The 54818-nt window shown below is 42.4% G+C and carries 65 protein-coding genes (1 of these 65 only partly in view); 37 read left to right on the forward strand and 28 right to left on the reverse strand.

Features of this window, described 5'->3' with window-relative positions; all coding sequences use genetic code 11:
• Positions 1–76 precede the first annotated feature (76 nt).
• From V7P40_RS02570 to sreC, 4 genes are read left to right on the forward strand one after another with little or no spacing between them, the layout of a single operon-like run.
• On the forward strand, positions 77–616 hold the full coding sequence (locus tag V7P40_RS02570) for a Uma2 family endonuclease (RefSeq protein ID WP_333784410.1): 540 nt from the start codon (positions 77–79) through the stop codon (positions 614–616).
• Between the two features lie 3 nt (positions 617–619).
• Entirely contained in the window at positions 620–994 is a 375-nt protein-coding gene (locus tag V7P40_RS02575; RefSeq protein WP_333784411.1) for a CZB domain-containing protein, read from the forward strand.
• A 2-nt stretch (positions 995–996) separates the two neighbouring features.
• Positions 997–1695 (forward strand): sulfur reductase subunit SreB, encoded by a 699-nt coding sequence (gene sreB, locus V7P40_RS02580; protein WP_333784412.1) that lies wholly within the window; start codon positions 997–999, stop codon positions 1693–1695.
• Positions 1696–1698: 3 nt separating this feature from the next.
• A complete protein-coding gene (sreC, locus tag V7P40_RS02585) occupies positions 1699–2712 on the forward strand; it encodes a sulfur reductase subunit SreC (RefSeq protein WP_333784413.1) in 1014 nt (337 codons plus the stop codon).
• A gap of 22 nt (positions 2713–2734) precedes the next feature.
• Here sreC and V7P40_RS02590 read toward each other — a convergent pair whose 3' ends face one another.
• From V7P40_RS02590 to V7P40_RS02600, 3 genes are read right to left on the reverse strand one after another with little or no spacing between them, the layout of a single operon-like run.
• Positions 2735–3763: a CoA-binding protein gene (locus V7P40_RS02590; protein WP_333784414.1), complete on the reverse strand. Its 1029-nt coding sequence runs from the start codon at positions 3761–3763 to the stop codon at positions 2735–2737.
• A gap of 11 nt (positions 3764–3774) precedes the next feature.
• On the reverse strand, positions 3775–5064 hold the full coding sequence (locus V7P40_RS02595; RefSeq protein WP_333784415.1) for a succinate--CoA ligase subunit beta: 1290 nt from the start codon (positions 5062–5064) through the stop codon (positions 3775–3777).
• A 40-nt stretch (positions 5065–5104) separates the two neighbouring features.
• Positions 5105–5311 (reverse strand): hypothetical protein, encoded by a 207-nt coding sequence (locus V7P40_RS02600; RefSeq protein WP_333784416.1) that lies wholly within the window; start codon positions 5309–5311, stop codon positions 5105–5107.
• A 44-nt stretch (positions 5312–5355) separates the two neighbouring features.
• Here V7P40_RS02600 and V7P40_RS02605 point away from each other — a divergent pair, with 44 nt between their 5' ends.
• From V7P40_RS02605 to V7P40_RS02635, 7 genes are read left to right on the forward strand one after another with little or no spacing between them, the layout of a single operon-like run.
• Positions 5356–5883 carry an HAD-IIIA family hydrolase gene (locus tag V7P40_RS02605; RefSeq protein ID WP_333784417.1) on the forward strand — a complete coding sequence of 176 codons (528 nt, stop codon included), beginning with the start codon at positions 5356–5358 and terminating at the stop codon, positions 5881–5883.
• Positions 5880–6371, forward strand: coding sequence for a hypothetical protein (locus V7P40_RS02610; protein WP_333784418.1), 492 nt, complete (start codon positions 5880–5882; stop codon positions 6369–6371). The genes V7P40_RS02605 and V7P40_RS02610 overlap by 4 nt, the downstream gene beginning before the upstream one ends.
• Before the next feature lie 17 nt (positions 6372–6388).
• Positions 6389–6796 carry a lipopolysaccharide transport periplasmic protein LptA gene (gene lptA, locus V7P40_RS02615; RefSeq protein ID WP_333784419.1) on the forward strand — a complete coding sequence of 136 codons (408 nt, stop codon included), beginning with the start codon at positions 6389–6391 and terminating at the stop codon, positions 6794–6796.
• A complete protein-coding gene (locus V7P40_RS02620) occupies positions 6793–7080 on the forward strand; it encodes an HU family DNA-binding protein (protein ID WP_333784420.1) in 288 nt (95 codons plus the stop codon). Before lptA ends, V7P40_RS02620 begins: the two co-directional genes overlap by 4 nt.
• Positions 7061–8104, forward strand: coding sequence for an NAD(P)/FAD-dependent oxidoreductase (locus tag V7P40_RS02625; RefSeq protein WP_333784421.1), 1044 nt, complete (start codon positions 7061–7063; stop codon positions 8102–8104). Before V7P40_RS02620 ends, V7P40_RS02625 begins: the two co-directional genes overlap by 20 nt.
• 40 nt (positions 8105–8144) lie before the next feature.
• Entirely contained in the window at positions 8145–8612 is a 468-nt protein-coding gene (locus V7P40_RS02630; protein ID WP_333784523.1) for a Fur family transcriptional regulator, read from the forward strand.
• Complete coding sequence (locus tag V7P40_RS02635; protein ID WP_333784422.1) at positions 8593–9111, forward strand: lytic transglycosylase domain-containing protein; 519 nt, start codon at positions 8593–8595, stop codon at positions 9109–9111. The genes V7P40_RS02630 and V7P40_RS02635 overlap by 20 nt, the downstream gene beginning before the upstream one ends.
• 358 nt (positions 9112–9469) lie before the next feature.
• Here V7P40_RS02635 and V7P40_RS02640 read toward each other — a convergent pair whose 3' ends face one another.
• Complete coding sequence (locus V7P40_RS02640; protein ID WP_333784423.1) at positions 9470–9904, reverse strand: hypothetical protein; 435 nt, start codon at positions 9902–9904, stop codon at positions 9470–9472.
• A gap of 370 nt (positions 9905–10274) precedes the next feature.
• Here V7P40_RS02640 and moaA point away from each other — a divergent pair, with 370 nt between their 5' ends.
• Genes moaA through V7P40_RS02705 form a run of 13 tightly spaced genes read left to right on the forward strand, consistent with a single transcriptional unit; the run spans position 10275 to position 22836 of the window.
• On the forward strand, positions 10275–11270 hold the full coding sequence (gene moaA, locus V7P40_RS02645; RefSeq protein WP_333784424.1) for a GTP 3',8-cyclase MoaA: 996 nt from the start codon (positions 10275–10277) through the stop codon (positions 11268–11270).
• Between the two features lies 1 nt (position 11271).
• Positions 11272–12603 (forward strand): DNA repair protein RadA, encoded by a 1332-nt coding sequence (radA, locus tag V7P40_RS02650; protein WP_333784425.1) that lies wholly within the window; start codon positions 11272–11274, stop codon positions 12601–12603.
• The gene (locus tag V7P40_RS02655; protein WP_333784426.1) at positions 12600–13244 is read left to right on the forward strand and encodes a response regulator transcription factor; all 645 of its coding nucleotides are present in this window, start codon (positions 12600–12602) and stop codon (positions 13242–13244) included. Before radA ends, V7P40_RS02655 begins: the two co-directional genes overlap by 4 nt.
• Complete coding sequence (locus V7P40_RS02660; RefSeq protein WP_333784427.1) at positions 13237–14217, forward strand: HAMP domain-containing sensor histidine kinase; 981 nt, start codon at positions 13237–13239, stop codon at positions 14215–14217. The genes V7P40_RS02655 and V7P40_RS02660 overlap by 8 nt, the downstream gene beginning before the upstream one ends.
• A 7-nt stretch (positions 14218–14224) precedes the next feature.
• The gene (locus V7P40_RS02665) at positions 14225–14467 is read left to right on the forward strand and encodes an NIL domain-containing protein (protein WP_333784428.1); all 243 of its coding nucleotides are present in this window, start codon (positions 14225–14227) and stop codon (positions 14465–14467) included.
• Positions 14464–15387 carry a thiamine-phosphate kinase gene (gene thiL, locus V7P40_RS02670; protein WP_333784429.1) on the forward strand — a complete coding sequence of 308 codons (924 nt, stop codon included), beginning with the start codon at positions 14464–14466 and terminating at the stop codon, positions 15385–15387. The genes V7P40_RS02665 and thiL overlap by 4 nt, the downstream gene beginning before the upstream one ends.
• Positions 15362–16684 (forward strand): sigma-54 dependent transcriptional regulator, encoded by a 1323-nt coding sequence (locus V7P40_RS02675; RefSeq protein ID WP_333784430.1) that lies wholly within the window; start codon positions 15362–15364, stop codon positions 16682–16684. The genes thiL and V7P40_RS02675 overlap by 26 nt, the downstream gene beginning before the upstream one ends.
• A gap of 10 nt (positions 16685–16694) precedes the next feature.
• Positions 16695–18038, forward strand: coding sequence for an adenosylmethionine--8-amino-7-oxononanoate transaminase (bioA, locus tag V7P40_RS02680; protein ID WP_333784431.1), 1344 nt, complete (start codon positions 16695–16697; stop codon positions 18036–18038).
• Entirely contained in the window at positions 18035–19312 is a 1278-nt protein-coding gene (locus tag V7P40_RS02685; RefSeq protein WP_333784432.1) for a dihydroorotase, read from the forward strand. Before bioA ends, V7P40_RS02685 begins: the two co-directional genes overlap by 4 nt.
• On the forward strand, positions 19305–21509 hold the full coding sequence (locus V7P40_RS02690) for a PBP1A family penicillin-binding protein (RefSeq protein ID WP_333784433.1): 2205 nt from the start codon (positions 19305–19307) through the stop codon (positions 21507–21509). The genes V7P40_RS02685 and V7P40_RS02690 overlap by 8 nt, the downstream gene beginning before the upstream one ends.
• Positions 21509–22042 carry a gamma carbonic anhydrase family protein gene (locus V7P40_RS02695; RefSeq protein WP_333784434.1) on the forward strand — a complete coding sequence of 178 codons (534 nt, stop codon included), beginning with the start codon at positions 21509–21511 and terminating at the stop codon, positions 22040–22042. The genes V7P40_RS02690 and V7P40_RS02695 overlap by 1 nt, the downstream gene beginning before the upstream one ends.
• A complete protein-coding gene (locus tag V7P40_RS02700; protein ID WP_333784435.1) occupies positions 22017–22379 on the forward strand; it encodes a toprim domain-containing protein in 363 nt (120 codons plus the stop codon). Before V7P40_RS02695 ends, V7P40_RS02700 begins: the two co-directional genes overlap by 26 nt.
• On the forward strand, positions 22336–22836 hold the full coding sequence (locus tag V7P40_RS02705; protein WP_333784436.1) for a hypothetical protein: 501 nt from the start codon (positions 22336–22338) through the stop codon (positions 22834–22836). Before V7P40_RS02700 ends, V7P40_RS02705 begins: the two co-directional genes overlap by 44 nt.
• Here the strand turns inward: V7P40_RS02705 and rnc are convergent.
• From rnc to V7P40_RS02735, 6 genes are read right to left on the reverse strand one after another with little or no spacing between them, the layout of a single operon-like run.
• A complete protein-coding gene (gene rnc, locus V7P40_RS02710) occupies positions 22824–23510 on the reverse strand; it encodes a ribonuclease III (RefSeq protein WP_333784437.1) in 687 nt (228 codons plus the stop codon). The two genes, V7P40_RS02705 and rnc, sit on opposite strands and share 13 nt — an antisense overlap.
• Positions 23482–24723 carry a beta-ketoacyl-ACP synthase II gene (gene fabF / locus V7P40_RS02715; RefSeq protein ID WP_333784438.1) on the reverse strand — a complete coding sequence of 414 codons (1242 nt, stop codon included), beginning with the start codon at positions 24721–24723 and terminating at the stop codon, positions 23482–23484. The genes rnc and fabF overlap by 29 nt, the downstream gene beginning before the upstream one ends.
• Positions 24720–24956, reverse strand: coding sequence for an acyl carrier protein (acpP, locus tag V7P40_RS02720; RefSeq protein ID WP_333784439.1), 237 nt, complete (start codon positions 24954–24956; stop codon positions 24720–24722). Before acpP ends, fabF begins: the two co-directional genes overlap by 4 nt.
• Positions 24957–24987: 31 nt before the next feature.
• A complete protein-coding gene (gene trpC / locus V7P40_RS02725) occupies positions 24988–25773 on the reverse strand; it encodes an indole-3-glycerol phosphate synthase TrpC (protein ID WP_333784524.1) in 786 nt (261 codons plus the stop codon).
• Positions 25764–26351 carry a sulfurtransferase TusA family protein gene (locus tag V7P40_RS02730; protein WP_333784440.1) on the reverse strand — a complete coding sequence of 196 codons (588 nt, stop codon included), beginning with the start codon at positions 26349–26351 and terminating at the stop codon, positions 25764–25766. Before V7P40_RS02730 ends, trpC begins: the two co-directional genes overlap by 10 nt.
• A gap of 9 nt (positions 26352–26360) precedes the next feature.
• Positions 26361–27221: a hypothetical protein gene (locus V7P40_RS02735; RefSeq protein WP_333784441.1), complete on the reverse strand. Its 861-nt coding sequence runs from the start codon at positions 27219–27221 to the stop codon at positions 26361–26363.
• Positions 27222–27241: 20 nt separating this feature from the next.
• Here V7P40_RS02735 and V7P40_RS02740 point away from each other — a divergent pair, with 20 nt between their 5' ends.
• A complete protein-coding gene (locus V7P40_RS02740) occupies positions 27242–28159 on the forward strand; it encodes a DUF86 domain-containing protein (RefSeq protein WP_333784442.1) in 918 nt (305 codons plus the stop codon).
• Here the strand turns inward: V7P40_RS02740 and V7P40_RS02745 are convergent.
• Positions 28074–28823 carry a prepilin peptidase gene (locus V7P40_RS02745; protein ID WP_333784443.1) on the reverse strand — a complete coding sequence of 250 codons (750 nt, stop codon included), beginning with the start codon at positions 28821–28823 and terminating at the stop codon, positions 28074–28076. The genes V7P40_RS02740 and V7P40_RS02745 overlap by 86 nt on opposite strands.
• 31 nt (positions 28824–28854) lie before the next feature.
• On the opposite strand from V7P40_RS02745, the gene V7P40_RS02750 reads away from it, so the two are divergent.
• The 3 genes from V7P40_RS02750 to pyrH are packed head-to-tail and all read left to right on the forward strand — an operon-like array spanning position 28855 to position 32748.
• The gene (locus tag V7P40_RS02750; protein ID WP_333784444.1) at positions 28855–31149 is read left to right on the forward strand and encodes a DNA topoisomerase (ATP-hydrolyzing); all 2295 of its coding nucleotides are present in this window, start codon (positions 28855–28857) and stop codon (positions 31147–31149) included.
• Between the two features lie 22 nt (positions 31150–31171).
• Entirely contained in the window at positions 31172–32035 is an 864-nt protein-coding gene (tsf, locus tag V7P40_RS02755) for a translation elongation factor Ts (RefSeq protein WP_333784445.1), read from the forward strand.
• Positions 32035–32748: a UMP kinase gene (gene pyrH, locus V7P40_RS02760; RefSeq protein WP_333784446.1), complete on the forward strand. Its 714-nt coding sequence runs from the start codon at positions 32035–32037 to the stop codon at positions 32746–32748. The genes tsf and pyrH overlap by 1 nt, the downstream gene beginning before the upstream one ends.
• On the opposite strand, the gene V7P40_RS02765 is transcribed toward pyrH, so the two are convergent.
• From V7P40_RS02765 to V7P40_RS02775, 3 genes are read right to left on the reverse strand one after another with little or no spacing between them, the layout of a single operon-like run.
• Complete coding sequence (locus tag V7P40_RS02765; RefSeq protein WP_333784447.1) at positions 32704–35220, reverse strand: AMP-binding protein; 2517 nt, start codon at positions 35218–35220, stop codon at positions 32704–32706. The two genes, pyrH and V7P40_RS02765, sit on opposite strands and share 45 nt — an antisense overlap.
• Positions 35220–35552: a preprotein translocase subunit YajC gene (yajC, locus tag V7P40_RS02770; protein WP_333784448.1), complete on the reverse strand. Its 333-nt coding sequence runs from the start codon at positions 35550–35552 to the stop codon at positions 35220–35222. The genes V7P40_RS02765 and yajC overlap by 1 nt, the downstream gene beginning before the upstream one ends.
• A 1-nt stretch (position 35553) precedes the next feature.
• Positions 35554–35979: a hypothetical protein gene (locus tag V7P40_RS02775; protein ID WP_333784449.1), complete on the reverse strand. Its 426-nt coding sequence runs from the start codon at positions 35977–35979 to the stop codon at positions 35554–35556.
• 290 nt (positions 35980–36269) lie between these two features.
• Here V7P40_RS02775 and V7P40_RS02780 point away from each other — a divergent pair, with 290 nt between their 5' ends.
• Positions 36270–36401 carry a hypothetical protein gene (locus V7P40_RS02780; RefSeq protein WP_333784450.1) on the forward strand — a complete coding sequence of 44 codons (132 nt, stop codon included), beginning with the start codon at positions 36270–36272 and terminating at the stop codon, positions 36399–36401.
• A 3-nt stretch (positions 36402–36404) separates the two neighbouring features.
• Positions 36405–36617, forward strand: a complete 213-nt coding sequence (locus V7P40_RS02785; protein WP_333784451.1) for a hypothetical protein — start codon at positions 36405–36407, stop codon at positions 36615–36617.
• Between the two features lie 169 nt (positions 36618–36786).
• On the opposite strand, the gene glgB is transcribed toward V7P40_RS02785, so the two are convergent.
• From glgB to V7P40_RS02805, 4 genes are all read right to left on the reverse strand, one after another.
• Positions 36787–38673: a 1,4-alpha-glucan branching protein GlgB gene (glgB, locus tag V7P40_RS02790; protein WP_333784452.1), complete on the reverse strand. Its 1887-nt coding sequence runs from the start codon at positions 38671–38673 to the stop codon at positions 36787–36789.
• Complete coding sequence (ilvD, locus tag V7P40_RS02795; RefSeq protein WP_333784453.1) at positions 38673–40340, reverse strand: dihydroxy-acid dehydratase; 1668 nt, start codon at positions 40338–40340, stop codon at positions 38673–38675. Before ilvD ends, glgB begins: the two co-directional genes overlap by 1 nt.
• Positions 40341–40421: 81 nt before the next feature.
• Positions 40422–40958, reverse strand: a complete 537-nt coding sequence (locus V7P40_RS02800) for a nucleotide exchange factor GrpE (protein ID WP_333784454.1) — start codon at positions 40956–40958, stop codon at positions 40422–40424.
• A 43-nt stretch (positions 40959–41001) separates the two neighbouring features.
• Entirely contained in the window at positions 41002–41904 is a 903-nt protein-coding gene (locus tag V7P40_RS02805; protein ID WP_333784455.1) for a polyprenyl synthetase family protein, read from the reverse strand.
• 51 nt (positions 41905–41955) lie between these two features.
• Here V7P40_RS02805 and V7P40_RS02810 point away from each other — a divergent pair, with 51 nt between their 5' ends.
• Positions 41956–42201: a hypothetical protein gene (locus tag V7P40_RS02810; RefSeq protein WP_333784456.1), complete on the forward strand. Its 246-nt coding sequence runs from the start codon at positions 41956–41958 to the stop codon at positions 42199–42201.
• A gap of 26 nt (positions 42202–42227) precedes the next feature.
• Here the strand turns inward: V7P40_RS02810 and V7P40_RS02815 are convergent, their stop codons facing one another.
• Positions 42228–42512: a flagellar biosynthesis anti-sigma factor FlgM gene (locus V7P40_RS02815; protein WP_333784457.1), complete on the reverse strand. Its 285-nt coding sequence runs from the start codon at positions 42510–42512 to the stop codon at positions 42228–42230.
• Between the two features lie 49 nt (positions 42513–42561).
• Here V7P40_RS02815 and recG point away from each other — a divergent pair, with 49 nt between their 5' ends.
• Positions 42562–44916 carry an ATP-dependent DNA helicase RecG gene (recG, locus tag V7P40_RS02820; RefSeq protein ID WP_333784458.1) on the forward strand — a complete coding sequence of 785 codons (2355 nt, stop codon included), beginning with the start codon at positions 42562–42564 and terminating at the stop codon, positions 44914–44916.
• Here the strand turns inward: recG and V7P40_RS02825 are convergent.
• Positions 44904–45317, reverse strand: a complete 414-nt coding sequence (locus V7P40_RS02825) for a hypothetical protein (RefSeq protein WP_333784459.1) — start codon at positions 45315–45317, stop codon at positions 44904–44906. The two genes, recG and V7P40_RS02825, sit on opposite strands and share 13 nt — an antisense overlap.
• 197 nt (positions 45318–45514) lie before the next feature.
• On the opposite strand from V7P40_RS02825, the gene V7P40_RS02830 reads away from it, so the two are divergent.
• Positions 45515–45682 (forward strand): hypothetical protein, encoded by a 168-nt coding sequence (locus V7P40_RS02830; RefSeq protein WP_333784460.1) that lies wholly within the window; start codon positions 45515–45517, stop codon positions 45680–45682.
• A 50-nt stretch (positions 45683–45732) separates the two neighbouring features.
• On the opposite strand, the gene V7P40_RS02835 is transcribed toward V7P40_RS02830, so the two are convergent.
• Genes V7P40_RS02835 through V7P40_RS02850 form a run of 4 tightly spaced genes read right to left on the reverse strand, consistent with a single transcriptional unit; the run spans position 45733 to position 49946 of the window.
• Positions 45733–47169, reverse strand: coding sequence for a glycosyltransferase family 39 protein (locus V7P40_RS02835; RefSeq protein WP_333784461.1), 1437 nt, complete (start codon positions 47167–47169; stop codon positions 45733–45735).
• Positions 47166–47747, reverse strand: a complete 582-nt coding sequence (gene plsY, locus V7P40_RS02840; RefSeq protein ID WP_333784462.1) for a glycerol-3-phosphate 1-O-acyltransferase PlsY — start codon at positions 47745–47747, stop codon at positions 47166–47168. Before plsY ends, V7P40_RS02835 begins: the two co-directional genes overlap by 4 nt.
• Before the next feature lie 8 nt (positions 47748–47755).
• Positions 47756–48430 carry an N-glycosylase/DNA lyase gene (locus tag V7P40_RS02845; protein ID WP_333784463.1) on the reverse strand — a complete coding sequence of 225 codons (675 nt, stop codon included), beginning with the start codon at positions 48428–48430 and terminating at the stop codon, positions 47756–47758.
• Complete coding sequence (locus V7P40_RS02850; RefSeq protein ID WP_333784464.1) at positions 48423–49946, reverse strand: DNA recombination protein RecN; 1524 nt, start codon at positions 49944–49946, stop codon at positions 48423–48425. Before V7P40_RS02850 ends, V7P40_RS02845 begins: the two co-directional genes overlap by 8 nt.
• Positions 49947–49967: 21 nt before the next feature.
• On the opposite strand from V7P40_RS02850, the gene hpt reads away from it, so the two are divergent.
• From hpt to V7P40_RS02865, 3 genes are all read left to right on the forward strand, one after another.
• Positions 49968–50492, forward strand: coding sequence for a hypoxanthine phosphoribosyltransferase (hpt, locus tag V7P40_RS02855; protein WP_333784465.1), 525 nt, complete (start codon positions 49968–49970; stop codon positions 50490–50492).
• The gene (locus V7P40_RS02860) at positions 50479–50877 is read left to right on the forward strand and encodes a hypothetical protein (RefSeq protein ID WP_333784466.1); all 399 of its coding nucleotides are present in this window, start codon (positions 50479–50481) and stop codon (positions 50875–50877) included. Before hpt ends, V7P40_RS02860 begins: the two co-directional genes overlap by 14 nt.
• Before the next feature lie 80 nt (positions 50878–50957).
• Positions 50958–51296, forward strand: coding sequence for a hypothetical protein (locus V7P40_RS02865; RefSeq protein WP_333784467.1), 339 nt, complete (start codon positions 50958–50960; stop codon positions 51294–51296).
• 15 nt (positions 51297–51311) lie between these two features.
• Here the strand turns inward: V7P40_RS02865 and groL are convergent, their stop codons facing one another.
• Together groL and groES are read right to left on the reverse strand one after the other, a co-directional pair.
• Complete coding sequence (gene groL / locus V7P40_RS02870; RefSeq protein ID WP_333784468.1) at positions 51312–52952, reverse strand: chaperonin GroEL; 1641 nt, start codon at positions 52950–52952, stop codon at positions 51312–51314.
• Positions 52953–52975: 23 nt separating this feature from the next.
• The gene (groES, locus tag V7P40_RS02875; RefSeq protein ID WP_333784469.1) at positions 52976–53269 is read right to left on the reverse strand and encodes a co-chaperone GroES; all 294 of its coding nucleotides are present in this window, start codon (positions 53267–53269) and stop codon (positions 52976–52978) included.
• 155 nt (positions 53270–53424) lie between these two features.
• Between groES and V7P40_RS02880 the strand changes: the two genes are divergently transcribed.
• Complete coding sequence (locus V7P40_RS02880; protein WP_333784470.1) at positions 53425–53913, forward strand: CDP-alcohol phosphatidyltransferase family protein; 489 nt, start codon at positions 53425–53427, stop codon at positions 53911–53913.
• Here the strand turns inward: V7P40_RS02880 and V7P40_RS02885 are convergent.
• Together V7P40_RS02885 and V7P40_RS02890 are read right to left on the reverse strand one after the other, a co-directional pair.
• On the reverse strand, positions 53881–54060 hold the full coding sequence (locus tag V7P40_RS02885) for a hypothetical protein (protein WP_333784471.1): 180 nt from the start codon (positions 54058–54060) through the stop codon (positions 53881–53883). The two genes, V7P40_RS02880 and V7P40_RS02885, sit on opposite strands and share 33 nt — an antisense overlap.
• Positions 54061–54064: 4 nt before the next feature.
• Positions 54065–54818 carry the 3' portion of a glycosyltransferase gene (locus V7P40_RS02890; protein WP_333784472.1) on the reverse strand. It continues 368 nt past the right edge of the window, so the window shows 754 of its 1122 coding nt (coding positions 369–1122); its start codon lies off the right edge, out of view; its stop codon occupies positions 54065–54067.

Consider the following 54818-nt stretch of genomic DNA (forward strand, 5'->3'; position numbering starts at 1 on the left):
GCCACGCAAAGGCCAAGGGAAAAGTGCGCTCTGAACTTTTAGGCATTGAGATAGACCTTGAGGAGGTATTCTCCTGATGAGCCTTTTGACAAAAAAGACCATCAAAGACTACATGGAGCTTCCCGAGGGAGCACCTTACCAGCTCATCGAAGGAGAACTCATCATGAGCCCAGCGCCCGGATACAGTCATCAAAATACCTTAGGAAACCTTTTTGTCATCCTCAGGACAAGACTAAAAGATACCCAAGTTATTCTGTCCCCCATAGATGTATATCTTGACGAGGAGAATGCTTTTCAGCCAGATTTAGTGGTTGTTTTAAAAGACAGCAAAGCAAGGATAGAAGAAAGGGGCATATTTGGAGCACCCGATGTGGTGGTGGAGATCCTTTCTCCTTCCACTGCCTATTATGACCTTACAGAGAAAAAAGATGTTTATGAAAGGGTTGGTGTAAAGGAATATTGGATAGTGGATCCAAAGAGAAAAAGCTTTGAAATATACGCAAACTCAGAGGATGGCTTTAAGCTTATCTGCCACGCAAAGGCCAAGGGAAAAGTGCGCTCTGAACTTTTAGGCATTGAGATAGATCTGAAAGAAATATTTGGAGTGAAGGTTTAAAAAATGTCAAAGGAAGTGTTAAAGCAAATTCTTATAGATTTAGATACGTTTATTGCTCAGCATGCTATATATGTGTCCAAATTAGAAAGGGCTATTAAAAATAGGGACAATTTTACCCATAAAACCTGTCACGAGTGTGATTTTGGCGTAATATGGGATAGTAAAGTGGCTCCCATAAAAGATAGCTTTCCTGACAATATAAAGTCAATCGTAGATGAAATAGAAAGAATTCATTGCGAGTTTCACGAGATAAGCATGCAGATAGATCCAAAGAATTTTCAAACTTCAGATGAGGAAAAGATCAAAAAAATGAAAAAGTTAAGCAATTTACTATTTCAACAACTTTTAGCTTTAAAGAGGTTAACGAAGGAGGAGTAGCTATGCCACAGTATGCTTTGGTGATAGACCTAAACACCTGTGTAGGCTGTCATGCTTGTGCTACAAACTGCAAAGAGTGGAATACGCAGGCGTCTTTTGGACCCCTTTCGGACTTTGACCCATACGGCAAAAATCCCGAAGGGGTGTGGTATAACAGGATAATGAGCTATGAAGTGGGAGAGTTTCCAAACACTCAGGTTTTCCACCTTCCCAAGTCCTGTCTTCACTGTCAAAACGCTCCCTGTGTGCCCGTATGTCCCACCGGTGCAAGTTATAAGAGAGAACAGGATGGTATAGTGCTCGTTAATTACGATGATTGCATAGGTTGTAAGCTCTGCTCTTGGTCCTGTCCTTACGGCTGTAGAGAGTTTGACGAAGCAGATAAGGTAATGAAAAAATGCACCCTTTGTATAGACAGAATATACGATGAATCATTACCACCAGAGCACAGAAAACCCGCATGTGTTTTGACTTGTCCCGCAAAGGCAAGGTTCTTTGGAGATATAGAAGACCCCAACAGTGAAGCTTACAAAATGATCAAAGAACGCAACGGTTTTGTGCTATTCCCAGACATGGGAACCAATCCAGCTAATCATTATCTGCCAAGAACAGAGACTAAAATTCACGTAGATGAACACCTGTTAAAGCCCGAAAATCCTATGTTCCTTGAAGTGCTAAGAAGACACTACAAAGGAGGTTAAAAGATGCATCCAGCCCTATCTCTGATCTTTTTCTTCCTTACCGCAGGAACGTCCATAGGTCTTTTTACCTTTACCTACTTTATGGAGTTTCTCACGCTTTTTGGAAAGCAGACTGGCCTTCCAAAGCACATGGTCCTTATCTCAAACGTAATATCTCTGATCCTTATTGGACTTGGAGCCATAGGAGCAAGCTTTCACCTTGGACACAAACTAAGGGCATGGAAAGCAATAAAGAGGTTCAGAACCTCTTGGCTCTCCCGGGAAGCGGTCTTTAGTGGAACTTACGGATTTACACTCCTTATATTTGCTGTGCTTAGATTCTTTGATCAGACAGGTTTTTGGTATCACCTGTTTGGTGTGATAACCTTCATTCTTGGCTGGCTTAGTGCTTACTCTACCGCAATGATATACGCATCCAATAAGTTTGTTCCAGAGTGGAATACCTCCCTTTCCGTGCTCTACTATCTGAACATGTATTTAATGCTTGGCTCTTCTGCCTTTTTGTCTTTAACCTATTTCTACAGAAAAGAATTCGTTGGGACTTTCCTGTTTCTGACTGTGCTTTTCCTTGCCTTAGGTCTTGCCTTTAGATTGGCGTTCAACATAAGACAGTTTTACTTAGACAGACCTACCATAAACGAAGCACTGAACCTTCCCCACAACAGACCTATAAGAGTTTTGGACATAGGTACCACCACCGAAAACTACTGCACAAAGGAATTTTACTACAAAAAAGGAAAGGAACTTCTTCCCAGCGTCTTACCTGTAGCTTACATACTTACTTTCGTTGTCCCTCTGTTCCTTTTGCTTTACGCGTGGATATCCGGGAATCTAAACTATAACTTTATAAAATTTACTTTTCTATCCTTAATCGTGGGAAGTTTTCTGGAAAGATGGGCTTTCTTTGTAGAAGGAAACCACGTGCAAAACCTCTATTACGGTCTTTATCCTCAAGAAGGCTATTCCTTAAGAAAGGGCTTTATGGAAAGGAAGAGGACAAAAATCTCCTACAGATAAAACCGGGGGCAATGCCCCCTTCTTAGCCTATAAACTTACAGTTCTCTTCGTTTATGGTGGTATAGAGTGGTTTTACTCTGCCGCCTGGAGTGGTGTCCTCAAAGTCCCTTGGAACACCAAGCTCCTCTATGCAATGCACCAGATCGTGGTAAAACTCTGCCACCTTTACAAGTCCCGTTTCCTTTCCGACTTCGTTAAACATCCTTATTTTGTCAGTAGCTTTACCCTTCCCTCTTTCCACTATGGCACCCGCGTGTCCAAAGGACACACCTTCCAAACCTTCTTGAAATCTACCTGCTACAAAAGCTGCTACAGGTTTGTTCCATTTCCCCTCTTTGTATAGCCTTAGTATAGTTTCTGCGGCTTTTTCTTCGTAAGAGCCGCCCACTTCCCCTTGGATGATCACTCCTTTCACGTTTGGATCGTCCGCTATTTTTTCCAAAACGTCCGCAAAGGTGGTGCAGGAGATAACGTCCCCACCAAGAGCCAAAGCCATATAAACGCCCCAGCCTCTCCTCTTAAACATTTCTGCAGTTGTAGTGGTAAGACCGCCAGACTTTGACAGTATAACCAATCCACCAGGTGCGTAAGCTATGGATGGGTTCTTTCCACCTATGGCACCTATCCTTGCGGGAATACTTGGAACGATGCAACCCAAGGATGTGGGACCAACTATGATTACCCCTCTTTCTTTGGAGTAATGATAAAAATAAACTGTATCCCTTATGGGAACGTGTTCTGTGACTATGTATATAACCTTTATACCCGCATCTACGAGCTCTATTACCGCATCTTTAACGGAGGTAGGGGGGACATAAACAAGTCCAGTGTTTATTTCTGGGTGAGTTTTTAGAGCCTCGCTGACTGTGTTATAAACTGGCTTGCCTGCTACCTGAGAGCCTCCCTTTCCTGGAGTTACACCTGCAACAACAAAGCCCGGATAGAGAGCTTCCGATTCGCTAACTACCTGAGAGGCTTCCCTACCGGTTATGCCCATCACAAGTATTCTGCTTTTGTCGTTCAGATAAACTGTGCCTTTGGTCCAACTCATCTTTTACCTCCTTATATACCTAAGTCGCTTGCTTGTTCTTCTGTCAAAACTTCCCCTTCCTTTGATTGAGCTTGACACTTCTGCAAAAGCTCCTTTAGTCTTATGGGTGCCTCTGTTAAGGGTAAGGTGGAATCGTAGATCTCTCCTTTCACACCGCACTCTTTAAAAGCTTCGTATAACATTCTTAGTCCTTTCTCTGCCTCTGGACCATTCCTTCTGACAACCCAGATCCAGTTTGGATTGAGCTTTCCTTCTTTGTAAAGGTCCCTTATAGCATTTGCTACACCTTCACCCAAAGTAACGTCTATCCTCGTGTTGTTGGCCGTTCCACCGCATACCAGTACTCCCCTGATGCCAGGTTTGGAAAGGATTATCTTGGTGATTTTGTACATTTTTTCTGCGGGAGGGTTCCCTCCAATGTCTGTGAAGTTAGCGGGTCTTAGACCCACCGCATAGGTCGTTTCTATGGTAACGGTAGAACCTCCCCCGCCAAAGGTCATCATAGCAATATCTCCGTCCATCTCTACGTAGGAGCCTGCCTTTCCTCTGTGGTCATCCCTGTCTATGAGGGAAGCTTCTATTTCTCTTTGAGTGGGTGGTCTTTTCAGCGCAGTTCTCAAGCCGTATATTTTTGCAGGTGGCACAGAGGCATCGTCGTCTATTATAACCACCGCATCCAAAGCCAAAACTTTTTGCTTTCCTCCCACGTCGCATATGGCCAGTGGGTTTATTTCCAATAGCCTGGCTTCTACTTCCCAGAAAGCTTTCCACATGTTTGCTATTACTTCAGAAAGCTCCCTAAGGACACCCATAAACTCCTCTGGAAAGCCGAGCTCTAAAAGGTAGTTCCTTACCATGTGTGGATAGAGACCTTTTATAGGGTCTATAATCCAACTTTTAACCTTTTCCTGGGGAACTTCCTCTATGTCCATTCCCCCTTCCAAACTGAGCGTTAGAACAGGCGCCCTAACTTCAGTAGAGTAGGTTATTGATGCGTAAAGCTCTTTAAGTATGTTTGCCTTCTCGCTAACTATTACACCTACGGGCATTTCTCCATAGACAGGATACTTCAGAAGGGCTTCTACCGTCTCTATCCCATCCTGTGGTATTTTGCAAAGCTTTACCGCACCCGCTTTCCCCCTCTTCCCTACCAAAACTTGGGACTTTACCACACACTCCCCAAGTTGGTTTATGAACTCTACCACTTGGTCGTTTAGGTGGTCTGTGAATATGTAGCGGGGCGTGGGAATGCCATACTTTTTAAATATCTTTTCGTAAGCTTCATACTCGTAAAGGTTCATGCCTCACCTCCGAGAAAAAGGTATGATAAAAATTATACAGTTATTTGCTTGCTCTTTCTATGTTAGCTTTAATGAACTTTGCAGATTTTATAAGGGCATCCTTTGCAGCTAAATCGTCCGCAAATCTTCTTCTATCACTATCTCTGAAGTCAAACCCCCTGCCCACACCCGCAGCAACCTTATCTCTACTTAAAAGATAATCAAGAGCTTTTTTAGGCAAGTCTCTGTCCTTAGGATACTGTCTCATGGTTTGGTACGTTACCTCCATGTGAATTTAAAATATACCTCAGAATGAAAATTAAAAAACTTTCAGGTATTTTAGAAAGCTTAAAACTGCTACTTCTTGACGTGGACGGAGTGCTAACGGATGGAAAGCTTTATTACACAGAAAACGGAGAGGAAATCAAAGTGTTTGACGTGAGGGATGGACTTGGGATAAAGCTCCTTCAAAAGGCAGGTATTGAAGTGGGTGTTATATCCGGAAGGTCCTCAAAAGCTCTTATAAGGAGGTTAGAAGAATTGGATATAAGCGAGGTACATATCGGAAGAAACGATAAACTTAAAGTTTTGGAGCAAATATTGCAAAAAAAGGGTTTAGAGCCAAGAGAGATAGGATTTGTGGGTGACGATTATATGGACATTCCCGTTTTGAAGGTGGTTGGTTTTCCAGCTACTGTAAAAGACGCACCAAGGTTGGTAAAAAGGTATGCTATTTATGTATCAAAAAAGAGGGGTGGAGAGGGGGCAGTTAGAGAGATAGCGGAGCTAATTCTGAGGACAAAGGGAAAACTGAAAAAGGTACTGGAGGATTTCACTTGATAAAGATTATGCTACTGTCCCTTGCACTGATTTATGGATCGTATATGGCAAGTCTTTGGATAAAGAATCATCAGTTTATACCTTCCAAAAACGGAGAAGTAAGTATTTTGGAAGGGATAAACGTCAAGGTCTTTGGTAAAAATGGTGTGGAGTGGCATGTAGAAGGTAGCAGGGCAAAGATTGAAGACACCACACTACTCATAGAGCAAGTTAAATTCGAGTCTGATAAGGCCACGTTAACTGCGGACAAGGCGGTAATAGACAGACTCTCGGGTGAAGGACTTCTTGAAGGTAATATACTTCTGTATACAGAAGAAGGAACAATGAGCACCCAAAAGGCACAGGTAAAGCTAAGAGAAGGAATAGCATACGGAGACTCAGAGATTGTTTTAAAGGATAAAGCCCACACGATAAAAGGCAAGGGATGGCACCTTCAAGTTAAACCTTTAAAGGTTATAATTAAGAATGCTAAAGTAATAGTGCAATGAGGACCCTTATCATCTTAATGATAACATTTATTTTGGCTTACTCTCAACCCATCCTTGGCGAGGCAGACACTATAACCTACGAAAAAAACGTGATAATATACTCTGGCAACGTTAAGATAACCAAGGCTAACGAAATACTTACCGCAGATAAGGTAACCATACATCTGGATGAGAACAAAAAAGCCAGTTCGGCAGAAGCTGAGGGGAAAGTCTTTTATCAAGACGGTAAAAGAATAGCAAGGGCAGATAAGGCTTATTACGACTTTAAAAAAGAAATAATTAGGTTGGTGGGTAATGCAAAGGTTGAGGAGGGACCTAATTTTGTAGAAGCTGATGAGATCATCTACTACAGAACGGAGGGCAAAGCAGTAGCTATAGGTAAAGGCAAAAAAGTAAGAACATTCTACATAGAGGAGAAGAAATGAACAAAAGCCAGTTGATCAAAAAAATATCTAAAGAGCTAAACTTGGATACAACCAAAACAAAAGAGCTAATAGAATGCATTCTTGACAGTATTGTAGAGATGCTTATTGAAAATAAAAGAGTAGAGATGAGAAATTTTGGTGTTCTGAAGCTAAAAAAGCTAAAAGGCGCCTTTATTAAAAATCCTAAGAATGGTGTTGAGATGTTTGTTGGTGAAAGATATACGGTTAGATTTAAACCTTCTAAAAAGTTGATAGAGATGATCAATGAAGAAGATAAAGTGTGATGTACTGATAGTAGGTGGAGGACCTGCAGGTTCTACAGTTGCATACAAGTTAGCAAGAGGTGGTGCAAAGGTTCTAGTAGTGGATTTCAAAAGGGTTATAGGCTCTCCCGTGCAGTGTGCTGAATTTGTCCCTATACAACTTTATCACCAATTTAGTGAATTCTTTGATGAAGGGGTTATAGCTCAGAAAGTTAGTAAAATGGTCCACTTCACACCTTGGGGAGAAGTTGTATCTATGGACTCTCCAGGCTTTGTTCTAAATAGGGAGCGGTTTGATTACAAAATACACTCTTTAGCATCGGAGAATGGTGCTACCTATTTACTCAGAACTAAGTTCGTTTGTTTTGATGACAAAACGGCAGTTTTAGAAAACATTGACAGTAGAGAGAGAGTGTTGGTAGAGTTTAACCTTTTGGTGGGTGCGGATGGACCTCGTTCAAGAGTTGCAAAACTCTTAGGAAAACATACAAAACACTTTTTAACCACCGCACAGATAACTGCACCTCTGAAACATCCCACGGAGGATTTACTTATATTTTTCAGAAACTATATACCCGCTGGCTACGGGTGGCTGTTTCCAAAAAGCGATGTTGCTAACGTAGGAGTAGGTTTGGACCCTTCTTTTGGTATGAATGTGATGGAAGCTTTGAGAATATTTATTGGCGAACTTGTTCAAAATGGTTTTATTGAAGATAGAGCTTTAAAAAGAACTGGAGGATGGATACCTGCAGAGGGTCTTTTAGATGTGCTCAAGGGAAGGGTTATGCTGGTTGGTGACGCGGGCGGTTTTTGTCATCCTATAACAGGTGGGGGCATAGCCAACGCTGTTCTGTCTGGGAACATGTGTGCAGAGGCTATTTTGGACAATAGATTGGAAGATTTTGCAGAGTCTGCAGAGGACGTATTTGGAGAAACTTTAAGAAGGGCGAGCTTAAAAAGAAAAATTTACATGAAAGAGTGGAACAACCTGGAAGAAAGGATCCGAAAAACGTGGATAGCCTTTAAAGAATATTGGGAAGATTAACTTATTGAAAATGAAACTCATTTGATATATATTTTTGAACATGCAAACGCTTTTGAATGATCTTAAAAGGGAGTTTGAGAGGTTTTTAAAAAGTAAAGGAAATAAAATAACGAAGTCAAGGTTTGATATTATTGACATGATAGCAAGCTATGGGACGCATTTTGAAATAGAGGATTTGGTTAGGTGGATCTCTTCCCAAAATAAAAACATAGCCTCTCGCTCTACTATTTACAGAACGGTAAAGCTTTTACAGGACTTTGGTGTAGTGAGGGAAGTTATTAAACTGAATAATAGAACCATCTACGAATTTGTTGTGGGAAAACAGCATCACGAGCACCTAATATGCATAAACTGTGGAAAAATAATAGAGTTTTACAAACAAGAAATTGAGACATTGCAGGATCAAGTTTGCGAGGAGCATGGTTTTACTCCAGTAAATCATAGACTGGAGATATTTGGCATATGCAGTGAATGTAAGGGCAAGACTTATGAGAATAGAATGGAATAATCTTTGGTTAAAAACTACAAGACCTGAACATATCCAAAGAGAAAATGAAAGATTTGAAGAAGTTTTAAATAACTTTCTTGACAAAGAGGACACCACAAGGGCAAACTTTGCAGATGTGAATACTTTGATAGAAAAAGCTTCCCTAAAGTATGGTATTCCAAAAGAAATTATAAGCGCCATCATCCGTGTGGAAAGCGGTTTTAATCCAAAGGCATATAACAAAAATAAAGACGGAACAGAAGACAGGGGACTCATGCAGGTAAATTATCAACACAACTTAGCTTTAATGAAAGAATACGGGATTACAGATCCAGACCAACTGTATGATCCAGCCATAAATATAGAAATCGGGACAAGAATTCTCTATGAGAATTACAAAAGGTTTGGTAATTGGGTTATGGCTATAAAGGCATACAACGGTTTGAACGCGGACAATTGGGATTACGTAAAACGTGTCTTGATGAATGTAAAGCAGCTTAGTAGCTTTTCAGAAAAATAGTCTATAAATAAGGTTAAGTTTAATAACCCTGTCTTCTACACCACCTATGTTCTGGCTTCCAAAAATGCTCAGAGAAAGGTTGTCTTGACCAAAGAGCGCCCCTCCCATACCAACATGCATAAAAGAGCCTAAGGGTATAATCTGGGTAGGCAAACCTCAGCTTATAAGAAACTTGATTGTATGCATAAAGACCTTCTCCAAGCTTCTTTTTATCTTGAGAATAGAATTGACTGTATTCAGCAGAAGAGTAAAGGGATAAGCGATTGAAAGGATTAAAATTCAAGTTGAGCTTGGCATAATCTTTCATGCCACCAAGTGTTAAGTATAAAGATTCAATATTTTAACGCTGGGTGAGAAATTACCTAAGCACATGGCTTTTTCTGAAAAAGCTATAGCCTATAGCATAGGCATAAAGGTATGCCAAAAGCGTTATACCCTTCCTCCACCCACTGGCGTAATTGAAAACCTTTATCTGTGAGTTCACACCTTCCACAACCTGCCTTTTACTTTTGTTTTTCTTATTTTCACAAACTACTACATGCTCACAGCCCCTATAACCTTTATCCCCTATAACTTCAAAGGTTTCTACCAAAAACCTAAACCACTTGCTCTTTCTTTTACTTATCCTAAAAGACTTAACTTCGTGATAGCTCGCTGGATGAAACCATACGTCCATCACAATCCCATTTTCATCACACAAAACCATCACAAGCACTCCATAGTATAGCTCCTCAAACTCCTTGTAAAACCTCTTCAGTCTGTGCTTTATATAGAAGAACCATCTTTCTACCACATTCCTCTTTCCAAAAGTCTCATGTATCTACTTCATTGAAAGGTTGCTTACAGCACTTACATACCAGCGGTCCATGAGTCTATTCTGCCTTCTTCATCCACCGCAAGCCACAGATAATAGCTCTTACATAAACCCAAAAAGCAAACGTATATATCACTTGAAGCGCTCTTCCTACAGCATGGAACCATTCTCTTTATGCTTACCTTGTAATCTTTGCCACTTAAAAACTCTGTTAAGGATTTCCTCTATTGCTTTTAGTGTTTTGATCGGTTCAGCTTATAACCGCTAAAAGTTGACATCCTGGGTTCACTTATCCCTTTTGATGTTTGAGAAATAAACACTATCTTCTAAAGTGATTATCTTTAATCCCATGACACCTTCTGACAAGCTCGGAAGAGAGCTAAAAGACCTAAGGATATCTTTAACGGACAGATGTAATTTTAGGTGTAATTTTTGCATGCCTGGGGGACAAGAGTATGAGTTTTTCAAGAGGGAAGAGATACTCAGCTTTGAGGAGATAGCAAGGGTTGTGCGCATAGCAAAAAGGCTTGGAATAAAGAAGGTCAGACTTACTGGAGGTGAGCCTCTACTTAGGAGACATATAGATAAGCTTGTTAGTATAATAAGGGAAGAGGTGGAAGATATAGCACTTACCACCAACGGTTTTCTTTTGAAGGAGAAAATCAAAGACCTCTCCTTGGCTGGTCTGAAAAGAGTTACCGTAAGCCTCCCCTCTCTTAGAGATGACAGGCTATCCTACATAGTGGGGAAAGATGTAAAGGTAAGCCAGATTTTGGAGGGCATACAAAGAGCTGTTGAGGTTAGCGTTTTGGTAAAGGTCAATGTGTGCGTGGTTAAGGGTATCAATGAGGATGAAATCGTGGATTTTATAGAGTTCTTCAAGCCGCTGGGTATAGAGGTAAGGTTTATTGAGTTTATGGACGTGGGAAATCTTAACGGTTGGTCCTTGGAGAAGGTCTTTTCCGCAAGGGATATACTGCAAGCTATCTCAAACCGTTATAGGATCAAGCCTTTAGAAAAGGCTAAGAAGGGTGAAACTGCAGATAGGTTTTCTTTGGAGGATGGCTACGCCTTCGGCATAATAGCCCCTATAACTAAACCTTTTTGCGGTGATTGCAATCGCTTAAGATTGACAGCAGACGGAAAGCTTCTCACCTGTCTTTTTGCTTCCAATGGATACGATCTTAAAAAACTTCTCAGATCTGGAGTAGATGATGAACAAATAGAGAGTTTCATAAGGGCTATATGGGAAAGTAGAGTTGATAGGTATTCAGAAGAAAGACTTGAGCTGCTTAAGAAAGGTATAAAGCCTAAAAAGATTGAGATGTTTAAGATTGGGGGCTAAGGTGAAGAAAGATAGGACGATCTTTGTCTGTCAGGAGTGCGGGTACTCTTCTTATAAATGGTTTGGAAAGTGTCCATCCTGTGGTGCTTGGAACAGCATGGTTGAAGAAAGGGAAAGAACCACTCTGAAATGCACAAACAATGTGGAGTTATGCAGGCCTCTGCTTCTGTGGAACGTTGAGGAGGGCGAAAGGTTTTCCACAGGCTTTAGCCAGCTTAACAGCGCTCTTGGCGGTGGTATAGTAAAAGGTCAGGTGGTGCTTATAGCTGGTGAGCCGGGCATAGGAAAATCTACCTTACTCCTGCAGTTAGCAGAAAGATACTCAAAGAACTACGGAAAAGTGGTGTATGTTTCTGGTGAAGAGTCTGGCTCTCAGGTAGCCACGAGGGCAAAGAGGTTGAATATAGTGGGAGAGGGGTTATACATACTTCCAGAAACCAATTTGGGAAACGTGCTGAATGTTTTGGAAAATTTAAAGCCCAGCTTATTGATAGTAGATTCTATCCAGACTATCTACTCTACCGAGTTGGAATCTGCACCTGGTTCTGTTTCTCAAGTCAGAGAATGCGCCTACGCGCTTGCGCAAGCTTGCAAGAAAAAAAATATTCCTTTATTCATAGTAGGTCAGATTACTAAGGAAGGAAGTATAGCAGGTCCTAAGGTTTTGGAGCATTTGGTGGATACTGTGCTATACTTTGAGGGGGAGAGGTTTAGTTTTTACAGGGTGTTAAAGGTTGTGAAAAACCGCTTTGGTGCAAGTGGAGAGGTAGCTGTCTTTAAGATGACGGACAGAGGTTTGGAAGAGGTGCCAGAGCCTTCAGCCCTTTTTCTCCAAGAAAGGACAGGAAGTCCCGGAAGCGTAGTTTTCCCCCATGCAGAAGGAAGCAGACCTGTTCTTTTGGAAGTCCAAGCCCTAACCATAGATGCCATCTATACCACTCCACAGAGAAGGTCTCAGGGCTTTGACATAAACAGACTTGCCCTAATACTGGCAGTTCTTGAAAAGGAAGCTAAAATATTTACCAGGGATAAGGACGTTTTCATAAACGTGGTGGGGGGTATGCAAATAGTGGAGCCTGCGGGAGATTTAGCAGTAGCTTTGGCGGTTTGCTCTTCCGTAAAGAACACGCCTCTTGGAGATGTGATGGTCTTTGGGGAGTTGGGGCTTGGTGGAGAGGTAAGAGCGGTGCATTTTCCAGAGCTTAGACTCCAAGAGGGTAAAAGGTTTGGCTTTAACAAGGTGGTGCTCCCAAAAAGCTGCGCCTTTGAGATGGATGGAATGGAAATATACGGAGTGTCCCACATAAGAGAAGCCATAGACCTTTTGCTATGAAAATATTAATCGTAGAAGACGACAAACTGCTGGGGGAGAGTTTAAAGGAGTTTTTGGAGTCAGAAGGTTTTACTACAGATTGGGTTTGGGATCCAAGGGAGGTTTTAGACCTTTTAGAGGTAAGCGCCTACGATGTGATTGTGCTTGACCTTATGATGCCACACATAAGGGGGGAGGACTTAATAAAAAGGATAAGGGAAAGAAACAAAGAAACGCCCATCCTGGTTTTAACCGCAAAGCACAGGATTGAAGATAAACGCACCTGCTTTGAGCTTGGAGCAGACGATTATCTGACTAAGCCCTTTGAGATGGAAGAATTAGTCCTGAGAATAAAAGCACTTTACAGAAGGAGGAATCCGTACGATGTGATAGTGATAGGAAACGTGGAAGTTTGTCTAAGCAAAGAAGAGGTAAAGGTGGGAAATAAGGTTGTTCCTCTCAGCAGAAAAGATTGGCTTATTCTCAAGCTTTTGGTGGAAAACAGGGGCAGTTATGTGTCTCAGGAGAAGATACTTAATTACGTTTGGGGCGATGAGCCAGTGGGAGAGGATGTGGTAAGAGCTCACATAAAAAATCTCAGAAAACTTTTGCCCGAGGGGTTCATACAAACCATGAAGGGGAGAGGCTACAGGGTTGGGTGAGAGGCTAAAACTCACAATTGCCTTCGCTTTGCTTTTAACCGTAGGTTTTTTGGCACTGAATACGCTACTTTTCTTTGAACTAAAAAAGAACACAGAGGAAAGCATCTACTACAAAGCTTATGCACACTACTTACTTTACTTAATCAATCCAAGCCATAGAGGGGACGAGAACTTTATACTTTCAGAACAAATTCCAAAAGGTTTTGCCTACGCCTTTAACCATCCAAGGGAGGAGTTTAAAAATGTTTATGTGATAGTTAAAGAAAACTATCTTACAGAAACTATAAAGCCAAGTATTAAAAGGATGTTTGCTTTGCAGTTTTTTTTGATCTTCTCCCTAATAGCCCTTTACCAGATAGTTTTGGATAGGCTCTGGAAGAGAGTGGAAGAAGGAAAACAGTTCAGCAAAGCCTTAGTTCAATCTCTTACTCATAAGCTTGGAAATTTTATATCCGTTCAAAAAACTAACCTAAGCCTTCTTAAAAGGTCGTACGTACCTCAAGCCTTGGATAGGATGCAAAGGAGTATAGAAAAGCTTGAAAAGGACGTGGGTTTGATTTTAAGACTCTCACAGGAAGAGGTAGAGCCACACAGAGTTTGGACAAACCTAAGGCAAAGCTTAGAAAGTACGATAGACTTTCTGAGAGAGGACCTTGAAGGTAAAAGACTTGTTTTAAGATGCAGAAAAGACATTTATCTGCTTGCGGACCAAAGAGAGCTGGAAGACGTTCTTTACAATCTGATAAGCAACGCCATAAAGTATTCAGTTAGCTTTATAAACATAAGGGCTATGATTTACAGAGGCAGACTAATTCTGACTGTCCGGAACGATTTTTTAGACACCACTGGAAGGGGCATGGGACTTGGTCTTAAACTTTTGGAAAAACACGCCAAAAGAATGGACGCAGAGCTGACCATCAGAGTAAGACAGAAGTACAACGTGCACGTTTGCTTCAGAAGGTTTAAAGTATAATCTTACTATGAACTTTATCAGAGTGCAACTTATCTATCCGGAGGATAAGGTAAAGGAACCTTTGCTCTGTGCTCTGTGTAAGAACTTTGACGTTGTGGTGAATATAAGGACCGCCAAAGTATCTAAGGATGCTGGGATATTGACTGTGGAGATTGATGGGGAGGTGGAGGAAATAGACAGGGCCATAAGGTTCCTGCAAGAGAAGGGAGTTATAGTTGAGCCTATAGAAGGGCAGATATTCACAGAATGAAGGTCTCTGACTTAGGTGAGTTTGGACTGATAGAGCACCTTAAAGCTAAGTTTTCTTTGGCAGAAGTGGGAGATGATACAGCATGCGTAGAGCTTGCAGACTTGAAAATACTACTAACATGCGATACCCTTTTGGAAGGAAGGCACTTTTTGCCCTTTTATCCCATATCTACGGTAGGATGGAAGGCTGTTAGTGCCACGGTCAGCGACATAATAGCCAACGGGGGAAAACCTCTTTATCTACTTGTATCTCTTCTTCTTCCAGATGTGGAGTTAAAAAAAGTAGATGAGCTTTACGAAGGTATGACAAAAGCGTGTGAGTTTTACGGAACTAAAATAGTGGGGGGCAATGTGGTAAAAGCGGAGAAGCTGGGATTGGACCTTTTTGCCGTGGGACAGGCAGAAAGGTTCGTGGGCAGGAGCTCTGCAAAGGCTGGAGATGGTGTGTTCGTGAGTGGCACTTTGGGAGACTCCTTGGCTGGACTGGAGCTTCTTTTGATGGAAAGGAAAAATTACGAAGACTTTGAGCTAAGGCTTATAGAAAGACACCTAAGACCTACCGCAAGGATAGACTACCTTAGGCACATATCAAAGTATGCCAACGCAAGCATGGACATAAGCGATGGGTTAGCTTCCGACATCAGACACATGGCAAAAAGAAGCGGTTTAAGGTTTAACATCTTCAAGGAAAAGCTTCCCCTTTCAAAGGAGCTTTACGAGTTTGCAAAAAAACACGGAAAGGATCCCTACGCTTACGCCCTAAAGGGAGGGGAGGACTACCAGCTTCTGTTTACCCATCCACCGGAGAGAATGAACCCTTTTTTAGACATGAGCCAGATAGGCTACGTACAGGAAGGGGAGGGCGTTTTTGTAGATAATAAACCTTTGGAGGAGTATGGCTTTGACCACTTCAGAAGTTAAAAGCAAAGTGCTTATAGTGGAGGATGACAGGGGAGTAGGCATAAGCCTGAGGACCATTCTGGAAGAAGAAGGCTACGAGGTAGAGCTGGTAGACTGTATGAAAAAGGCAAGAGAGATAGCCCAAAGGGAATATTTTCACGCAGTTCTTTTGGACCTTTGGCTTCCCGACGGCAACGGCCTTGACTTTATAAAGGAGCTAAAAGAATACCTTCCCATGTCTCCCATAATCGTAATAACCGGACATGGAAAGACAGAGCATGCGGTAAGGTCTATAAAGGAGGGAGCCTTTGACTTTCTGGAAAAACCCTTTTCTATGGAAAAACTGCTTTTGACTTTAAGGAAAGCCCTTGAGCTTTCCTTTGCACCCTCGGAAGAAGAAGACATAGTAGGAATAAGCAAACCCATAATGGCCCTTAAGGGGCTGATAAACAAGGTGGCAAAGAGTAGCGCAAGCGTTTTGATACTCGGAGAGAGCGGCGTGGGAAAGGAGCTAGTGGCAAGGCGTATTCACAGGCTTTCCCAGAGAAAGAGCTTTATAGACCTAAACTGTGCCAACATCTCTGACGAGCTTTTTGAATCGGAGCTTTTTGGTTATGAAAAGGGAGCTTTTACCTCTGCGGTTTCAAGAAAACACGGAAAGTTGGAGCTTGCCCACGATGGAACGCTGTTTTTGGACGAGATAGGGGACCTAAGTCCCAAATCTCAGGCAAAGCTTCTGAGAGTTTTGGAAACAAAGCAGTTTAGCAGACTTGGTGGAAATCAGGTGATAACTTCAAGCTTTAGATTAATAAGCGCATCAAACAAAAACCTATCGGAAATGGTAGAAAAGGGCCTATTTAGAGAAGACCTCTATCACAGAATATCAACCATAGTCATACAGGTCCCCCCTCTTAGGGAAAGATTAGAGGATATACCGATTTTGATTGAACACTTCCTCAAAAAGTACGCCTGTAGGAAGGTATTTACTGAGGAGGCTTTAAAAGTTATAAAAAGTCAGCGCTGGAGAGGAAACGTAAGGGAGCTGAAAAACTTCGTAGAAAAGCTCTGCATACTTCACGAAGGAGAAGAGGTTTCAAAGGCTGATGTGGAAAAGTTTCTTGGAGTAGGCTACGAGGAGGACCTAAGTTTTCTGTTTTCGGAACAAGACCTGCGCACTGCCAAACAGGCTTTTGAAAAGCTGTTCATCCAAAAGAAGCTAAGAGAGTATAACAACGACGTAAAAAAAGTAGCCCAGGTTATAGGCATAGACCTTTCCAATCTATACAGAAAGATAAAGCTTTACAGAATTGAGGTTTAAAATTTAACTCATGGAATATAAAACCTTAGAGCGCTGGGACAAGGAATATTTTTGGCATCCCTTTACCCAGATGAAAGTGTACAGAGAAGAGGAGAATCTGATATTTGAAAGGGGAGAAGGAGCTTATCTATACGACGTTAAAGGTAGAAAATTTATAGATGCCATATCTTCCCTTTGGTGCAACGTCCATGGACACAACCACCCAAAGATAAATCAGGCTATTTTGGAGCAACTGAGCAAGGTTGCCCACACTACAACCCTCGGAAGCTCAAACGTGCCAGCTATCCTTCTTGCCAAAAAGCTGGTAGATATATCTCCTGAGTGTTTGACCAAAGTTTTTTACTCGGAGGATGGAGCGGAGGCGGTGGAAATAGCCATAAAACTTGCCTATCAGTATTGGAAAAACAAAGGTCAAAAAAGAAAGACATTCATAACCCTTTCCCAAGCTTATCATGGAGACACTTTGGGAGCGGTAAGCCTTGGTGGAATAGACCTATTTCATGGAACGTACAAGGACATAGTCTTTGAAACGATAAAATTACCCTCTCCTTACCTTTTCTGTAAAGAAAGATACGGAGGGCTTACAGAGGAGTGCAGAGGGGATCTTTTGGCTATGTTGGAGAGCATTCTAAAGGAAAGGGATGATGTGGTGGCGGTGAGTTTGGAAGCGGGTATTCAGGGAGCGGCTGGCATGCTTCCCTTTCCAAGGGGCTTTCTGGCTGGAGTTAGGGAGCTTACAAAAAAGTATGACGTTTTGATGATCGTGGATGAGGTAGCCACCGGCTTTGGAAGGACGGGGACCATGTTTTACTGCGAGCAAGAGCAAGTCTGCCCTGACTTTATGTGCTTAGGGAAAGGTATAACTGGGGGATATCTTCCCTTGGCTGCCACTTTGACAACAGAGGAGGTCTTTGAAGCCTTCTTAGGAGAGTTTGGTCAGATGAAGCACTTTTATCATGGACACACTTACACCGGCAACAACTTGGCTTGCGCCGCAGCTTTGGCTAACATAGAGATCTTTGAGGAAGAAAAAACTTTGGAAAAACTCAGACCAAAGATAGAGTATCTTTCGGAAAGACTAAAGGAATTTTGGGAGCTTGATTTTGTGGGAGACGTGCGTCAGCTTGGGTTTATGGCTGGAATAGAACTGGTAAAGGACAAAGAAAAGGGTATTCCTTTCCCATACGGAGAAAGAACGGGCTTTAAGGTTGCATACAAATGCAGAGAAAGGGGAGTGTTTTTAAGACCTTTGGGAGATGTGATGGTTTTGATGATGCCCTTGGTGGTAGAAAAGGAGCACATAGACCAGGTGATTGACGCTTTAAAGTGGGCTATACAGGGTTTGAAAAAATGAGAATTCTTATAAAAGGTGGTAGAATACTGGATCCATCCCAAGGTTTGGACCTTGTGGGGGACCTGCTCGTAGAGGATGGGAATATATCCGCAATAGACAAAAGTTTAGAGGTCCACCACGCTAAGGTGTTTGACGCTAAGGATCTTGTGGTTTGTCCTTCCTTTGTAGATGTACACGTGCACCTTAGGGACCCGGGGCAGACCTACAAAGAGGACATAGAAAGCGGTAGCAAGTGCGCAGTGGCTGGGGGCTTTACCACGATCCTTTGCATGCCCAACACAAAGCCAGCCATAGACTCTCCAGAGATAGCGGAGTACGTTATAAAAAAGTCCAAAGAGGTGGGACTCTGTGAGGTACTTCCCGCTGGAGCAATCACAAAAGGTAGGCAAGGTAAGGAGCTTACGGACTTTTATGCTCTCAAGATGGCAGGCTGTCCAGCCCTAACGGACGACGGTGCCCCTTTGATGGACTCAAGGCTTATGGAGATGGCTCTAAAGCTTGCAAGGCAGTTGGACCTTTTGGTGATGAACCACTGCGAAGATGACAGACTATCAAAAGGGCACATAAACGAAGGCTATGTAAGCTCTCTGCTTGGCATAGCTTACAGAAGCCCTTCCGCAGAGGACGTTTTGGTAGCAAGGGACTGCATACTGTCTTACTATACAAAGGGAAAAATGCACATCCAGCACATTTCGTCCAAGCTCTCCTTGGACATAGTCAGATATTTCAAGGAAAAGGGAGCGCCCGTTTCCTGCGAGGTAAATCCATACCACCTTCTCTTTGACGAGTTGGAGCTTTTAGATTCAGGCGCTAACGCCAAGGTAAATCCGCCTTTAAGGAGGGAACAAGACAGGCAAGCCCTGCTGGAAGGCTTAGAGGACGGAACCATAGACTGCATAGCCACAGACCATGCACCCCACGCAAAAAGAGAAAAAACCAGCTTAGAAAGTGCCATGCCAGGCATGATAGGACTTCAGACCGCTCTGCCTATGGCTTTGGAGCTTGTAAGGAAGGGTATAATAAGCCTTGAAAAGCTCGTATATCTTCTCTCTTTAAATCCCGCAAAGCTTTTGGGATTGGAAAGAGGTATTAAAGTAGGAAAGCCTGCCAACTTGGTAGTCTTTGACCCGGAGAGGGAGTGGATTTTAAACGAAGAAACTAACCTTTCAAAGTCCCAAAATACTCCACTTTGGGGAAAAGTTTTGAAGGGGAAGGTGATGCTGACCCTTTGGGAAGGTAAAGTAGTTTATAATCTTTTTGAAAGTGGTGCGTAAACTCTTTTTATTCTTTTTATCTTTTTTCGGGACGCTTTTTTTGCTTTCGGTGGTCTTTGTTATTCTGATGTCTTTCAATCTTCCCTCACCCAAAGCTCTTAAGGATTGGAAACCACCTCAGGCTACAGTGGTTTATGACTACAAAGGAAGACCCTTTGGAGATATAGCCATCCAAAGAAGGTATTATGTCCAGCTAAAAGACATACCACCGCATGTTAGGTATGCTTTCATCTCCGCAGAAGACAAGAACTTTTACAAGCATCCTGGCATTGATCCAATAGCCATAATCAGAGCCATCATAAAAAACATTTACACCAGAGAAATTAAGCAAGGCGCATCCACCATAACCCAGCAGTTGGCAAGGAACCTTTTTTTAACTCCCGAAAAAAGCCTTTCAAGAAAGATTAAAGAAGCCATACTGGCTATTAAGATAGAGAGGGAGTTTCCAAAGGACAAGATACTGGAGCTTTATTTGAATTACATCTACCTTGGACAGGGCGCTTATGGTGTGGAAGCAGCCTCAAGGGTATATTTTGGGAAATCGGTAAGAGAACTAACGGTGGACGAGGCAGCCATCCTTGCAAGCCTTCCAAAGGCTCCCACAAAATACAACCCTTTTAGAAATCCAGAGAGAATAATAGAAAGAAGAAACTATGTACTCTCAAGAATGTTAGAAGACGGCTACATAACTCAGGAAGATTTTCAGGAATATAGCCAGAAACCTATAAAGCTAAGACATGAAAACAGATATTACGGCATGGACTACTTTTTGGACTACCTAAAAGAGTATGTGGTGGAAAAATACGGTGAAGCCATACTTGCTGGAGGATACGCCATCTATACGACCATAGACAGGGACCTACAGGAGCACGCAAAAAAGGTTATGGAAAGAGGAATCTTGCGAGTAGCAAGGGCAAACGGAATTCCAGCTCTACCTGCAGATTACTACGAGGCGGAGAAGATGTATAAAGACCAGAAGGTTGAAATAAAGCCAGGCAAGGTTCTCATAGGAAAGATTAAGGACATCTCAGCAGATGAGTATCTTGTAGAAATTGGTCAAGAAGAGTTCAGGGCTAAAAAGGGAGAGCTAAACTTTGAAAAGGGCGACTATGTGTTTGTCAGATTTTACAGGGAAAAGGGAGAGCTAAAGTGGGAGGTTTTACCGGACTTGCAAGGGGCTTTGGTAGCTCTTGATGCAAGGACTGGCGCCATCAGGGCAATGGTGGGTGGATACTCTTACATGAGAAGCCCCTTCAACAGAGCGGTTTATAGCAAAAGACAGCCTGGTTCTGCCATAAAGCCCGTAATATACCTGTCTGCTCTGATGAAAGGATACACGCAAGCAAACATAATAGACGCAAGTCCTCGGAGCTTTTACGATCCATCCACCGGAAAGGACTGGACACCCAGAAACTACGAGGGAATAGAGTACGGACCAGTTTCTTTAAGGACTGCGTTAGCAAAAAGTATAAACACCGCCACGGTAAATCTTTTGGCAGAAATAGGCTTTGACCTTCCCATAGAGATTGGAAAAAGTCTTGGGCTGGATCTAAAGCCCTATTACTCAATGGCCCTTGGAAGCATAGAGGTTACACCCTTAGAGCTAACCTCTGCCTACCAAGCTTTTGCTAACCTGGGTCTAAAATGCAAACCCTACTTTATAGTGAAGATAGTTTCCTTAGATGGGGGTGTGTTGGAGGAAAATAGTCCCCAGTGTGAGCAGGTGCTTCCACCCCAGGAAACAAGGGTGCTGGTGGATATGCTAAGAGCTGTGGTTTTGGAAGGGACCGGAGCTTCTGCCTCCTCCATTCAAAGATTCGTAGCTGGTAAAACTGGAACCACCAACGACTATATGGACGCATGGTTTGTGGGCTTTACTCCACACATAGTGGCAGGCGTTTGGGTTGGGTTTGACTTAAAGAGAAGTATGGGAAAGGGAATGGCTGGCTCAAGGGTTGCCCTTCCAGTATGGATTGACTTTATGTCCTTTGCGGCTTACATGTATCCAAAGGAGGATTTTCCAACACCAGAAGGGGTAGTCTTTGTGGAATGCCCAACTTACATGGCTTTTGTTAGTGGTACGGAAGGTGTATGTGGTTCAGGAAGTCAAGAGGGAAAAGAGCAAAAGGACGAGTTAGAGGGTATAGTAGACCCAAAATTCTTGCAAGAGCAACCAGAGGTTAAGGAGGTACCCTGATGGCCCTGATAAAGCCCTACAGAAGTATATATCCCAAGATCCATCCTTCTGTGTATATGTCCGAGAACGTGGTAGTTGTGGGAGACGTGGAAATAGGCGAAGATTCAAGTCTATGGTTTGGAACAGTAGTCAGAGGAGATGTAAATTACGTACGCATAGGCAAGGGAACCAACATTCAGGATAATTCAGTGGTCCATGTAACACACGAGACCTACCCGACCATAATAGGGGATTACGTGACCGTTGGGCACAGGGTAGTGCTTCACGGGTGTAAAATAGGAAACTTTGTTTTGGTTGGTATGTCCGCTGTGGTGATGGATGGGGTAGAAGTGGAAGATTACGTGCTGATAGGTGCAGGCGCACTGCTAACACCTGGAAAGAAATTCCCATCCGGTGTTTTGGTAGCAGGCTTTCCCGCCAAGGTGGTTAGGGACTTAAAACCTGAGGAGATAGAGGCAATAAAGCAATCTGCTTACAACTATATCTCATACAAAAACGCATACTTAAATGAATCTAAAGGATCTTTTGGATGAAATAAGGTACGCATCAAAAACTGCGGTTATCGTGGTAGAAGGTAAAAGAGACAGAGAAGCTCTAAAAAAACTTGGAATAGACAACGTTATAACGATTGCTGGAAAGAGACTAACTGATCTTGCAGAAATTCTAGAAGGCAGGACCTTAGTAATACCCCTCTTTGACCTGGACACTCACGGGGAAAGGATACATCAAAAGGTAGTGGCAATTTTATCTTCACAGGGATATATTTTAAAAACTGAGTATAGGGATAAACTTAGAAAGCTTGGAATAATTTACGTGGAGGACTTGTATGAAAAAGTCAGAAGTGTTGAGAAACCTGCTGATCCAGGATAAACTCATAAAGCTCAACTTGGGCCTATTGGAAGGTCTGATAAGGGAGGTAAAGCCAGACATAGAAGAATCTAAGATAGTTGTGGAAGTATGCTTGGAAGAAGAGGAAAGACAGAATCTTTTAAAGGTTTTGACGGATTTTGAGAGAGAATTTACCGAGCTTATTAACCAATCCTTAGACTATTTGTACGATCTTTATGAGATATTTAACTTTGAAATAACTTTTCTATCAAGCCTTCCGGAGGAGTTGGAAAGAGAAATAGAAAGATTGGACACGGTTAATAGCATAAACAGCCGGCTGGAGGATATTGTGAAACTTTTGGAAAGCGTTCTAAGCATGGTAGATTGGGATGAAAAGGTAAAGGTAATCCTTACTCCGCTGAGGATATACAAGGATGTCCTTGAGCATGCTATAAGCTTTAATCAAAAGTTGGGCAGGAACCTTTTTTACGCATTCTGAAGCATCTGATAAACCTTCTTTGCCGCTTCCTGCTGAGCCTCTTTTTTATTCCTTCCACTTCCTATTGCTCTGTATTCTCTTATGGAGCACTCAACTTCAAATATCCTATCGTGCTCCTTTCCACTTACATTTACCACCCTGTAAACAGGTCTTTCCTTCCACCTACTTTGCGTAAGCTCCTGTAGAAGCGTTTTGTAGTCCTTTTTGTATAGCTCCTTCTCTATTACCTCCTTCATCCTATCTCCGTACTTACTAAAGAACAACCGCCTTAACTCGTTCATGTTTCTGCCAGAGTCAATGTAGATTGCACCCAAAAGTGCTTCAAAAAGGTCTGCTAGAACAGAACTACTGACAAACTTACTCTTGCCCGAGATCTTCACGTACTTGTGCATTTCCAATTCTTCTGATATAGAAGAGAGAAACTCTTCACTTATAAGGTAAGCCTTTGCGCTGGCCAAAACTCCTTCCTTGTAGTTGGGAAAGTTCTCCACCAAAAAATCCACCACTAAAAAATTCACTATAGAATCGCCTAAGAATTCTAAAAGTTCGTAATTTTGTCCACTGTTTTTGTACGATCTGTGGGTCAGGGCAGTTTCTAAATACTTTATGTTTTTAAAATGATAGCCTATTTTTTCTTGCAGTTCTCTATAGTCTTCTAAAGACGAGGCAGGCATTTGTGCCACCGAACCCAAAAGAATTGGAAAGGGCTACATTTACTTCCTTTTTCACTGCCACATTTGGCGTATAATCCAGATCACACTCAGGGTCTGGGTTTTCTAAGTTTATTGTGGGTGGAATTATACCCTCCTGTATGGTTTTTACTGTAGCAACTGCTTCCAAGGCTCCTGCCGCTCCCAAAAGGTGCCCCACCATGGACTTGTTTGAGCTTATCTTCAACCTGTAGGCGTGCTCCTTAAAGAGGGCTTTTATGGCAAGTGTTTCAGACTTATCATTAAGAGGAGTAGAAGTTCCGTGAGCGTTTATGTAATCCACCTCTTCTGGGGGAATACCCGCATCTTCTAAGGCAAGCTTCATGCACATGTAAGCGCCCTCTCCGTCTGCACACGGAGCGGTTATGTGGTAAGCGTCGTCTGTAGCACCATAGCCCACAAGCTCCGCATATATCTTTGCCCCCCTTGCCTTTGCGTGCTCGTATTCTTCCAAAATCAGTATGGCAGCCCCTTCTCCCATAACAAATCCGTCCCTTTCTAAGTCAAAGGGCCTTGAAGCTTTTTGAGGCTCATGGTTTCTCGTGGATAAAGCCCTCATGGAGGCAAAACCAGCCACGCCTAAGGGAGTGATCGCACTTTCACAACCCCCAGCTACCGCTATGTCTATATCACCCTTTTGTATGAGCCTAAAGGCATCTCCTATGGAGTGGTTCCCAGTAGCACAGGCGGAAACTACGCAGTAGTTGGGACCCTTTAGCCCAAACCTTATGGCTATTAGCCCACTTGCCATGTTTGATATGCCGTAAGGGATGAAGAAGGGAGATACCCTTCGCGGACCCTTTTCCATGAGAACCTTCTGCTGCTCTTCTATGTCTCTAAGCCCTCCTATGCCCGTGCCCACTATCACACCAACTCTATAGGGGTCAAACTTCTCCTCTAGTAGCCCGCTGTCCTTTAATGCTTCTTCCGCCGATGCGACCGCATACTTTATAAAGTCTGAAACCTTTTGGGCTTCCTTCTTGTCAAAATAAAGCTCTGGATTGAAATCCTTCACCTCTGCCGCTATATGAACGCTTAGCCCTATCTCTTCTGGATCAAACCTCCTTATCCTATCTACTCCGCTTACACCTGCAACTAAATTTTTCCAAAACTTATCCACACCCGTTCCTATGGGGCTTACTACCCCAAGGCCGGTAATTACAACCCTTCGGGTCAAGCCTGCACTCTCTCCTTAAGGTAGTTTATAACGTCGCCCACCGTTCTTATTTTTTCGGCGTCTTCGTCTGGTATTTCTATGCCAAACTCCTCCTCAAAGGCCATCACCAATTCTACAACATCCAAAGAGTCCGCTCCCAAATCTTGGACAAAGCTGGCTTCATTTTTAAGCTTTTCCACTTCTACACCCAACTGGTCTGCTATAATCTCCTTAATCCTACTTTCCAGGTCCATCACAAAACCTCCTTTGAGAGTGTGTATTCAATTATACCACAAAACCCAGCAGTTCTCTGAGTTTTTTAACCGGATCCTTTTCCTTCATCAGAGAGGTGCCAATCAGAAAAGCATCCACTCCTAAGGATTCAAACTCAACGATCTGTTCCCTGTTTTCTATACCACTTTCCACTACCACAAACTTTGCTCCCATCTGCTTGATCTTTGGAGCAAGTTCTTTAGAGAGGTTTAGGTCTACCCTTAGGGTTTCCAAATCTCTGTTGTTAATGCCTATGATCTTGGCTCCAGCCTTAAGAGCCCTTTCTGCCTCTTCCATACTGAAAACTTCTACCAGCGCGTCCAATTTTAAGCTTTCTGCATAAGCCAAAAGGTCTGCAAGCTGCTCGCGTTCAAGTATCCTAACAATAAGAAGGATGGCATCTGCCCCAAAGGCTTTGGCTTCCAAAACCTGCACCGGATCAAAGATAAAGTCCTTTCTCAGAACAGGTATAGAAACAGCCTTTCTTACCTCTTCTAAATCTTCCAAAGAACCGCTGAAGAACTTATCCTCCGTCAACACAGAAATGGCAGACGCTCCTCCCTCTTGGTAAAGCTTAGCCTGCTCCGCTGGAGAGACCTTCTTTATGAGTCCAGCAGAGGGAGAAGCTTTCTTTACCTCCGCTATTATCCTCGTCCTACAGTTTTTAAGCGCCTTTTCAAGGGAAAAAAATCTATCCCTCCTCCTTATCCTTTCGTGCAAAAAACTTACGTAATCTTGGTCTTTTCTTAAGATCTTTTTTTTATGAAGGAGAACTTCCTGCAGGAAGCTCAGGGATATATCCTCCGGTAATTCTTACCTTCCTTCTTGTATATTGCCTCTACGAAGAAGCCTTCTTTTTGGAGCTCATGGTATATATCCTTTGCCTTTTTTTCTCCCTTTACCGCAAGCACCACACCACACCTGGGGTCTATCTCATCCGGTATGGGTATTAGCTTTGCCCTTCCCTTCAGGTATTTTTCCGCTCTTACTCCCTCGGATATGGCTGAAAAGGTTATAAAATGGTCTGGCTTTTCAGAAAAGGGATTTATCATCATAAAAAATTGCCTTACGTGAAGTTTTACGCCTAAGGAGTGAAACTTTATCCAATACCATAAAGATGGCTCTGATGGTGTAGATGACTTCTTTATTTCAGCTATAACCTTACCGTCTTCCTTTTTTATGCTCAAAAGCTGGTTTCCAGTTTGTTTGGACCAGTTGTATATATCCCTTTCAAAACCTGGATCTGTGGATATTACCGTTATAACTTCACCTTCTTTCAATCTCCTTACTTTTTCTGATGTGATCACTATAGGCAAAGGACACATAAGACCGGATAAATCCAAAACCTTTTTTTCTTCCTTTTCCATAACCTCCATGGTTTCACCTCACACCGCAATTTTGATTTGTTCTTTGTTTAAACCAGTTTCAAAGCCCGATATGTAAAGACTAAGTAATCTTGCGCACTGGATTAACTCTTTTTTAAGAGACTCGTCCATTAGCTCCGCAGGATGACTAACGTAGAAAATCACAAGTGCCCTTCCATGCTCCAACTTTACAGGCACAGAAAGTGCCATTTTATCGTAATCTACTAGCACCTCTTCAGTGGAATTATCGTTCAACTCTAGCACCTTAATTGCCTTTAGATTATACATTTCCTTAATCTCGGTAAGATACTCCTCTGGTGTCCCCTTGTCAAGCAATTTGAGTATCTCCATTAGCTTTTCCTTCTCCTTTTTTTCCTTTTCAAGGGAAAGTAAATCACGCTGGATTGAGCTGTAGGCACTTTTTAGTTTGACGATATATTTTCTCTCTTTTTGAAGACTTCTAAGAAGGTCAATGGAGGATGGGGATAAAGCTAAAGCAAGAACTAAGGGCGAAAATACAAGTCCCTTAAGCCCAAGGCTAAACCAGAGTAAGATCACAGCAGAGGGGACTGAAATTAACACCGATGTTAAACTTTTTGGAAAGGTATAAAGAGCTGGCACGAGTATTGAAAAGGCGCTCATAGGCTCCTTTGATAGAAAGACCAGGGGAAAGATAAAAAAATAGTCAAAATAGTAGTTTATTTTTTTTAACCTCCAGGAGTAGAAGTGGGCAATCAAGGAGAGAGTTATATACATCGCAGAAAGGACTATCATAACTGCTTTTGTATTGTAGTCTGAAACATAAAACAGAGCGTAGGTTGTAAAAAAACAAAATAGTAAAAATCTTAAACCAGTTATCAGAAACAACTTGTTATTTAGCACGATTTTAATATTATAGACTTATGGAGAGAAAAGTAAACATAAGTCTAATTTTGGAAAGTTTTCACAATTTAGAGAAGGCTTACGCAGACCTGAAAAAGCTTATTTCAATAGGTAAGGATGAGTTTGTGAATAACAAACTTGTCTGGGATAAAGTTAGAGTGGATTTTAACTTAGCCTTTGAGAGTTGCATGAGGCCATGCAGACATCTTTCTGTAGTTTATGGTTTAAAAACCACATCAAAGGACTGTTTGGTGAAGTTGGGTGAGTACTTAGGTTTTGAATATTTGGAAAACCTTCAAAATATCACAGATTTTTACTTTAAATACAGGGACCTAAAGGAAACGATGAACCCAGAAGAGCTGTATAACTTTTTAGAAAAAAACCTTCACGTGTTTAAGGAATACGCAAGGGCAGTGGTGGAGCACATAAAGGCAACTACAGGAAACGTGCTGTTGATAGACTTTGACCTTCTAAAGGAAAGGGCAAAGAATGTTAAGGACTCTGTTAAGAAGATAAACTTCGTGCTTTCGGTAGGATTGGAGAACTTTAAAAGAAAACCTATGTATTACGATAGAGTAAAGTATTTTTATCATGTAGCTTACGATTCTCTCTTTGACATATGCAAACACTTAGCACCAAAATTTGGAATAAAGAAGTTTGGGGATGACTGTCTTCTGAAAATGCTAGAGCACAGAATAATTTCGGAGGAACACAGGGATGTAATTATTAAGATGATAAAGCTTAAGAACAAGTTAATAAGTACATTTGATATACCTCAGGAAGAACTATACAGGGATTTAGGTGAACTAAAAGACCAGTTTGAACCAATTATGAAAGAGATATCCGCTTCTCTTAAAAACCTGATAGAAAAAGTTTCCTTAAGTCAAAAAAAACACCTAAAAAACAACCAAGAGAAAGAAAAGGACCAAAGGGAATAGCAAAGCTTGCACTTTTGTTTTTTATCATGATGGGAAGGGCGTAAGCCAACCCAATAACACTTCCAAGAAAAACCGCACTAATCACGCCCCATACACCAGCCACGGACCCTATAAAAGCCATCAGCTCTACGTCCCCAAAACCCAATCCTTCCATCTTTCTTATCTTTGTGTAGTAAAGGTATATAAGCAAGAAAGGCAAAGCACCAGATATTGCTCCTACAAAGCTTTCAAAAAGGCTAAAGTCAGGTCTAAAAACAGAAGTTATAAAGCCAAAAAGAACACCACCAAGTATTATTGGCTCTGGCATGCTGAAAGTATCCCAGTCTATCATGCTAAGAACAAGAAGTGCGGAAAAGAAGACATAAAAGACTAAGGCGGATAAACTGGTTCCCCAATTGTAATAACAAGCTACAGCCAAAAACCCACTTGCTACTTCAACTAAGGGATATCTCAAAGGTATTTTACTTTTGCAGTTTCTACATTTACCTTGCAGGACTATGTAAGAAACAATCGGTATGTTGTCATACCATTTTATGGGACTTTGACACTTTGGGCAGTGGGAGGGAGGACTGACGATAGATAAACCTCTTGGAATCCGATATATCAAAACATTGTAAAAACTTCCAAGCACTGAGCCAATCACAAAAAGAAGAACGTAGACCACAACTTTATTTTAAAATATTATTACAGCACCCATGGAAATCATAGATATCCCGATAGAAGAAGAAGTAAAGCAGTCTTACATAGACTACGCAATGTCTGTTATTGTGGGGAGGGCAATACCGGATGTTAGGGATGGGCTAAAGCCTGTTCAAAGGCGCATTCTGTATGCTATGTATGACATGGGGCTATTGCCTGATAAGAATTTTGTAAAAAGTGCAAGGATCGTTGGCACAGTTTTGGGATATTTTCATCCTCACGGTGATCAGGCAGTTTACGAAGCTCTTGTGAGAATGGCCCAGGACTTTGTTATGAACTATCCACTTATAGTAGGGCAGGGGAACTTTGGTTCCATTGACGGCGATCCACCCGCCGCAATGAGATACACGGAAGCCAAACTATCCAAGTATGCCCTTTTGATGCTTGAGGACATAGACAAGGATACAGTGGATTTTGTGCCGAACTTTGACGGTTCTGCGTTAGAGCCTCAGGTTTTGCCTTCTAAGTTTCCGAACCTTCTTTGTAATGGCACTTCCGGCATAGCCGTAGGTTTGGCTACCTCCATACCACCTCATAACCTAAAAGAGGTTGCCAAAGCTTTGATCCTTGTGGCCCAAAACCCAGATGTAGAGACAGAGCAAATAATGGAATACCTAAAAGGTCCTGACTTCCCCACGGGGGGAATAGTTGAGAACTATCAAGAGCTTATAGAGTTCTACAAAAGGGGTAAAGGACAGGTCAGAATTAGGGCAAAGGCGCACATAGAAAAGGTTTCTGGTGGTAGGGAGCAAATAGTCATAACAGAAATACCCTATCAGGTGAATAAGTCGGAGCTAATAAAAAGGATGGCAGAATTGGTAAAGGAAGGAAGGTTAAAAGAGATATCGGACATAAGGGATGAATCAGACAAGGAAGGTCTCAGAATTGTAGTTGAACTCAAAAGGGAAGCAAAAGGTTCTGAAGTCCTGGAAAAGCTTTATAGATACACACAGCTTAGAAGAAACTTTCCCATAAACTTTGTGGTCCTCATAGACGGGGAACCAAGGCAGGTGGGGATAAAGGTATTACTTCAGGAGTTTATACGCCACAGACTGGAAGTCATATACAGAAGGTCAAAGTATTACTTAAAAAAGGCAGAGGAAAGACTCCACATAGTCAATGGTTTGATGATAGCCCTTTCTAATTTGGATCAAGTTATTCAGGATATTAGAACTTCCAAGGACGGAGTGGAGGCAAAAGAAAAGCTTATGAAAAATTATTCACTAACTGAAGTGCAGGCAAACGCAGTGCTGGAACTCAGACTCCAGAGACTTACTTCCTTGGAAAGAAAGAAGTTAGAGGAAGAGGAAAAGGAATTAAGAGAAAAGATAGCCTACTACAGAAAACTGGTGGAGAGTGAGGAGGAGCGAGTAAAGCTCTTCATTGAGGAGACTTCCAAATTGGCTGAGTCTTTCCCAACAATCAGAAGGACGTTCGTGGAAGGAGTAGGTCAGGAGTCTAAGACAGGCAGTATAACAGTGGTAATATTCTCAGACGGAAGGGTACTACCTTTGGAAAACATAAAGAGCGGGGAAGTGATAAACGTGCTGGAGGTACCCTTTGACGATGGGTTGTTTATGGTGTCTAACAGGGGCAAGGTGTACTGGATAGCAGGAGTTCAGGCTTTGCAGGGTAGCAGGGTGTCCTTCAAAGAGCCAGAAGAGAGAGTTATAGGTGCCTTTGTAAGATCCCAAGCCATGGACAGGCTACTTCTCGCTACAAGCAAAGGATACATAAAGAAAATACCCTTGGTAGACTTTGAATACAAGGCTCAAGGAATAAGTGTGATAAAGCTAACGGACGATCAGGGAGAGGTGGTAAGGCTCATCCAATCTCCGGAAGAGGGAGAAGTTCTTTTCTTCACTAAGGAAGGGAAGGTGTTGAGGTTTCCAATCTTGGAAGTTTCTCCTACCACTGTGGGATCCAAAGGAGTGGCTGGCATAAAGGTTGAAAGGGATGATGAAGTGGTGGGCCTAAGGGTCATAAGAGACGAGGACTTCTTGCTATTGATAACAGACAAGGGCAGGATAAAAAAGATAGAGGCAAGCAGGATACCAACCAAGAGTAGGGCAAGCAAGGGTGTAGGAGTCTTGGTTTTAATAAAAGAGGAGCTGGTAGATGTTATACCTGTAAAGAAAGAGGAGGAGATTGAAATTATGCTTGTTACTGCTGAGGGCTCTGTGTTTTACGACAGATTAAAGGAGGAAGAAATTCCAACGGGTAAATTTACACGAAGGTGGGGCATAGAAGGAGACAGATTAGTTAAAGTTGTTATAAAGAAACGTTTATAATAATTCCTTTGAGGAGGAAAAGATGATAAGCGCAGAGTTGGTAAAACAGCTAAGAGAAATAACCGGTGCGGGAATGTTGGAGTGTAAAAAAGCCTTGGAAGAAGCTCAAGGAGATATAGAAAAGGCCAAAGAAATACTTCGGATAAGAGGTCTTGCCAAGGCTGAAAAGAAGGCAGGAAGAGAGACAAAGGAAGGCATAATACAAACCTTTGTATCTGAAGACAGAAAGACAGGGGTGATAATAGAGCTAAACTGCGAAACAGACTTTGTGGCAAAGAACGAAAAGTTCGTAGAGCTGGCTCTTAACCTGGCAAAGCACATAGCAAGCCTTCCTGAAAATGCCAACAAATCGGGAACCTTTGAAGATATTAGCCAGCAGACTTTCTTCGCCGACCCTTCCCAAAAGCTGGAAGAAGTTGTAAAGTCAGCCATATCAAAAATAGGAGAGAACATAAAGCTAAGTAGGTGGGTAAGGTTTGATGCGGAAGGCTACGTGCATGCTTACGTGCATGGAATAGGTAGAGTAGGTGTCCTGATGGAGTATAAAGCGGATAGTCTTTCGGACGACATTTTGAGGCTTGCTCAGGATATTGTCCTTCAGATTGCGGCTATGAAGCCTGAATTCGTCAGCGTAGAGTCTGTCCCTTCGGAGGTGTTGGAAAGGGAAAGAAGAATATTGGCGGAGCAAACACGCCAAGAAGGAAAGCCAGAGAACATAATAGAGAAGATCGTGGAAGGTAAGCTCAAAAAGTTTTACCAAGAGAAAGTCCTCCTTGAACAGCCCTTCATAAAGGATGAGAAAAAAACAGTAAAGCAGTACATCTCAGAAACTGGTCTAAGCTTTGAGGTGGTGAGGTTTGCAAGGTTTGAAGTGGGCTCTGCTTGATGGATCCCATATATAACAGAATCCTCTTAAAGCTGTCTGGAGAAGCCTTTGCAGGAAGTCAAAACTACGGTATAGATCCAAATTTTCTGGAGTATATAACGGTAGAGATAAGCGATTTGGTAAAGGCTGGAGTTCAGGTAGCAGTTGTCATAGGGGGTGGAAACATATTCAGGGGAATACAAGGTCTGGAAATAGGTATAGATAGAGCCACTGGAGATTACATGGGGATGCTTGCTACTGTGATAAACGCTTTGGCCTTGCAATCTGCTTTGGAAAAGCTTGCAGGCATACCAACTAGGGTGCTGTCTGCTTTGGAGATAAGACAGGTTGCAGAACCTTACATCAGAAGAAGGGCCATAAGGCACTTAGAAAAAGGGAGGGTAGTTATCTTTGCCGCAGGCACAGGCAATCCTTTCTTTTCTACAGACACCGCCGGAGCACTCAGAGCGGTTGAGATCTCAGCCCAGCTTTTTATAAAAGCAACCAAGGTTGACGGCATATACACCGATGATCCTTTGAAAAATCCACAAGCAAAGTTCATAGACCAAATATCCTACCTTGACGCTATAAACATGGGACTAAGGATCATGGATCACACCGCTTTAACATTGTGTATGGAAAACAAGCTTCCCATCCTTGTGCTAAACATTAACAAACCCGGCAACCTTTTAAGGGCTGTTATGGGTGAAAAGGTCGGTTCCTTGGTTAAGTAAGCTTTCTACCTCTGCTCTTACCTCTTGCACCACATCCTCCAGGCTTTTACCTTCTGGATAAACCGGCTTTCCAAAGACTACTTTTATCTTTGTAGGTTTTGGAAATCTATCTCTTATGGACATAGACTGATAGGTGCCAACTATTGCTGTCGGAACAACTGGAACGTTTAACACACTGCTTAGAATAGCAAAGCCCTTTTTAAAAGGAAGAAGTCTTCCGTCCCTTGTCCTTGCACCTTCCGGAAAGATTACCACTACTCTTTGAGTTTTCAAAAGCCATGCGGTCTTTTCCACAGACTCTTTAACCTTTTTCTGAAGGTCTATGGGCACCACATGTGCTAACTTTCCAAAAGTTGAGCTTATTGGATTTCTGAAATACTCTTCCGCTCCCAAAAAGTAGGTCTTACTTGCAATAGAGTGGGGTAGGGCACTTGCCAATACAAAACCATCCAAATAACTTGCGTGGTTTGGAGCGATTATAAAGGGTGGTTCGGGCAGGTTTTCCAATCCATAAACTTCCAGCCTGTTGTAAAGTCTGAAGAAAAGTTTCAGCAAAAAAAGACCTAAATTAAACACAGTGTGGTTGTGATAAGGAATGTAAGGGCTTGCGGACTTTATTATTTTCTCCCAATTTATCTCTTGTGGTTCAAACTTCTGCCTCTTTTCCTTTACAAGATTTTCAAGCTCTTTTACAGTGGGATGGAGAGAGAGATCTTCTTCCCTTAAGGAAACTCCAAAGCTTGATTCTAAGAAGGCTAAAAGTTCTACCTTTGCCAAAGAGTCCAAGCCAAGGTCAAGCTCTATGTGTTCAAAACCTTTTACTTCTTTCCCGGAGAGCTTAGAAAGAAAGCTTGCTATTACCTTGCCCTCTTCTTCTAAAACTACCGTCGGTTCTTCCCTTTTCTTTTCTGTCTTTTCCAAGTTTCTGTATATTTCTGGGATCATAAACCTTCTTAGCTTTCCAAGACGGGTTTTTGGCAGTTCTTCAGAAGTCAGCTTAAAACCTTTTATCCTCTTCCAGTCGGGAAGCTCTCTATTGACTCTATCCACCACTTCCCACTTTACGTATTCCTCAAGGTTCAGTATTTTCAGCTCCTTTGCCTTTTCAAAATCAGGATGAATCAAGGCATGAAGGCTCCCATCCACTTCCAGAACGCAAACCTCTTTAATAACAGGACTTCTTTTGGATATTAGTAATTCCAACTCCTCTGGGTTTACGTTTTTGCCTCCAGACAAGACTATAACCTCTTTTTTCCTTCCTGTTATGTATAGATAACCTTCCTGGTCTACGTATCCTAAGTCTCCGGTCAGAAGCCAACCTTGTTTGAAGGCTTTTTTAGTTTCCTCCTCCTTTTTATAGTAGCCCTGCATAACGTTTGCACCCTTTACCATAATTTCACCATCTTGATCTACCTTAACCTGAACTCCCTCTATAGGCAAACCTACTGAACCAAGCTTTATTTTGTCTGGAGGATTAAAACTAACTATAGGAGAGGTTTCCGTCAGGCCGTATCCTTCAAGGACCAAAAAACCCAAATTATCAAAGAACTTGGCAGTTTCTAAGGGAAGCTTTGCGCCACCGCTTACCATATACTTTAACCTTCCACCAAAGGTCTGATGGACCTTTTTAAAAATCAACTTTCTTAGCTTTCTGCCCAAAACTGGACTAACTCTAAGTAGGACCTTAGCCAAAGCGTTTTGTTCTATTTTTTCTTTAATCCTTTGGTGTAAAAGTTGATACAGCCTTGGCACTCCTATTAGTATGCTGATAGGATGCTTTTGCAAGGTTTGCATCAGAGCTTCAGAGCTCAGCTTTTCTAAAAAGACTATAGTAGCACCCAAGTATATGGGCAAAAGCACAGAAACCACCAAAGGGTAAGAATGGTGGAAGGGAAGAATAGCCAAAGTGCTGTCTTCCTTTGAGGCTACCTTCAGGTGCTCTACGCCGAGGATGTTTGAAACAATGTTTTTAAAACTTAGCATTACACCCTTTGGCTCTCCGGTGGTGCCAGAGGTGTAAAGGATCAACGCGGTATCGTGAAAGTGTCTGCGCATAACATGTTCAATGGGCTTTGGTGGTACAGCTCTGTCTAAGTTTATTACCTTAGTGTTTAAGTTTAAAGAAAGGAGAGCTTCCTTTAGGTGTTCTTCTGTTTTTTCGGAACACACCACCACACTGGGAGTTGTCTCCCTTAGTATGTATTCAAGGTCTTTTTTAGAGGACATAAAGTCTATTGGCACCCCTATCCCACCCCTCTGCCAAAGGGCATAAAGGGCATATATCCACTCGGGCCTGTTCTCTGCAAGGATAACCACCCTATCACCCGGTAGAATGTCCATATAATTGGCATACTCTTTTGTCTTTTCTATTAATTCAGAGTAGGATATTTCTTTCTCTTTGTATACAAGGGCAGTTTTTTTAAAATCCTTTGGTATTGGTAAAACGAGCTTGTTCTCTAAGTCTATCTGCATTAAGATTTTTCTTCTTCTTTTTCTTTGTGATACCCGCTTATGTATTCTTTCAAAAGCGTAATTCGTGTGTTTGCATCAACCTTTAAAGAAACTGTTTTGTCTCCAATTTCCACCACCGTTCCTATTATTCCCGAAGAGGTTACTACCCTATCCCCTTTCTTTAGCTTGGAGAGAAACTCCTGATGCTTTTTTCTTGCTTTTTGCTGTGGTCTTATAAGAAGAAAGTAAAACAAGGCAAACAGAAAGGCAAAGAAAAACAGCTGAAAAAGTAGTGCAGACCAAGGGCTTGAACCATGGGGGGCAGAACCTTGAGCAAAGGCAAACTCTATCATACTACTCCTCCTTTATGCTTTCTATTTTTTCTACAATACTTTTTTTAAAACTGTCGCTTAGGTCCTCTTTTGAGGAGAAAGTATAACTTCCTTCCTTTTCCAGGACTATTCCCACAAGCTTTAGCCCTTTTACTTCGGCCTCAAGTGTTTCCCTTGTGGTGCGGTCTAAGTATTTTTTTATACTTTCTTCGTCTGAAAAATTTACCTGCATATCTACGATGTTTATCTCTTCAGGATCTTCACAATCCTTTGAAAGGTAGAGATTATATACAGCATATTCTCCCGACTCTTGCCTTATCTTGCTAAAAAGCTCCTCTATATAAAGCCTTGTTTGATGCCTTATGCTCATGGCTTTTATTTTATCATGGGCTATGTTCAAAGATCCCACAGACTCAACTGCTTTTGTAGTATTTGTATAATTTAACATAAGATACGTCGGGTGAGAAATTAGGGAAGGGGCAAAAATCTCTTGTTAAAAAGCTTTGGCGGGCAGAGAATTATAATACCCCCAAACCCCACCAAAGGGTGCTCTCTTTATATCCTTTCCTACATCACCAACATGCCTGTCCTTAACCTCTCAATACAGTCTTGGCATCTATTCAGAAAAAGCAGAACAATGATCTTTGTAAAGCTAATACTTGGAAGCAAAGTAAAGCTTATAGTAGACGGCACTGTATTAAAGTAGAGTTTGAAGAGATTTACTATGGAGTGCTCCTAATGGTTTTATGTGATGAAAATCAAGTGGTGATGGATGTTTGGTTTCATCCAGCCAGCTACAATGAAATAAAGTCTTTTAGGTTAAGGAAAAGCAAGAGCAGGTGGTTTAGGTTTTTGGTAGAGACTTTTTGAGTTATGGGCGATAGAGGTTATAGGGGCTGTGAGTTTGTGGAGGTTTGCGAAAAGAAAGAAGATAAAAGCTTAAGGCAGGCTGTAGAGGGAGTGAACTCACAGATAAAGGCTTTCAATTCTGTTAGCAGGTGGAGAAAGGGAATAACCCTTTTGACTTACCTTTATGGTTATGCTATTGGTTATAGCTTTTTCAGGAAAAGTCATGTGCTTGGTTAATTTCTCACCCGACGTAAGGTGTTTATAATAAAAGCCAAGATGTATGTAAAGAAACTTAAAAGCCCTCAGAGCAAGCCAAGTTCCTGTGGGGGAGCCATTCCCCTCTGAAGCCATTACTTGGACAGGGTTAGGAGTAGGTCAGTTCCCTTAGAGATGGCACTTAGTACATTCAATGCCATCCAAACCATTTCAAAAACACCGCACCCAAGGGTGGCAAGGTTAGGCTTAAAGAGTATGGCCTGCCGTGAAAAGGTATGCTTTCAGCTTTTACCCCTCCCATGTTTCCTATGTTTGCACCACCGTAAAGTTCGGAATCTGAGTTAAATATCTCAAGCCAAAGACCGTCAAAAGGAACTCCCACCCTGTAGTTATATCTTGGCACGGGTGTAAAGTTGCAAACTACCAAAATAGTCTCGCCTTCCTTTGACTTTCTCAAAAAGCTTATTATACTTTGCTCGTAGTCTGAAAAATCTATCCATTCAAAACCCTGAGGGTCGCAGTCCAGCTCGTGCAAAGCTTTTTCTTTGCAGTATATGTGATTTAAATCCTTTACAAGCCTTTGAATTCCTTGGTGGGGTGCATACTCCAAAAGATGCCAGTCCAAGCTATTGTTGTGGTCCCATTCCCTCCACTGTCCAAACTCTCCGCCCATAAACAGAAGTTTTTTACCCGGAAAGGCATACATGTAAGAAAATAAAAGTCTTAAGTTGGCAAACTTTTGCCAATCGTCCTTTGGCATTTTGTTAAGCAAAGAACCTTTGCCATGCACCACTTCGTCGTGAGAAAGTGGAAGGATAAAGTTTTCGTGAAAGGCATACCATACGCTAAAGGTTAGCTTATCTTGGTGGTATTTTCTATAAATCGGGTCCTTTGAAAAGTAAAAGAGGGTATCGTTCATCCATCCCATGTTCCACTTGTAGCCAAAGCCAAGCCCCCCTACGTAAGTGGGTCTGCTTACCATAGGCCAGGCGGTGGATTCCTCTGCTATGGTGTGGATGTCTGGAAAGTCCCTGTAAAGGGTTTCGTTTAGCTTTCTTAGAAACTCTATGGCTTCTAAGTTTTCTTTGCCACCGTAGATGTTTGGGACCCACTCAAAGCGAGAATAGTCCAAATAAAGCATAGACGCAACCGCATCCACCCTTAGCCCATCTGCATGATAAACATCTATCCAGAAGTGAGCAGAGCTTAAAAGGAAAGACCTGACTTCTGGCTTGCCATAATCAAAGACAAAGCTTTTCCAATCTGGATGCCACCTTTTTCTCCAGTCTTCGTATTCGTAAAGATGGGTGCCGTCAAAGTATGCAAGCCCGTGTTCGTCTATGGGAAAGTGGGAAGGAACCCAGTCCAAGATCACCCCTATGCCCCTTTGGTGCAGGCTATCTATAAGATACATAAAGTCCTGTGGTGTGCCATACCTTGAGGTGGGAGCAAAGTAGTTGGTAATCTGATAACCCCAAGAGCCGTAAAAGGGATGTTCCATCACAGGCAAAAACTCCACATGGCTAAAGCCCATATCCTTTACATACTCTCCCAACCAATAGGCAAGCTCCCAGTAGTGAAGGGACCTGTTTATGTCTTCTGGCACCCTCCTCCAAGAACCCAAATGCACCTCGTAGATGCTCACAGGAGAGTTATAGGAGATCTTTTTACCTCTTACCTTCATCCAATCGTCGTCGTTCCAGTGATAGCTCAGGTCCCAAACTATGGATGCATTACCCGGTGGTTGTTCGCAAAAAAAGGCAAAAGGGTCTGATTTTTCCCTTCCTACGCCATCTGCACCAACCACAAAGTATTTATACTTGCAACCCTTCCAAACACCGGGCACAAAAAGCTCCCAAATACCCGATGGGTCTGATCTTTTTTTCATCGGATGAGAAAACTTGTTCCAACCGTTAAAGTCTCCGAAAACAAATACTTCCTTAGCGTTCGGGGCCCAAACCGCAAAATGGCATCCTCCCTCCACAAGGTGAGCGCCAAGCTTTCTGTAAAGCCTTGTATGCGTGCCTTCTTTAAACAGATAAACATCATAATCCGTTATAGGTGAGTAAAACTCCATTAAGCCAGAAGAACTGCTCCCTTAGAAGCGCTTTGAACAAACTTCACATACCTTCTTAGCCACCTGCTTTTTATTTCTTTCTCCTTTGGTTTAAAGCTTTCCATCCGCCTTTTGAATTCTTCCTCCGATATCAAGAGCTCAATCCTTCTGTTTGGTATGTCTATAAGTATCTCGTCCCCATCTTGGACTATGCCTATGGGACCTCCTGCGGCAGCTTCTGGTGAGATGTGTCCCACGCAGGCACCACGGGTGCCACCAGAGAACCTTCCGTCTGTGATCAGAGCCACTTTATCTCCAAGGCCCATACCCATAATGGCAGAAGTGGGAGATAGCATTTCCCTCATACCCGGACCACCCTTCGGACCTTCATACCTTATGACCACCACGTGCCCAGGTTGAACTTTACCAGACATAATACCTTCTACCGCTTCCTCTTCTGAATCAAAGCATATGGCTTTACCCTTGAACACGAGCATTTTCTCATCTACACCAGCGGTTTTTACTACGCTACCCTCTGGAGCAAGGTTGCCAAACAGAACCGCCAAACCTCCATCCTTTGAGTAGGGATTCTCTATCCTTCTTACCACCTCTCCGTCTGCCTCTGGAGCTTCCTCCGCTATTTCCCTTAGGGTCTTTCCGCTAACGGTTAGCTTGTCCGGATAGGGAAGGTATCCGCCCCTTATCATCTCTTTAAGGATCGTTGGTATGCCTCCCACACTGTCCAAGTCTTGAATGTGATAGTGAGATGATGGTGAGATCTTACAGAGAGTAGGTGTTCTTTTTGATATTTCGTTTATCCTGTTTAGGTCGTAGTCTATTCCTGCTTCGTTGGCTATTGCCAATAGGTGCAAAACTGTGTTGGTAGAGCCCCCCATGGCAATATCCACCGCAAAGGCATTGTCAAAGGCTTCTACTGTGAGTATATCCCTTGGCTTTATGTTTTCTTTTAAAAGCTCCATTATCCTTCTTGCTGCTTTTCTTGCCAAAAGTTCCCTTCTTGGGTCCACCGCCGGTATGGTGCCGTTTCCCGGAAGACCAAGACCTAAAACTTCTGTAATACAGTTCATAGAGTTGGCGGTGAACATTCCAGAACAGCTACCACAGGTGGGACAGGCAGACTGTTCTATGAGTTTTAGTTGTCCCTCGTCTATCTTTCCAGCCTTGAGCTGTCCTATGCCCTCAAAAACACTTATCAGATCCACCTTTTTTCCGTTTAGCTCTCCCGCAAGCATGGGACCACCGCTTATGAAGATAGTAGGAATATTTAACCTAACTGCAGCCATCAACATCCCGGGCACTATCTTGTCGCAGTTGGGTATGCAAATTAGTGCATCAAGCTGATGGGCTTCTACCACCGTCTCCACCGAATCTGCGATCAGCTCCCTTGAAGGCAAAGAATAGTGCATACCGTAGTGCCCCATAGCTATACCATCATCCACTCCTATGACGTTGAACTCTATGGGCACACCACCCGCTTTACGCACTTCCTCTTTTATAGGTTCCACAAACTCCCTAAGATGCACATGTCCTGGGATTATGTCTATGTAAGAGTTTGCTATGCCTATGAGTGGTTTGTCAAAGTCTTCGTCTGTCAGCCCGCAAGCTCTTAGAAGAGCTCTGTGCGGAGCTTTCTCCACTCCTTTTTTAACAATATCACTCCTTAGCATAAGGGATAGTATAAGTAAACTTTAGGTTGTGTCAAGGATATTTACGTGTCGCCATCCCACACGGTTAGCTTAGAAGGTTTTTCACGTTAGTTCTTCCTCTGTGTAAGATACTACTACCCTAGCTGGTCTTAAAACTCTTTCGTGAAGGTAATACCCTTTTCTTACAGTTCTTATAACAGTGTTCGGAGGACAATCCAAAGATAGCTCCCTTTCCACCGCTTCTGCTAGCATGGGATCAAATTCCTTGTTATTCAAATCCATTGCCTTTACTCCGTATTTTTCTAAGACAGCCACCAGTTGCCTGTATATCATCTCCACACCTGCCCTAAGGGCGTTTATATCATCGGTCTTTGTCTCTAAGGCCCTTTCAAAGTTATCCAAAACTTCCAGTATGTCCAAAGCTAAGTTTTCATAGCCATACTTTCTAAACTCTTCTAAGTCTCTTCTATACCTTTCTTTCAGGAGCTCGTAGTCTTTTTGTAGTTCAACCAGCCTTTGATTAGAGAATCTTGCAATTTGTTCAAGTTTGGAAACCCTCTCTTCTAACTCTTTTATTCTCTTTTCCTCTTCTCTTAGTTCTTCTACAATCTGTTCTTCAAGGGACTTATCCTCTTCCATGCGTGCACCTCCTAAAAATTATAGTTTAAACTAGAATGAAGGTTTAATAATCCCTTTTGACCACGCTTTCCAAAAGATCTATAAAGGTTGAACTGTTTTCAAACTTTGATACGTATTCTATGACTTTCTCTATCTCCTGCCAAGCTCTTTTTTTGGTATTCTCTACGCCCCCAAGTTCTATGACCTTTTGTCTTAGCTCTTCTCTGTTTTCCTTTCCAAACCTTTCCAAGACCCATTCTCTGTCAAGCTTGTCAATGACAGATAGGAGAGGATAGGTGCATTTCCCTTCCCTCAGGTCGTTGCCGGCGGGCTTGCCAAGTCTATCCTCTGAACCAGCATAGTCCAGAGCATCGTCTATGAGTTGAAAGGCTCTTCCTACGCTCATTCCTATTTTGTAAAACTCCTCGTAAAAGGGGCTTCCCGCCATTAGGGCACCAACTCCCATGCTTGCAGAAAACAGAGCTCCCGTTTTCCCATCTATGATCTTGAAGTATTCCTCTTCCGAGATTATTTTCCCTAAGGAGATGAGCTCAAGGATCTGCGATTGGGACATGTGCATAACCGCTCTACTGACCAACTCCACAGCCTTTAGGTTACCATAAACCGCATAAAGCCAAAGGGCTTTTGCATAAAAGTAATCTCCACCCAGCACAACCGCCTGATTGCCAAAGATAAGGTTAGCAGAAGCTCTCCCCCTTCTGGTAAGAGCCCCATCCACCACATCGTCATGCAGTAAAGAAGCCATATGTATGTATTCTATTCCAACCGCCAAAGGAAGAACTATTTCGCAGTCATCACTAAACATCCTACAAACTTCTATCATAAGAATAGGCCTTATCCTCTTCCCTCCCGCTTCTATGGTGTATTTCCCCATGTCCAGCACCAGTCTTACCTCTGGATCCAAGTATTCAAGCATCAAACTGTTTAGCTTTTCCAACTCCACCATCAAAGAGAATTATAAGCTCTCTACTTGCAAATTAGATTAAAATTTTCCTTAATGGAAGGGAAAATTTACCTTACGCCATCCCTTAACTACCTTCAGGATTACACCAAAGACAAGAAAAAACTGGCTCAAGAATTTGAAAGCATGTTGATTAAAGAGCTACTAAAGGAAGGGTTCAAACCTCTGATTAAAGGGAAAGGTTTTCAACATCAGATGTATTATGACCTAATTCTTGGAAAACTTAAGCAGACACTTAGCCCAAAGCGGTGGGATAGGTATGGCAAAGCTCATACTAAGTAGTATAAAGGACGATAAATCTTAGAGTTTTACTTATCAGAAATGCTCAGAAATTTAGTGAGACCTTCAAAGATCTTTTCCGCATCCACCTTGTACTCGTTTCTTTCCAAACTGGACCTTATTTCAGAGACCTTCTTTTCCAATTCGGACAGGTCCCTTTTCTCCCTATTCCTTGCTACCTCAGACAGCTCAACCTTAACCCCTTCTGCCTGAGCTTCTTTTGTCCCTTCTTGCACTGAAGACTTTTCGCTGGTCGTCTTCTCTTGGTTTAGGACCCCGTCTATAAATTTTTGCAAATTTACTCTGTTAATCATGGCTTTTAATATATTATCGTATTTTTTGTCCGAATTTTAATCAATGGGCATGGAGAACTTAGAGAAGGCTAAAAAGTTTATAGAAGAGCTCAAGCAGAACAACCACCTTAAGCTTAGGAGGAGTTTTGGAGTTGGTTTGTATCTTTTTAACCTTCTGAAGGACAAACTCTCTCAGGCTCACCTGGAGCTTTTAAAGAGGTTTGACGCCATGCCCCTTCCTAAAAAGATAGCTATACTGGATCAAATAGAGCAAGCTCTGAAGGAAGAGGATGCTGAGCTCCAAATAAACTTTGACCACTATCCCAAAAAGCCCTTAGAGAAGTTCTTCGTAGAGATAGACACGCTAAAAGCCTTGGATCCAAAAGAAAAAAAACTTTTAAAGTCTTTGGGCATAGAAGACCTTTTTTCCGCCTTTTGGTTTGTTCCAGTAAGGTACGAAGACAGAAGGTTAAATACCTGCATAAAGACTGCCATTCCAGGCAAAGCCGTAGCCCTAAAGGTCAAGGTAGTGGATGCTAATTATGACCCTTTGGAAAACTATCCCATAACTGTGAGGTGCGAGGACGGGACGGGCTATTTGACCTTGAAGTATAAGTTTAAAAACAAGGAGGTTTTATTCAGGTTCAAAAAGGGAATGGAGCTGATAGTTTTTGGAAAGCTTATGGAGTACAAACAGGAAAAATACATGGTGCATCCAGAGATAATAAAGGAAGAAGAAGCTGGAAGGATACTCCCATTTTACAACATAAGGACAAAAGATTCTCAGAGTCTTTCTGCAAGGACAAGACACAGAAAAGTCAGACAGGCTATGCAAAAACTTTCGGAGTACATAAAATATCTGCCAGAGTATTTGCCCAAGGAGCTTTTGGAAAAACACCAACTGCCAAAGCTACCGGAAAGTCTCTACTTTTTACACAACCCAAGCCAGTTTAGCGATAGGTTAAATGCCTTTGACACGCCAGCCCACCACAGACTTATCTACGAAGACCTTCTCCTTTTCCAGTTAGCACTTCAGATAAAGAAGTTAGACATAAAGTCCCTACGTGCTGTAAAGCTTAACTTTCCAGAAGAGAGTTTGAAAGAGTTTTTAAACGCCTTGCCCTTCAAGCTAACTCAGGCTCAGGCAAGGGTGCTTGAGGACATAATAAGGGACGTAAAGATAGAAAGACCTATGAACAGGTTACTTCAGGGAGATGTGGGCAGTGGTAAAACGGTCGTTGCTATGGCTGTGTGCTACATGTTCTTCAAAGAGGGCCACCAGTCTGCGGTGATGGTTCCTACGGAAATACTGGCTTATCAGCATTACGAAAACTTCAAGAAACTCTTGGAGCCTCTTGGTGTTAAAGTAGGTCTCCTTACTTCTTCTGTAAGTCCTTCACAGAAGAGGAGCTTACTGCGTCATGTAAGGGAAGGGAACATACACGTAGTTATAGGCACCCATGCCCTAATACAGGAAAAGGTGGAATTTAAAAGCTTAGCCTTTGCATTGGTAGACGAACAGCACAGGTTTGGAGTTATGCAAAGAAAACTCCTTCTTGAAAAATCAAAAAATTTGTTCCCCCACTTTTTGGTAATGTCCGCCACGCCCATACCAAGAACCTTAGCCCTCTCACTTTATGGAGACTTAGACATATCCATCATAGACCAGATGCCTTACGGCAGAAAGCCTGTTATAACCAGACTGTTTTTTGAGTCTGAGTTTGAAAAGGTTGTAAAGGCGGTAAAGGTAGAAATTGAAAAAGGGCACAAAGCTTACGTTATCTACCCACTCATAGACCCTTCGGAAAAGCTGGAGCTAAAGTCTGCAGTTGAGGAGCACAAAAAATGGCTTTCTCTCTTTCCAGGAAGAAAGGTGCTTTTACTCCACGGTAGGCTAAAGGACGAAGAAAAGAAAAGGGTAATGGAAGAGTTCAAGAGCGATGGAGATATACTGGTCTCCACTACGGTAGTAGAGGTGGGTGTGGATGTGCCAAATGCCACTGTTATGGTTATAGAGTCCGCTCACAGGTTTGGACTTTCTCAGCTACACCAACTGAGGGGTAGGGTGGGTAGGTCCGACCTACAGTCTTATTGCCTTTTAGTAGTTCCAGACAGCATACGTCAGGACCAGGAGAGTTTGAGAAGGTTAAAGGTTTTGGTGCAAACCAACGATGGATTTAAAATAGCGGAAGAGGACCTAAAGCTAAGAGGTCCAGGGGAGCTACTTGGTGAGTCCCAATCGGGATACTTTGGCTTTTTGATTGCAAACATTCAAAGGGAAAGGGACAGGCACTTTCTTGAACTTTGCAAACAAGATGCAGAAGAGATCCTAAGGAAGGACCCCGAGCTAAAAGAGCACCAGGAGCTAAAAAGTGTTTTGCTATACAGATACTCCAACAAGATAGACCTTTCCTACATAGCCTGAATGTTTATGTCTGAGGCGCAGGATCCAAACCTTAGCCCAAAATACAGGTTATAGATCTTTGTTTTGTAGTAATAAATTCTTACCTCATAACTGCCACTCTCTTTTAGTTGCAAAGTCAATGAAGACTGGTCATAGGCCCCCCAAAGCTTTCCGTCCTTGAAGACTTTTATTAAAGTTTGCTTTCTTTTAGTGCTTACGCTCAAGGTCCCTTCCTTAAGGTTAATGCTACTGGGAGGATAAAGATCAGGAGGGCTATAAACTATCAAATTTACATCCCCATCTACCACTGGAATAAAGCTCTCCATGTTCTCACAGCTTGGATAGGCAAGGTTCCACCTTTTTCCCAAAATGAAGGAGTAGCTCGGAAATTCACCTACGGTGGTGGAGATGAAGACGGGCATGTTGGAAAGTACGGGTTTGCATGTTTTTGGATTTAGCAGACCTTAATAATCGCCTGGGACACCAAAGGTGAGTTTTTTGGGGAGATACTCAAAGAGAACGTAAAGGAAAAGCTTAAAAAAACCGATATCTTTGTATCCGTATCCCTCAGGGATTTTCCACCACCTTAAGCGTTCAGAGTAATCCATGGAATGACCCAATGAGTAGGATAGGGACCTTTTCTCTAATTGCCTTTCTAAGCGACTGGGCTGGCCTATTCCTCCATCCAACGCAGTTTTTACCCCAAGAACTACCTTGCAAGGTTTTTCGTAGGGCGATGGCACAGGTTTGTAAGGAGAGTAGTTTATTTGATGAAAGTATGAGATAGGAGTGAGATGATAGTAAAGAAAACCTAAAATATAGACCGAAAGAAGAACTCTAATAACTCCGAAACATGCTCTCCTCCTCTATATTACCGTTGTAGTTTCTGAGCTTGTATATGTAAAAATCTTTTATCTTTTCTCCCCTCCAGTATATGGGCAAAACCCTATGCTCTATTATACCACTAAAGCCCTTTAGCACCCTCTGGTCTATGGGAAGGTAGCTAACGTATATACCGTCCTTTCCTAAGTAATTTTTCATTCCATCCCGCCAAAGGTCATACTGGTTCATCCGCCTTCCTAAGTTTAAGCAATAGGTCCTTGGATTTCCCTTCACGTAAAAGGCAAGCTCTGCGGATATCTGATATAAGGGGCTTATAACTATCTCATCCCCTCTGTAAATCTTGCTAACTTCCTTGCCTAAGGCTTCCCATCCTATACCTACCTTTGCTGGGTCCTTCTGCGGTGGTATAAGCTTGCTCAGTCCCATCCTGTCAAGGATGGGGCTAAAGTGCAGTAGAATAAAAAGGCAAAAGCTAAGAAGGTATGTGGGATATAAAAACTTGCTTTTGGAGAGGTAGTAACTGGCTATCAAAAAGCCCGAAAAGTAAGCAAAACCAGACCAGTTTGCTTCTACGGGCTTTTTAATTGACATCGCAAAAAAGAAAAGAAAGATAGGCATAGAAGTTAGGGCCAAAAAGCTCAAAGCTTTGTCCTTCCAGCCGAAAAGCCAACCTTTAACTATAAAAAAGAAGGGTAATACAGAAACCAAAAGAAGCTGGCCTCCCAAGAACTCTAAAAGGCTGTTTATATTTATCATTGATGAGTTCTTGGTAGCAAGCGTAGAAACGTGCTTGAAAGAGACAAAGTGGTGCTTGTAATTCCAATAAAGAACGGGCAAACTCATCAAAAATGCCACTGCGAGGCTAAGGTAAGGCTTTACTTCTTTTAGGACTTGCCTTTTGTAGAAAAATATGTAAAGAAGGGCCAAAGGAAGTAAAAAGACTGCGGAGTATTTGCTCAAAAAGGCCAATCCTGCAAAAAAGCCAAGTAAGAACCAGTAAATGGTTTTTTCATACTCAAGGGAAAGCCAAAGGGCAATCAAGCTAAGAGACCAAAAGAATAAAAGTGGTGCATCCGTGGTCATAAGGATGGAGTTTATAGAAAAGCCAACCGATATTTGGGGAAGCGTGGCAGAGATTATAGCTACTCTCTCGTTGAAGAACCTTTTAGAAAAAAAGTAGGTAAGAATGGACAACAAAAAGGAAAAAGTTATGGGAACTATCCTGACCGCCAGCTCTGTATGTCCAAGGATGGAAGAGCTAAGATAGTTTAGGTATGCTACCATGGGAGGTTTGGAGTAATAGCTAAGGTCCAGATGCCTTGACCAATCCCAATATTGGGCTTCCTCCGGCGTCAGGTCAAGGGGATAATAAAGAACATAAAACACGCGAAAGATCAATAGAACAAAGTTAAACAGAAGAACAAACTTCATCTCCTAAAGCCAAGCTCTGTGCCCTCTAAAAGCCTTTTTATGTTATCCCGGTGCTTGTATAGGATTAGCAGGGTTATAAAAGAAACCATCAAAATAAGCTTAAAGTTCAGCATTATCAATGAAAGGATAAAGGCAAAGCCTGTAGCACCTAAGGAGGCCAGGGAGACGTATCCTTTTAACTTAAACAACAAAAGCCAAACCAAGAGGGAAAATAAAGCTATGGTTGGTGAGATAGCGAGCAGTACACCGAAGGCAGTGGCCACACCCTTGCCTCCCCTGAAGTTGTGGAAAAAGGGATACAGATGTCCAAGGAAAGCAGCCAAGCCCACAAAGACGGTAGTCCAGCTTTCAAGACCAAAGTAAATCCTGGACAGGACCACCGGAAAAAGCCCTTTTAGAAAGTCAAGAAAGAACACGAGCACGCCGTATTTCTTCCCTAAGGCCCTACTTACGTTTGTAGCACCTACGTTTCCGCTACCTACGGACCTAAGGTCTATGCCCTTTTTCCTTGCTATAAGCTCTCCAAAAAGGACCGACCCAAGCAGATAAGCAAACAGTATAAGCAGTACGCTATCCATCGCTTTTATTACTTTAACACCTTTCTGGTTTTCAAGTAGAATATGTAAAGGTCAAGCTCTGCCATGCTAACACCCAACTTCTCCCCTACTTCCTTCAATGCCTTTTCCGCCTGAAGGTATATCTTTCTGGTCATAGTTTTGTAGTCTGGGATCAGTCCTTTTTCCTTCAAAAACCTAAATATGTGCCTATCCACTATGGACAGGTTATCGTAGCCTATGTTTCTTAGAAAATGGGAAGCTTCTTTCATCCCAAAACCTTCCACTTTGTACTTTGAACAAGTATCGCTTAGCAGGTCTCTAAGGTTAGAAGGGTCCCCACCGCCCTTTAAAAGCTCCAAGGTTTTGTCAAAGTTATCCCTTGCCTTTACTATCCTTTCTGCCCTCTGTCTTGCAAAGCGGTGTCCTATGGAAGAGAGCGCCTCTGTTAGCTCCTCTAAACTCATCTTTTTAAAGCCTTCCATGCCTATCTGTTTTTGAGCTTTTATGCCAAGAACTGCTGAGGAGTTGGCGGTTAGTATGCAAAAGCAAAGCTCCGAAAAAAGGTCCGCCTCGTACTGTACATCCAAAAAGGGCCTAAAGTCAAAGGTGGTTTTCCCAGAATCTCCAAGCTTCTTAAACTCCTCCAATCGCCTTTTTACAAAAGGCTCTACCTCTTTTTTTGCCAAAAGGATCTCTTCAAACATTGCTAACCTCTCTGATTAACTCCATGGCTCCATTTATAGTTTGGCTGTTTACAATACCCATTAGCCTTGCAATTTCCTCCAGTCTATCCTCTTTTAATTCTTCTATAAAGACCCTGCTCCCTTCTCTATAGGTTTTAAAGTGCTTATCTGCAGCTGAAGCTAAGGCGGGAGAGTGGGTTATGACAATGACTTGCATCTTGGAGGAGAGTCTTTTTAGGAACTTGGCCACTTTTACAGAGGTCTGCCCACTTACTCCCACGTCTATCTCATCCAACAGGTAAGTTTCTGCCACTGGCGATAGTAAAAAGAGGCTTAAGGCTATTCTTGATATCTCACCCCCAGAGGCTACCTGTGCTAAGTCCCTAAGCTCTCCACCGTAAGAAGAAAAGACGAACCTTATGTCTTCATGTCCAAACCTACCCTCCTGCTTTTCAAAGAACACATCAAAGAGCGCTCCCTCCAACCCCAAGTCTTTCAGGTGTCCCAATACAAGATTTACAAATCTTTCTTTACCCTGCCTCCTTTTCGTGCTCAGCTCTTCTCCCAAGGATCTCAGTTCACGATGTAAGCTTTCCCTCAGACTTTGCAAGCTCTCCAGATCTGTTTCAATACTTCTTAGTCTTTCCAACTCTTCTCTGAGCTCCTGGGCAATCTTGAGAACCTCGCCGTATTTCCTACCATATTTTCTTTCCAACCTCTGGACTAAGAATATCCTCTCGTTGAGTTGGTTTATGTAATCTGGGTCTATGTTTTCGTATATATCCAAAAGGCGTCTTCTTACGTTAAATAGCTCCTCCTGCATTCTAAGAACACCCTGTTTTTCCTGTTCTAAACCAAGTTCTCCAAGCAATTTTGCAAGGTTTTTAACGGATGGTATAAGCAAACTGTCTATTTGAGCTACGCCTTCTGAAGAAAGTTTATTTTTCTTCTCCACTTCTGCGTACCTTTCTACGGTTTTGTAGGCATCAATATACTCTTCTTCAGACCATCCAACCTTCTCAATCTCTTTTAGCTCTTCTTCTATTACCCTAATTTTTATTTCTCTTTCTAAGCCCAAAAGGTAGTCTATCTTTTTGCTTACCTCCTCCAACTTTTGGTATAGCTCCTCAAAGCTCTTTCTCGTAGAGTAGCATCCTACTGTTTTGTCAAACACATCCCTTTGAAAGTCCTTCCTCAGTATCTTTAGCCTATCGTCTTGCCCTTGAAAGATTAGGGCTTTGGAGATAATCTCTTTGACTGTTTTCTGCGTGCTTCCTATTCCGTTCAGATAAAACCTGCTTCTGCGATTCTTTATCTCCCTTCTTATTACATACTCCTCACCGTCTATGGATAGTTCCAGCTCTACCGCAGTTCCTTCTGGATAATCCCCCTGCTGTCCTAAAAGGAACAGGAGGGTGGATACTGTCATAGACTTGCCCGTTCCCGTCTCTCCAGTTATCACGTTAAGGCCCGGGTCAAAGTTTAGCTCCTGCTCCTCTATGAGAAAAAACTTCTCTATGCTGAGCCTGATTAACATCAGAATGATAAAATTAAACCCATGCACATAAAAGGAAAGCCTATTAGCCTGGTCATACCAGAGGAGAAGATAAAAGAGAGAGTGAGAGCTTTGGCAAAGCAAATAGAAGAGGATATGGGACAGGGCTTTATTGTAGTGTCTTTGCTGAAAGGCTCTTTTGTTTTTACCGCAGACCTTATAAGGGAATTTTCCGTTCCCGTAAAAGTGGATTTCATGTGGGTGTCAAGCTACAGCTCTTCGCAAGAGTCTTCTGGAAGCGTGAGGATAATTCAGGACATTACCATGGACATACAGGGGGAAAAGGTCTTATTAGTGGATGATATACTTGACACTGGCTGGACCCTAAAGGAAGTAGTGGAGTTTGTAAAAAGGAAAAACCCATCCGTGCTAAAGGTGTGCGTGCTGTTAGACAAAAAGGAAAGAAGAAGGGTAAATATTAAGATAGATTACGTAGGTTTTGAAGTTCCAAACAAATTCTTGGTAGGCTATGGTTTAGATTGGGATGAAGAAGGAAGAGGTTTGAGGAGTTTGTATGCGGTGGATTAAAGGTATCCTCAAAGTCGAAGACTGGGAGAAAAAAAGGAAGGCAAAAGAAATAGAGGAGATTGACAGGCAGATCAGTGCCCTTGAAGCTGAGATCAAAGCCATTGAGATAAAGATGGATGAGTTGAACCAGAGTATAAAAGCTGATTTTTCCTTTGAAAGGCTTGTAGAGTTTAGGAGTCTGTTGGAGAGAAGGAAGAATTTGGAGAAAGATTTGACCATACTCAATCAGCAAAAAGCTCGCAAGCAAGAAGAGTTAAAATCTATATATAGAGAAATAAAGGGCGTGGAGGTGGTAAAGCATAGGTTAAAATATGAATTGCGGCGAAAAGAAAGCTCTGTTGAGATGCTTAGATCAAAATTCTTCCATCTGATAAAAAATTCCTAATCTTTCTACTTTTAATTCCTACTCTTACAGTTGGGCAGAGTGCGATCCAGAAAAAGATAAAAGAACGAAAAGAAAGCAAAGTGGAGAATGAGTTAAAGCTGGTGACAAAAGAGTTGGAGGAGAAGTTGAGGAAATTAGAGCAGGAAAGAAAGAAACTGGAGGAGCTAAGGCAAGTTGAACCTAAGAAGGAAGAAATGCCTCCAGATTTTCAAAAGTTGGTGGCCATATTCAACAGGGCGGATTCCGATGAGGCTGGAGCTATAATGAACAACATGAACCCCAATTTGGCCGCCGAGATCCTTCTAAGACTGAGGGAACAACAGGCTGCCGCCATACTTTCTGCTATGGACCCTCAAAAAGCTGCGGAAGTATCCCAAATAATGGCGAGGAAAAAAGGAGAAATAAAAAAAGCCCCGTAAAGGGGCTTTGTTTTTTTAGTCAAGCTCGGGCATTTCCGGTGAAGTTGGGACTTTTTCTTTCTTTTCCTCTGGTATTTCGGCAACCAAGGCCTCTGCAGTTAGCATAACGCTTGCGGCAGATGCGGCGTTTATAAGAGCTGTCCTTACCACCTTTGTTGGGTCTATAATTCCTGCCTCTACCATATCTTTGTATTCTCCAACTGCTGCGTCAAATCCGTAATTCTTACCCTTTTCTTTGCCTAAAGCAATAACCTTCTCTAACACGACGTATCCCTCAAATCCAGCATTCCCTGCTATTTGCCTGAGAGGAACTCTGCAGGCTCTCTTTACAATATCCACTCCTATTTGCTGATCAGGGTTCTCCAACTGTATGTTTTCCAACGCTTCGGAACCTCTCACCAGAGCCACACCACCACCTGGCACTATTCCCTCTTCTACCGCTGCCTTTGTAGCATGCACTGCGTCTTCAACTCTTGCCTTCTTCTCCTTCATTTCTGCCTCTGTGGCAGCACCTACCCTTATTATGGCTACTCCACCGGACAGTTTAGCCAATCTCTCTTGAAGCTTTTCCCTATCGTAGTCCGATGTGGTTTCCACTATCTGCTTTCTTATCTGTTCTATTCTGGCGTTAATAGCTTCTTTGGAACCTTTACCACCTATTATGGTAGTATTGTCCTTATCTACTACTACTTTGTCTGCCCTTCCGAGCATATCAAGTGTTACACTTTCAAGCTTAATACCTAGCTCTTCGGTTATGGCAGTTCCACCGGTGAGTATGGCTATGTCTTGTAGGTAATCTTTTCTTCTTTGTCCAAAACCTGGCGCTTTGACTGCGCATGCCCTTATTACTCCCTTAATGTGGTTTACCACTAAGGTAGCTAAGGCTTCTGCTTCTACATCCTCCGCTATTATGAGTATTGGCTTTCCAGCCCTTACCACCTGTTCAAGAACTGGTAGTAGATCTTTTACGTTGGAGATCTTCTTTTCGTAGATGAGTATGAAAGGATCTTCTAACACCGCTTCCATTTTATCTGGATTGGTTATGAAGTACGGAGATAGATATCCTCTGTCAAACTGCATACCCTGAACTGTTTCCAAGATTGTTTCCGCGGTCTTTGATTCTTCCACGGTTATAACCCCTTCCTTTCCAACCGCTTCCATTGCATCAGCTATGATCTTACCTATAGCAGGATCGTTATTAGCAGATACGGTTGCTACTTGCTCTATTTCTTTTCTACCGGATACAGGTATGGACATCTTCTTTATCTCTTCAACTACCACTTCCACCGCCTTGTCAATACCCCTCTTTATGTCCATTGGATTTGCTCCAGAGGCTATGGCTTTTAGACCTTCTGTGAATATTGCCTGTGCCAAAACAGTGGCAGTGGTAGTTCCGTCTCCTGCTACGTCAGCGGTCTTGGAGGCTACCTCTTTTACAAGCTGAGCACCCATGTTTTCATATGGATCTTTCAGCTCTATTTCTTTGGCCACTGTTACACCGTCTTTGGTAACTAAGGGGCTTCCCCACTTTTTCTCTATGATGACCTCTCTTCCCTTGGGTCCAAGGGTAACTTTCACTGCATTGGCAAGCTTATCAACTCCAGCCTTTAGTTTGGCCCTTGCTTCTTCTCCATAAACAACTTTCTTTGCTGCCATGGTTTCACCTCCTTAAAGGGTTTTTATTCAATAATGGCGAGGACTTCGTCCTCAGACATGATTAAATATTTTTCTCCGTCCAGCTCCACTTCTGTGCCTGCATACTTGTTAAAGATTACCTTGTCTCCCACCTTTACTTTTGGAGAAACTATTTGACCGTTGTTCAAAAGCTTACCCTCTCCCACTGCCACCACTTCACCGATCTGTGGCTTTTCTTTAGCGGTATCTGGGATTATTATCCCAGAGGCAGTCCTCTGCTCTTGTTCTTCCTGACGCTTAACCACTATTTTGTCATATAGTGGTCTTAACTTAGCCATGCCTACCACCTCCTTCTGAAGTTTTTCTTAAAAATATTATATTAACAATCCACCTTTTTGTCAAGAGGTATTGCTAAAAAATTTAGTATAAATCACTCATATTTTATGCTATTGATACATATAGCTTAAAAAGTGTTATACTTTTAATCCCAATTATGGCCAACTATATAACCTTTTTCAGATTCCTCCTTACCTTCCTGGCGGTTTATGCAGTCCTAAATGAGTATAGCACATTAGCCTTACTTACCATTTTGATAGGGGCGGTGAGCGACTGGCTGGATGGGGGTATTGCCAGAAGAAGGAAAGAGGTTAATAGGTTGGGTGTCTTATTAGATCCTTTCGTGGATAAGGTCTTTGTTCTGTCTTGTCTTTCTGCCTACTTATACCTTCAGGAAGTTTCTCCATACGCCTTTGTGCTTTTGCTCATAAGAGAGCTATACATATCCTTTTTGAGGAGTCTTTCTGTGGAAAAGGGCTACTCCATGCCCGCTTCGTATGTTGGCAAGTCCAAAACAGCCGTTGAGTTTATAACTTTGATCCTACTTGCACTATCAAACCCGATAAGCCAGTCTTTCCTTTGGCTTGCAGTATTCCTTGCCTACGTTTCCGCCTTAGACTATACCCTTAGGTTCCTTAGACTCTGATTCCTTTATCTCTATCAGCACGTGGGCTTTATTTATCACCGGAGACTTCTCCTCTTTTCCACAGACAGCTACCACCAAACCCCTTTTTATAAGCCTGTTCTCCAATTTTTCTGCTACTTTTCTATCTTTTACTGTTATTTTCCTCATAGCTTTACCTCCCAACGCTTAATATTAAACCTTCACTTTCGTATGCCTTTGAAAGGGACTTAAAGGTTATTTCCCAACTAAAGCTCTCCTTAACCTTTTTGTGCAAGTAGTCCCTAAGGTAGTTATTGTGCCTTATGAGCTCGGATGCTTTATAAACACTCTCTGCTAAGCTGTCCACGTCTCCATTAGGTGCAAGGGTCTCTTTCATTATTTGGGTCTCCAAGTCTAAGTCAAAGGCGCAGACGGGTAATCCGCTTGACTGAGCTTCCAGAAAGGCTAAACCAAAGGTCTCAAACATGCTTGCGCTTACGAATATATCTCCGCTTGCATAGACCTTAGCCAACTGCTCTTTGGAGTTTATGTATGGCATGTAAGTCAGGTTTGAAAGTTTTCTCTGATGTGCTTTCACGAGGAATTCCAGAGGACCTTTGCCTACTATTAGCATGTGAAACATGGATGGGTCCAAACCTTTCAGTAATTTTATAAGTGTGTTTATGCCTTTTTCTGGACTAAGCCTTCCCACGTATAGGAGTAAAAGCTTATTATCTTGAATGCCAAAGGAGTGTCTAAACTGATCATCCCTTTTGCTCGGGTGGAAGGTCTGAGTATCCACACCTAAGGGCACGTAATGGACGTTTTCTAAACCAAAGCTTTCTAATTCCCTCTTGTATTTTAAGGAAGGCACGAGTATGAACTCTGCAACCCTTAGGCACTTATCTACAATCAATTTAAAGAGACCCTCCCATAGCTTTCTTGGA

The sequence above is a fragment of the Thermocrinis sp. genome, assembly GCF_036781485.1.
Taxonomy (GTDB): domain Bacteria; phylum Aquificota; class Aquificia; order Aquificales; family Aquificaceae; genus Thermocrinis.

Bases quoted from the DNA above. Each gene is read 5' to 3' on its own strand.
- V7P40_RS02570 (WP_333784410.1), top strand. From the start codon at position 77: ATGAGCCTTTTGACAAAAAAGACCATCAAAGACTACATGGAGCTTCCC.
- V7P40_RS02575 (WP_333784411.1), top strand. From the start codon at position 620: ATGTCAAAGGAAGTGTTAAAGCAAATTCTTATAGATTTAGATACGTTT.
- sreB (WP_333784412.1), top strand. From the start codon at position 997: ATGCCACAGTATGCTTTGGTGATAGACCTAAACACCTGTGTAGGCTGT.
- sreC (WP_333784413.1), top strand. From the start codon at position 1,699: ATGCATCCAGCCCTATCTCTGATCTTTTTCTTCCTTACCGCAGGAACG.
- V7P40_RS02590 (WP_333784414.1), bottom strand. From the start codon at position 3,763: ATGAGTTGGACCAAAGGCACAGTTTATCTGAACGACAAAAGCAGAATA.
- V7P40_RS02595 (WP_333784415.1), bottom strand. From the start codon at position 5,064: ATGAACCTTTACGAGTATGAAGCTTACGAAAAGATATTTAAAAAGTAT.
- V7P40_RS02600 (WP_333784416.1), bottom strand. From the start codon at position 5,311: ATGAGACAGTATCCTAAGGACAGAGACTTGCCTAAAAAAGCTCTTGAT.
- V7P40_RS02605 (WP_333784417.1), top strand. From the start codon at position 5,356: ATGAAAATTAAAAAACTTTCAGGTATTTTAGAAAGCTTAAAACTGCTA.
- lptA (WP_333784419.1), top strand. From the start codon at position 6,389: ATGATAACATTTATTTTGGCTTACTCTCAACCCATCCTTGGCGAGGCA.
- V7P40_RS02620 (WP_333784420.1), top strand. From the start codon at position 6,793: ATGAACAAAAGCCAGTTGATCAAAAAAATATCTAAAGAGCTAAACTTG.
- V7P40_RS02625 (WP_333784421.1), top strand. From the start codon at position 7,061: ATGAAGAAGATAAAGTGTGATGTACTGATAGTAGGTGGAGGACCTGCA.
- V7P40_RS02630 (WP_333784523.1), top strand. From the start codon at position 8,145: ATGCAAACGCTTTTGAATGATCTTAAAAGGGAGTTTGAGAGGTTTTTA.
- V7P40_RS02635 (WP_333784422.1), top strand. From the start codon at position 8,593: ATGAGAATAGAATGGAATAATCTTTGGTTAAAAACTACAAGACCTGAA.
- moaA (WP_333784424.1), top strand. From the start codon at position 10,275: ATGACACCTTCTGACAAGCTCGGAAGAGAGCTAAAAGACCTAAGGATA.
- V7P40_RS02655 (WP_333784426.1), top strand. From the start codon at position 12,600: ATGAAAATATTAATCGTAGAAGACGACAAACTGCTGGGGGAGAGTTTA.
- V7P40_RS02665 (WP_333784428.1), top strand. From the start codon at position 14,225: ATGAACTTTATCAGAGTGCAACTTATCTATCCGGAGGATAAGGTAAAG.
- thiL (WP_333784429.1), top strand. From the start codon at position 14,464: ATGAAGGTCTCTGACTTAGGTGAGTTTGGACTGATAGAGCACCTTAAA.
- V7P40_RS02675 (WP_333784430.1), top strand. From the start codon at position 15,362: ATGGCTTTGACCACTTCAGAAGTTAAAAGCAAAGTGCTTATAGTGGAG.
- bioA (WP_333784431.1), top strand. From the start codon at position 16,695: ATGGAATATAAAACCTTAGAGCGCTGGGACAAGGAATATTTTTGGCAT.
- V7P40_RS02685 (WP_333784432.1), top strand. From the start codon at position 18,035: ATGAGAATTCTTATAAAAGGTGGTAGAATACTGGATCCATCCCAAGGT.
- V7P40_RS02695 (WP_333784434.1), top strand. From the start codon at position 21,509: ATGGCCCTGATAAAGCCCTACAGAAGTATATATCCCAAGATCCATCCT.
- V7P40_RS02700 (WP_333784435.1), top strand. From the start codon at position 22,017: ATGAATCTAAAGGATCTTTTGGATGAAATAAGGTACGCATCAAAAACT.
- V7P40_RS02705 (WP_333784436.1), top strand. From the start codon at position 22,336: ATGAAAAAGTCAGAAGTGTTGAGAAACCTGCTGATCCAGGATAAACTC.
- rnc (WP_333784437.1), bottom strand. From the start codon at position 23,510: ATGCCTGCCTCGTCTTTAGAAGACTATAGAGAACTGCAAGAAAAAATA.
- acpP (WP_333784439.1), bottom strand. From the start codon at position 24,956: ATGGACCTGGAAAGTAGGATTAAGGAGATTATAGCAGACCAGTTGGGT.
- V7P40_RS02730 (WP_333784440.1), bottom strand. From the start codon at position 26,351: ATGGAGGTTATGGAAAAGGAAGAAAAAAAGGTTTTGGATTTATCCGGT.
- V7P40_RS02740 (WP_333784442.1), top strand. From the start codon at position 27,242: ATGGAGAGAAAAGTAAACATAAGTCTAATTTTGGAAAGTTTTCACAAT.
- V7P40_RS02750 (WP_333784444.1), top strand. From the start codon at position 28,855: ATGGAAATCATAGATATCCCGATAGAAGAAGAAGTAAAGCAGTCTTAC.
- tsf (WP_333784445.1), top strand. From the start codon at position 31,172: ATGATAAGCGCAGAGTTGGTAAAACAGCTAAGAGAAATAACCGGTGCG.
- pyrH (WP_333784446.1), top strand. From the start codon at position 32,035: ATGGATCCCATATATAACAGAATCCTCTTAAAGCTGTCTGGAGAAGCC.
- V7P40_RS02765 (WP_333784447.1), bottom strand. From the start codon at position 35,220: ATGCAGATAGACTTAGAGAACAAGCTCGTTTTACCAATACCAAAGGAT.
- yajC (WP_333784448.1), bottom strand. From the start codon at position 35,552: ATGATAGAGTTTGCCTTTGCTCAAGGTTCTGCCCCCCATGGTTCAAGC.
- V7P40_RS02775 (WP_333784449.1), bottom strand. From the start codon at position 35,979: ATGTTAAATTATACAAATACTACAAAAGCAGTTGAGTCTGTGGGATCT.
- V7P40_RS02780 (WP_333784450.1), top strand. From the start codon at position 36,270: ATGGTTTTATGTGATGAAAATCAAGTGGTGATGGATGTTTGGTTTCAT.
- V7P40_RS02785 (WP_333784451.1), top strand. From the start codon at position 36,405: ATGGGCGATAGAGGTTATAGGGGCTGTGAGTTTGTGGAGGTTTGCGAA.
- glgB (WP_333784452.1), bottom strand. From the start codon at position 38,673: ATGGAGTTTTACTCACCTATAACGGATTATGATGTTTATCTGTTTAAA.
- ilvD (WP_333784453.1), bottom strand. From the start codon at position 40,340: ATGCTAAGGAGTGATATTGTTAAAAAAGGAGTGGAGAAAGCTCCGCAC.
- V7P40_RS02800 (WP_333784454.1), bottom strand. From the start codon at position 40,958: ATGGAAGAGGATAAGTCCCTTGAAGAACAGATTGTAGAAGAACTAAGA.
- V7P40_RS02805 (WP_333784455.1), bottom strand. From the start codon at position 41,904: ATGGTGGAGTTGGAAAAGCTAAACAGTTTGATGCTTGAATACTTGGAT.
- V7P40_RS02810 (WP_333784456.1), top strand. From the start codon at position 41,956: ATGGAAGGGAAAATTTACCTTACGCCATCCCTTAACTACCTTCAGGAT.
- V7P40_RS02815 (WP_333784457.1), bottom strand. From the start codon at position 42,512: ATGATTAACAGAGTAAATTTGCAAAAATTTATAGACGGGGTCCTAAAC.
- recG (WP_333784458.1), top strand. From the start codon at position 42,562: ATGGAGAACTTAGAGAAGGCTAAAAAGTTTATAGAAGAGCTCAAGCAG.
- V7P40_RS02825 (WP_333784459.1), bottom strand. From the start codon at position 45,317: ATGCCCGTCTTCATCTCCACCACCGTAGGTGAATTTCCGAGCTACTCC.
- V7P40_RS02830 (WP_333784460.1), top strand. From the start codon at position 45,515: ATGAGTAGGATAGGGACCTTTTCTCTAATTGCCTTTCTAAGCGACTGG.
- V7P40_RS02835 (WP_333784461.1), bottom strand. From the start codon at position 47,169: ATGAAGTTTGTTCTTCTGTTTAACTTTGTTCTATTGATCTTTCGCGTG.
- plsY (WP_333784462.1), bottom strand. From the start codon at position 47,747: ATGGATAGCGTACTGCTTATACTGTTTGCTTATCTGCTTGGGTCGGTC.
- V7P40_RS02845 (WP_333784463.1), bottom strand. From the start codon at position 48,430: ATGTTTGAAGAGATCCTTTTGGCAAAAAAAGAGGTAGAGCCTTTTGTA.
- V7P40_RS02850 (WP_333784464.1), bottom strand. From the start codon at position 49,946: ATGTTAATCAGGCTCAGCATAGAGAAGTTTTTTCTCATAGAGGAGCAG.
- hpt (WP_333784465.1), top strand. From the start codon at position 49,968: ATGCACATAAAAGGAAAGCCTATTAGCCTGGTCATACCAGAGGAGAAG.
- V7P40_RS02860 (WP_333784466.1), top strand. From the start codon at position 50,479: ATGCGGTGGATTAAAGGTATCCTCAAAGTCGAAGACTGGGAGAAAAAA.
- groL (WP_333784468.1), bottom strand. From the start codon at position 52,952: ATGGCAGCAAAGAAAGTTGTTTATGGAGAAGAAGCAAGGGCCAAACTA.
- groES (WP_333784469.1), bottom strand. From the start codon at position 53,269: ATGGCTAAGTTAAGACCACTATATGACAAAATAGTGGTTAAGCGTCAG.
- V7P40_RS02880 (WP_333784470.1), top strand. From the start codon at position 53,425: ATGGCCAACTATATAACCTTTTTCAGATTCCTCCTTACCTTCCTGGCG.
- V7P40_RS02885 (WP_333784471.1), bottom strand. From the start codon at position 54,060: ATGAGGAAAATAACAGTAAAAGATAGAAAAGTAGCAGAAAAATTGGAG.